Below are 57671 nucleotides of genomic sequence, written 5' to 3' on the forward strand. Positions count from 1 at the left end.
TGATCTTGATATCGAAGGATTATTACTTACAATGTATGATTCAAGATTACGTTTATCTAATCAGGTGGTTGAAGAGGTTCAAAAACACTTTAACGATATGGTTTTTGAAACTGTAATTCAGCGAAATGTAAAATTAAGTGAGGCACCAAGTTTTGGAGAAAGCATTATTAATTATGATGCTACCAGCAAAGGTGCAGTTAATTACATTCATTTAGCTCAAGAAATTATAAAGAAAAACAGTAAATAGTTTTTATGACAAAAGCAATTAAAAAACAAGCCTTAGGTAGAGGATTATCAGCATTATTAAAAGATCCGGAAAACGACATTACATCAGTAGAAGACAAAAATGCTGATAAGGTTGTTGGAAATATTATTGAGCTTGAAATAAGTGCTATCGAAATAAATCCGTTTCAGCCTAGAAGCAATTTTAATGAAGAATCATTACGTGAGTTAGCCACTTCTATTAAAGAACTTGGTGTAATTCAACCTATTACTGTTCGAAAATTAGATTTTAACAAATACCAGTTAATTTCCGGAGAGCGTCGTTTACGTGCTTCAACTTTAGTTGGTTTAACTCATGTTCCTGCTTACATTCGTATTGCAAACGATAATGAGTCTCTTGTTATGGCATTGGTTGAAAATATTCAGCGTCATGACTTAGACCCTATCGAGATTGCTCTTTCGTATCAGCGTTTAATTGACGAAATTCAATTAACACAAGAACAAATGAGCGAACGTGTTGGAAAAAAACGCTCAACGATCTCTAACTATTTACGTCTTTTAAAACTAGATCCGATTATCCAGACAGGTATTCGCGATGGTTTTATCAGTATGGGTCACGGTCGTGCCATAATCAATATTGAAGATTTAGATGTTCAGACAGATATTTACCAAAAAATTGTAAGTCAGAACCTGTCTGTTCGTGAAACTGAAGCTTTAGTTAAAAATTATCACGAAGGTGTTCAGCCAAAAGCAGAAGGAAAACCAAAAACAGATTCTGCATTTGTTGTAAGAGAAACACAAAAAAATACTTTCAACGATTATTTTGGTTCGAAAGTTGATATTAAAGTTGCTGGAAACGGAAAAGGAAAAATCACAATTCCATTTAATTCTGAAGCCGACTTTAACCGAATAATAAAATTAATAAACGGATAGTGAATAAAATTGTCCCCATAGGCATATTGTTCTTTTTCATAGGAACCGTATCTCTTTTTGCCCAGGTAAAAAAAGACACGGTTTTGGTCGTTAAAGACACTGCTGCATTAGTAGAAATTGACCCGCTTAGACCAGCAAAAGCAGCTTTTTATTCCGCTATTTTACCAGGTTTAGGTCAGGCATACAACAAAAGATACTGGAAAATTCCACTTGTTTACGGAGCCATCGGAACAAGTTTGTACTTTTACATTGACAACAGCAAAAAATACCATGAATATCGTGACGCCTACAAACGAAGATTAGAAGGTTATAACGATGACAAATTCAACTATCTGGATGAAAGCCGACTTATTGCCGGTCAAAAATTCTACCAGAGAAACAGGGATTTATCTGCCTTATTTGTTGTTGGTTTTTATGTTTTAAACATTATTGACGCCAATGTTGATGCGGCTTTACTTCAATTTAACGTAAACGAAAGATTATCACTTCGACCAGAAATTTATCCAGCCGATGTAACATTTAAACCAAACGTTGGACTAACTTTTAACTATCATTTTTAAATAGTTTCTTCTATTTAAAAAAATTTACAAAATACATACAAAATGAAAATTGCGCTTTTAGGATACGGAAAAATGGGCAAAGTAATCGAAAGAATTGCTTTAGAAAGAGGTCATGAAATTGTTTTAAAAAAGGATGAATTTAATACCTACGACGGACTTTCGACTGCCGATGTTGCCATAGATTTCAGTGTTCCGTCTGCAGCAGTAAGCAATATATCTGCCTCTTTTAATGCCAATGTTCCTGTAGTTTCAGGAACAACAGGATGGTTAGAACATTATGATGAAATGATTGCGCTTTGCAATGAAAAAAAGGGAGGTTTTATTTCGAGCTCTAATTTTAGTTTAGGTGTAAATATTTTCTTTGGACTAAACGAATATTTAGCCAAAATCATGAACCAATTTGACTCTTATAAAGTTTCGATGGAAGAAATTCATCATATTCATAAACTTGATGCACCTAGCGGTACTGCCATTTCTCTGGCACAAGGAGTTATAGAAAACAGCAACTATAACGAATGGACTTTAGAGGAAGCAAAAAACAATCAAATCCATATTGAAGCGAAACGTATTGGAGAAGTTCCGGGTACACATACCGTAAATTACGATTCTCCAATTGACAGCATCGAAATTAAACACACAGCTCACAATCGCGAAGGATTTGCCCTTGGTGCTGTTATAGCAGCTGAGTGGCTTGCCGGAAAGCAAGGAATTTTCACCATGAAAGATGTATTAAACTTACAATAAAACTGAATAAGGTTTTGAATTAAACATTCAATTCTGAATTTAAAACTTAAAATACAATATTATGACACTTTACTCTTGGTTCGTATTTTTCTTAGCGGTACAAATAATTCATTTCGTTGGTACATGGAGAATGTATCAGGCAGCTGGAAGAAAAGCTTGGGAAGCCGCTATTCCTGTGTACAACTCAATTGTTTTAATGAAAATTATCAGCCGCCCAACCTGGTGGACACTGTTGCTTTTTATTCCAATTATCAACCTGATTATGTTTCCGGTTGTTTGGGTTGAAACACTTCGAACATTTGGTAAAAAATCAACTTTAGATACTCTTTTAGGAATTTTCACTCTTGGTTTTTACATCTATTATGTGAATTATACTCAAACACTTGTTCACAATGCCGATAGAAAATTAACTCCTGAAAACAAAACAGCCGATACTGTAAGCTCATTACTTTTTGCTATTATCGTAGCAACTTTAGTACACACTTATGTAATTCAGCCTTATACAATTCCAACTTCTTCGTTAGAAAAATCTTTATTAATTGGAGATTTTTTGTTTGTAAGCAAAGTAAATTATGGTCCTAGAGTTCCTATGACAACTGTTGCATTGCCGATGGTTCATGACTCTATTCCATTAACAAAAAGAAAATCATATTTAAGCTGGCCGCAATTGCCTTATTTTAGACTTCCGGCTTTTGAACAAATAAAGCGAAATGATATTGTTGTATTTAACTGGCCAGTTGACACCGTACATTATTTCTACGAACCAAAAGGAAGACCTGGTGTTATAAAACCAATTGATAAGAAATCTAACTACGTAAAAAGATGTGTTGGTATTCCTGGAGATAGTTTATCGATCGTAGACGGCTTTGTATTCATTAACGGCAAAAAATTAATTTTACCAGAAAGAGCTAAACCTCAATATTCTTATTCAGTAGCTTTAGACGGAAAAACTTCAATTGATTTTGAATCTTTGTTTAAAGAATTGGATATTACAGATCCTGCAGGTTTTAGAACTGAAAAAAGAGACACTCTTTACTTTAGAGCTTTAACAGAAGCCGGAGCTGAACGCCTTAAAAATACTCCTGGTGTTACTGCTGTAAAAAGAGAAATTGATCACGGAAATGACAACGCTATTTTTCCACATATCAACAAATGGAATCAGGATAATTTTGGTCCAATTTATATCCCACAAGCTGGTAAAACTGTTGCGCTGACAAATACATCTTTACCTTTCTACAAAGAAATCATTACCAATTACGAAGGCAATACTTTAGAATTACAAGGTTCTAAATTTATCATAAACGGTAAAGAAACTAACACTTATACCTTTAAACAAAACTACTATTGGATGATGGGAGACAACCGTCATAACTCAGAAGATAGCCGTTACTGGGGTTACGTACCAGAGAACCATATCGTAGGTAAACCTGTTTTCATCTGGATGAGCTGGGACACAAACGGAAAAGGTATCAATAAAATTCGCTGGAGCAGAGTTTTCACAACTGTTGACGGCGAAGGACAGCCTCACTCTTATTTCAAATATTTCTTAATTGTTCTTGCTCTTTATTTCGTTGGAGAATTTTTCTGGAGAAAAAGAAAACAGAACAAAGCTTAAAACGTTTATTCGTTAAACTGGTAAATCGTTTAATTGTTTCTCAAAAAGAACGATTAAACGATTTACCGATTAAACAAAACATATAATCATGAATTCCTTATTACTTCCTACTTATTTTCCGTCAATCAGCCACTTTGCAGTTATGGCTCAATCTGAAAATATCACTTTTGAGATGGAAGATAATTTCCAAAAACAGACTAACAGAAACAGAACGTATATCTATAGTCCAAACGGAATTCAGTTATTAAATATCCCTGTCAAGCATTCTAAAGCTGCCCATCAAAAGACAAAAGATATTTTGATCGAAAATGAATTTGACTGGCAGAAACAGCATTTTAAATCATTAGAAGCTGCTTATAGAAGCTCTCCTTTCTTTGAGTATTTTGAAGACGATATTGTACCTATTTTCGAAAAGAAACATACTTTTTTGATGGATCTTAATTTTGAAGTTTTAGACATTGTAACAAAATGTCTGAGAATGAAATTAGAATTTGGAAAAACAACTGAGTATTTTCATGAAGTAGAAAACATTTCTGATTTCAGACATTTGGCAAACGGCAAAAAAGACCAAAATTCATTCGAAAAATACACTCAGGTTTTTGACGATAAGCATGGTTTTATAAACAACTTAAGTGTTTTGGATTTACTTTTTAATGAAGGAAAATTTGCAATGGATTATTTAAAATCTCAGAAAATAATTTAAGTTGGGAATTATAAGTTATGAGATCTCAATTAACATTTAACGTCCAACTTATAACTCATAACTCAAAACTTTCCCCACTAAAACTGATCAATAGAAAGCCTGGTCATTATTGGGTAATGATCTGAGTTTTCAAAATCAGAAAAACTTTCAAACTGCTTTACTTTCATTTTTGTATCAGTAAAAATGTAATCGATTCGGGCCGGATAATATTTAAACTTATACGTTGCTCCAAATCCTTCTCCTGCTTCTTCAAAAGCATCTTTAAGTTTTCCTTTTATATTTCTGTAAACGTATGAAAACGGACTGTTATTCATATCCCCGCAAATAATGATTGGGTATTTACACTTTTTGATATGCTCTTTAAATATCTCTGCCTGTTCTTGCTGCTGCGTAAATCCTTTACTGATTCTGGCATAAATACGCTGTGATTTTTTTTGGTTTACATTATCAATATCATCAGAAATCTCGCTTACATCCGGAGATATTTTAATAGACTGCAAGTGCATATTATAAACACGAATAATATCTTTACCTCGTTTGATATCAGCATAAACCACATTGTTATCTGATTTCGGGAAAATGATATTTCCTTCGTCTATAATTGGAAATTTTGAAAAAATGGCCTGACCGGTTTTCACTTTTTTTCCATCAATAAAAATATAACGGTGCGGATAAACTTTCAAGTCAAGATGTGCTGAATTTGAATATTCCTGAATACATAAAATATCCGGGTCTTTATCATCAATAAATGTTTTGATATTTTCCGGGATATCATCACGGTCCAGCCACTTAAAAACATTGAAAAGACGAACATTATAGCTCATTACAGAAAAATCTCTTTCATCTTTGATATAATCTTTTGCAGAGAATTTGTAGAATTTGCTGATGAAAGTAATTCCGGTTAACAAAACCAAACCAGACAAAATAAGGCGTTTTTTAAACTGTATTGCCCAATAAATAAAGAACAACCCATTTGCAACAAAAAAAGCCGGCATAAACAGCGTAAGCACCGATAAAAGCGGAAAACTTTTAGGTGCTAAAAAAGGTAAAATATAGACACTAAATGTAAGCACAGTCAGCACTATATTCAAAAAGAACATTATTTTATTAAACCACGAAAGGTTTTTCATATTTTTTGGCTAAGGATTATTTTCCAGCTTTAAATAAAAACTCTTTTTCTTCTTTTGTCAGACAGTCATAACCAGACTGGCTGATTTTGTCTAAAATTTCATCAATCTGTTGCTGCGTTTTATCTTTCGTAACAATCTTAGATGTTGTTTTTTCAGTAGGTTTTTTATAATTCTTATGAACGGTTTTAAATGGGGTCGTTGGAGATTTTCTGAAAAGATTCGCAAAGAAATCTAATATTCGGGTAACAATACGGCTTAAATCAGTTCCGTTTTGAAGTAATTTTATGTAGGCAAATCCAAAAAATGCTCCTGCTAAATGCGAAATATGGCCACCCATATTTTCCAAACGAAACTGCATTAAATCTAAAACTAAGATTACACCTGTAATATGCCAAAGTTTAACGTTTCCAAAAAGAAATAAACGAACATTCATTAAAGGCTGATATGTGGTAGCTCCTACTAAAATCGCCATTATAGCGGCCGATGCCCCAACCATTGAAGCTGAAGTTCCTAAAACATAAAAACTTAGAGCAAAGACAATTCCTGAAAAAATCGCACCTAAAATATATAATCCTAAATATTGTTTTTGCGTAAAAAAGGTCAAAAATAAATTGCTTGCAAAGTTCAAAACCATCATATTGAACAACAAATGCAAAAATCCGAAATGAAAAAATGCATACGTTAAAAATGTCCAGGGTTTAAACATAAAAACCTGAGGGTCCGAAGACAATGCCAGCCAGTTTGGATAATCAAAACCTCCTCCAGAATAATTATAGAAAAAAATCAGCGAAATAAGAAAACAAGCAACGTTCCAATAAATAACCTGCATTGCAATGCCACCCAATTTATATTGAAGTTTTAAATCGTCAAGAATATTCATAAAGTCTTCTTTTGGTTTTTAAATTTAATTAATTAAAGTTAAAAATTAATTCCATCGATTGTTGTTAAACTGATTTTTTTTCCAGTACAACATCATTAAAAAACCAGCAACTGCACCACCAATATGTGCGAAATGCGCTATTCCTGTTCCGCCACTTCCAAATAAAGAACTTCCTTTTAAACCTAAAAATAAATCAATAGCCAGAAGTCCAGGAACAAAATATTTTGCTTTGATTGGAACCGGAATAAACAACAATGCAAGCTGAGCATTAGGAAACATAAAAGCAAAAGCCGTAAGCAAACCATAAATCGCTCCAGAAGCTCCCAAAACTGCGCTTCTATAAGCCCCAGTAAAATTATCAAATTGAGAAACAGTTAACATTTCTTTCCATTGTACAACAATTTTCCCTTCACCTAAAAGCTGTAATATATAGTTTTTTGAAAATCCATTAGCCATTAAAACATTTAAACCATCCTGAAAATAATAGTAATTTACCGCAAAATTCAGCAAAGCCGCACCCAAACCACATGAAATATAAAAAAACAAGAATTTTTTACCACCCCAAAAATGCTCAAGCATTGAACCAAATGAATATAATGCAAACATATTAAATGCAATATGCAAAAAATTAGCATGCATAAACATATGCGTAATTATCTGCCATATTCCAAAATTTGGGTTTTCTGGAAAAAACATAACTAAAAAATCATAAGAAACCGGCACTAACTGAGCACCAATAAAAAATATAATATTAATAATTAGCAGTTGTTTAACCACTGGAGTCATATTCATCATAAGGCAAACTTTTTATCTATATCTTCCACACGCATGGTAATGAAAGTAGGTTTTTGAAAAGGTGAAATATTAGGATCTTTACAGGCAAACAAACCGTTTACCAAATTATCTTGCTCTTTTTCGGTTAAATAAGATCCGGTTTTAACCGCTAAACTTTTCGCCATCGATTTGGCAATTGTATCGTTTTGACTGTAACTATTGGCAGGAATCCCGTCTTGTAAATCGCTCAATAATTGCTCGATTACAATAGAAACTTCGCTTTCTGTAATGTTTACCGGAATTCCGGAAATCACAATATGATCTGTTTTTGATTCATCAAATACAAATCCGGTTGTCTCTAAAGATGGTTTTAATTCTTCAATCAATTTCATTTCTGAAGCTGAATAAAACAAATCCAACGGAAAAAGCAACTGCTGACTCGACGCCTGATTAACTGTCATATTCAGCAAAAACTGTTCGTATAAAATACGCTGATGCGCACGCTGCTGATCTACAATTATCATTCCTGATTTAATAGGCGACACAATATATTTTTTATGAATTTGATAGGTTTTCTGGCTCGCCTGTTCTACTTCATCATCATTAAATAAAGAAGAGGCTACTTCTTCATTTTCAAATGTAAAAGGAGAACTTTCTATAGCTTCAGGATTTTCTGTATCCAAACCAACATATAAACTTTCCCAGCTCGCCGTAGGTTCTACTCTTTTAGAATAGCCTGAATAGGATGATCCGGAAAACGATGAAGCTGAAGATGAGGAAGAAGATCCTGAACTATAACTTCCTGAACCAGATCCCGATCCTGTTTTTGTATAATGCTGATTGGTTTTATCATCTGTAAACGGATTAAAAGTTCCATCAACCTGAATGGTCGGAATCTCTGCTTCAACGTCTTTATAATGATATGGTGTATCTAAATTTGAATCTCTGTCAAAATCTAAAACAGGCGCTACATTAAACTGCCCTAAGCTATGTTTTATAGAAGCTCTTAAAATAGCATACAAAGCTGACTCGTCATCAAACTTAATTTCTGTTTTTGTTGGATGAATATTAATATCAATTGTATTTGGCGGAACTTGTAGATATAAGAAATAACTTGGCTGTGAACCATCTTTTAAAAGCCCTTCGTAGGCCGCCATAACTGCATGATGCAAATAACCACTTTTAATGAAACGATCGTTTACAAAAAAGAATTGTTCTCCTCTGTTTTTCTTCGCAAATTCAGGTTTACATACAAATCCCTGAATATTTATAATTTCGGTGTCTTCATTTACCGGAACCAATTTTTCATTGGTTTTACCCGACATTATTCCAACTATACGCTGACGATAACCTGCTGATGGAAGATTGTATAATTCGCTTCCGTTATGATAAAAGCTAAAGTGGATATTCGGATGTGCTAAAGCTACACGCTGAAATTCATCCATTACATGACGAAATTCTACCGTATCTGACTTTAAGAAGTTTCGGCGTGCGGGAATATTAAAAAATAAATTTTTAACCGCAAATGAAGTTCCTTTTGGTAAAACTGCTACTTCCTGCGAAACAAACTTACTTCCTTCAATAACAATATGAGTTCCCAGTTCGTCCTGTTCCTGCTTGGTTTTCATTTCCATGTGAGCAATCGCGGCTATAGAAGCCAATGCTTCACCACGGAAACCTTTTGTAGCAAGAGAAAACAAATCTTCGGCCTGACGAATTTTTGAAGTTGCATGTCTCGCAAAGCACAAACGAGCATCTGTAACCGTCATCCCGACTCCATTATCAATAACCTGCACTAATGATTTGCCGGCGTCTTTTATAATCAATTTGATATCGGTTGCTTTTGCATCAACAGCATTTTCTAACAATTCTTTTACGACAGAAGCTGGTCTCTGAACCACTTCTCCGGCAGCAATTTGGTTAGCAACGTGATCAGGAAGTAATTGAATAATACTCGACATTGAAAATTTTAGATTGTAGATTAACGATTTAAGATTTTTGATTTGAATCTAAACCAAAAACAACAAATTTAGTGAATTTCTCTTGGGTTTTTAAATATTGGCAATCATAAAAAAAACAAAAAACCTATACCATTATGACACAGTATAGGTTTTAATATTTTTTAAAACAAATGTGTTATTCGTTCTCTATTTTAATTGGTGTTTCTTCAATTTGAAGTGCACCCGAAGTCAGTAATGGCTGATTGAACGGATGCGTAATAGAGGCCTGCTGGCGAATGTAAGCCATTTTTATTGCCGCAATCGCAGCTTCAGTTCCTTTGTTTCCGTGAGCACCGCCGCTTCTGTCGATAGACTGCTGCATATTGTTGTCTGTTAAAACACAAAAGATAACCGGAATATCGGTTTGAACATTTAAGTCTTTTATTCCCTGAGTAACGCCTTCGCAGACAAAATCAAAGTGTTTTGTTTCTCCCTGAATTACACAGCCAATAACAATAACTGCATCGACGTTTTGTGTCTGAAGCATTTTTTTTGCGCCATAAATCAATTCAAAACTTCCCGGAACATTCCAGCGAATGATTTGCTGTGCAGGAACATCACAGTCGATTAAGGCATCAAAAGCACCATTATAAAGTCCTTCTGTTATAACATCGTTCCACTCAGAAACAACAATCCCAAATCGAAAGTCTTTCGCATTTGGGATCGTGTTTTTATCGTATTCTGATAAGTTTTTATTTTCGGTAGCCATCTTTAATATTTTAGATTTTTGATTTTAGAATTTAGATTCTTAAAATACAAATCTACAATCTTAAATCTAAAGTCTAAAATTTTTTATTGTGCTAATCCAATCAAAGCATCTACAGAACCTGCTTCCGGAGTTGCATCAAAGTTATCTTTAATATCGTTTAAGTATTTTAAAGCGTCTTCTTTTTGACCTAAAGCGATTGCTGTTTTAGCCGCTTTTAATAAGAAACGAGGCGTAGTAAAATCATTTTTATTAGATTCAGCTGCTTTTACATAATAATCTAAAGCTTCTTTTTGATTATTCTTTTGAGAATAAGCATCTCCGATAGCTCCTTTTGCCAAAGCACTTAAAATTAAATCATCAGATTTGAATTCGCCTAAATATTTAATAGCGTCATCAAATTTTCCTGTATTCAAATAGGCCATACCTGCATAGTAGTTAGCCAAATTTCCAGCATCAGTTCCAGAATATTCTTCAGCAATTTTCACAAATCCAAATTTACCTTCAGATCCGTTTAATGCTAATTTATATAATGAATCACTCGCAACACCATTTACAGCTTTATCAAAATTTTGCTGTGCCACAAACATTTCGTTTGCAGCTTCGTCTTGTTTTGGGTTTTCAATAAATTTTTGGTAAGCCAAATAACCAATTGTAGCAACTGCAATACCAGCAACTAAACCAATAATGATTTTTTGATTTTTAGCAACCCAATCCTCAGTTCTTGAAGCAGTTTCATCTAATTTAGAAAAAACACCAGCTGTTGTGCTGTCTTTTTCGTCAATTACTACCTGTTGTTCTTCATTTACTTCTTTAACTTCCTTTTCTTTTGGTGCTTTATATCCTCTTTTATTGTAAGTAGCCATTTAAAATTAATTTAGTGAACGGCAAAAATAAAATTTTTCTTGAAACTGAGGCAAAAAAAATCAAAATTATCACTATTTTAAAAAAAATATTTTCAGAGAAGCTAACTGCTTTCACATCAGCATTAAAATAAATCAACTTGAAATACCTCAAAAGCCCTTTATATCGATAAAATTAGATAATTTTACGCCCTCAAATTATCTTGTTCAAAATGGTAATTTTTCTTTTTAGAGTCTCTTAAAAATGCATTTAAACAAAATTTCTTTATTCAATTACAAAAATTTCGCCGAAGCCAGTTTTGATTTCGACGTCAAGATCAATTGTTTTGTTGGTAAAAACGGAATCGGAAAAACGAATGTATTGGATGCTATTTATCATTTGGCTTACGGAAAAAGTTATTTTAATCCGCTTGCCGTTCAGAATATCAAACACGGTGAAGAGTTTTTTGTAATTGATGCTGAATTAGAAAAAAACGAAAGATCAGAGCAAATCGTCTGCAGTTTAAAAAAGGGACAAAAAAAAGTTTTAAAAAGAAATGGAAAGCCTTACGATAAATTTTCAGATCATATAGGCTTTATTCCGCTTGTAATAATTTCTCCGGCCGACCGCGATTTAATTGTTGAAGGAAGCGAAACCCGTCGTAAATTTATGGACAGTGTGATTTCGCAGTTAGATTCAACGTATCTACATCAGCTTATTCAATATCAAAAAGTAATTGTACAGCGAAATGCTCTTTTAAAATATTTTGCACTCAACCATACTTTCGACAACGATACCTTATCTATATATAATGAGCAGTTAAATGAATACGGAAAATCGATTTTCGAAAAACGAAAAGATTTTCTGGAACAGTTTATACCTATATTTAATGTACACCATCAGGCCATAACCGGTTCTGAAGAATCAGTACAATTAGTTTACGAAAGTCATTTATTCGAAAAAGATCTTTTGACACTTTTACAAGAAAACATAAATAAAGACAGAGCTTTACACTATACGACTTCGGGAATTCATAAAGACGATTTATCTTTTGAAATTGATTCACATCCAATAAAGAAATTTGGATCGCAAGGACAGCAAAAATCTTTTTTAATTGCCCTGAAACTGGCACAATTTGAGTTTTTGAAAAAACAAAGCGGTGTAAAACCTATTTTATTATTCGACGATATTTTCGATAAACTAGATGAAACCCGGGTTGCTAAAATTGTCGAAATGGTAAACAGTGAAACTTTTGGACAGCTTTTTATATCCGATACGCATCCGGAAAGAACTGAAGCGATTGTAAAATCAACACATCAAACCTATAAAATATTTAATTTGTGATTTTTGACCGACGTGAAAATTGATATAATTTGTACCAATCATAATCAGGAATCACAATCAGGAAATCATTAAATTAGCCTTAAAAATATAAAACAACTGCAATAAAAACCGATATATGCTAACGAAAGAATCATTGCAATTTTTAGACGATTTAAAAAAGAACAACAACAGAGAATGGTTTCAGGATAACAAAAAACGTTATGAAATCTTCAAAAAAGATTATCATCAATTAGTAAGTGATTTTCTTGATGTTATGAAACCTTTAGATCCTTCGCTTGAATTATTGGAAGTTAAAAACTGTACTTTTAGAATCAATCGTGATATTCGTTTTTCTAAAGACAAATCACCTTATAAAGCACATTTAGGCGTTTGGATGTCGGCTGGTGCAAAAGGCGCAAATCGTTCCGGATATTATGTTCATATCGAAAAAGGTGCGAGTTTCATTGCCGGCGGATTTTATTCTCCCGAAGCAGAAGATTTAAAGAAAGTCCGCAAAGAAATTGCTTTTTTCTATGATGATTTGCAAGAAATCCTAAACAATAAAGATTTCAAAAAAGAATTTGGAAGCTTAGATATCAATGAAAATAATTCTCTTAAAAGCATGCCGCGCGGTTATGAAAAAGACCATCCGGCAATTGAATTTTTAAAATTGAAAAGCTTCACGGCAACTCAAAAATATGATATTTCAGAAGTAACTCAGAAAGATTTCGTTTCAAAAATGAGTAAAAAACTGATTGCTCTAAAGCCTTTAAACGAATTCATAAATCGTGCTTTAGAAACTGAAGAATAAAAAAAGACAGATCGCCACGAATTCACGAATTAATACTAATCAATTTTGCCAAAATAAATTCGTGAATTCGTGGCGAAAAAATATTTTACAATGAAAAGAAAAATACTTTTTCTTGGAGAATCGTATCGCGCCGACGCCATAACATGGATGAAAGGCTTAAAAGAATTTGGCGATTTTGAGATTATCACCTGGGAGCTTCAAACCCCAAACCACCAGAGATTCAAACGCATTTTAGAATATTTCTTCGCTCCAGTTTCTATTCGAAAAACCATCAAAAAAGAAAAACCGGACATGGTTATTGCCGAAAGAACCACAAGTTATGGTTTCTTAGCTGCATTATCTGGTTCAAAAACCATTGCAATCGCACAACAAGGCCGAACCGATTTGTGGCCGGAAACTTCCGTTTTGTATCCGTTTAAAAAGTTTATTCAGAAATATGCTTTCAAAAAAGCGCATTTAATTCATGCCTGGGGACCTGTTATGGCAATTCACATGAAAGCAGCTGGTGTTGATATGAATAAAGTTTTAGTTCTGCCAAAAGGAATTGACTTATCTCTTTTTACACCTTTTACAAATAATTCTAATAAAATTGAAGCGATTGTAACTCGTTCGCTGCAGCCAGAATATCGTCATGATTCTATTTTAAAAGCATTTGCCATTTTACATCAAAAAGGAATAGATTTTTCTTTGACGATTGTTGGAGATGGGACCCGATTACAGTTTTTAAAAGATTTAGCAAAAGAACTTCAAATAGAAAATAAAGTAATTTTTACAGGAAGAATTCCGAATACTGAACTTCCTAAATTATTACAGCAATCAAATATCTATATCAGTATGCCAATAACAGAAGGCGTTTCGGCATCATTATTTGAAGCTATGGCCTGTAATTGTTATCCTGTAGTTTCTGATATTCCCGGAAATCAAAGCTGGATTACGCATCGTGAAAACGGACAATTGATTACAATAGATGATATACAAATGCTTGCAGATGAATTAATCTGGGATTTTGAAAATCCTGAATCCCGAAATCAGGCTATTATTCGAAACAGAAAATTTGTAGAAGAAAATGCTAACTATGATATTAATATGAAGGTGATTTCGGAGAAATATCATGAGTTATTGGATTTAAAATAAAACAAAACCATGTCTCAATATACTTATAAATCTTCTATTGATTTTATTACTGATTTATGTTTTGAATATATTGAAACCTATTCATTTCAACGCGGGGAAGAATTTGAAAAGAACAATCAATTAAATCTAAGTGAATATGAGACATTACAACGAAGAAAACTTAGAAAAAATGATTTAACCAGCCCTCAAGAATTAAAGCTTAACGAATTAAAAAAACTTGTAGGTTTTACTCAATATATATTAAATGAAGAAGGAGAATTTCATTTTTCGAGTAAAAAAATAAACTCGTTTAAATCTACAGATAAGGAAGCAATTAATTTAAAAAACATTCTGAAAACAGAAATCAACGAAATTCCAGATTGGATGTGTGCTCCCAAATATCGAGATGCTGTTGTATTCTATGACAAAAACAATAAAATAATTACAAGTCTAAATATTTGTTTAAGCTGCCAGTATATGGAAACAGAAATGTTTAATCATATAAATGGTGACAAATTAACTTATGATTTATTAAAACAATTCTTTATTGAGATTGGACATGATGTCGAATGACAAGCTTATTTTTAACAAAAACACATTTTAGTCAAAAGTGAACTCAAACAAATTATAATCCTTATTTTTGACCCAAGATTAAAACGCCTTTTATATATGCAAATCCAATCCAATTTTTCTTTAAAAAACTATAATACATTTGGCATTGATGCTAATGCTAAAGAATTTGTTGCTGTACATTCTATCACAGAATTAAAAACCGTTTTAGAAGAAAACAAAAACAAGAAAAAATTTATTTTGGGCGGCGGAAGCAATATGCTTTTAACTCAAGATATTGACGCATTGGTTATTCACATAGACTTAAAAGGAAAAAAAATAATCAAAGAAGATGATGATTTTGTCTGGGTTGAAAGTCAGGCTGGCGAAGTATGGCATGATTTTGTTCTCTGGACAATCGACAATAATTTTGGTGGATTGGAAAATATGTCTCTAATTCCCGGAAATGTCGGCACAACTCCTGTACAAAATATTGGCGCATACGGAACTGAAATCAAAGATACTTTTGTTTCCTGCGACGCCATGAATATCGAAACTCAGGAAACAAAAACTTTTACAAATGCCGAATGCGATTTCGGATATCGTGAAAGCATTTTTAAAAATGAAGTTAAAGATCAATTTATAATTACTTCTGTGATTTATAAGTTGACCAAACGCAATCATAAAATCAACACTTCTTACGGAGATATTTTGGCTGAATTAGCAAAAAATAATATTTCGACACCAACATTAAAAGATGTTAGCAACGCTGTAATTACAATTAGACAAAGCAAACTTCCGGACCCAAAGGAGTTAGGAAACAGCGGCAGTTTTTTTAAAAATCCAATTTTATTGAAATCTGATTTTGAAAAAATTCATCAAAAATTCCCGGAAATGAAGTTTTACGAAGTTTCAGCAACCGAAGTAAAAGTTCCGGCTGGCTGGCTGATCGAACAAGCTGGTTTTAAAGGAAAACGTTTTGGTGATGCAGGAGTTCATAAAAATCAGGCTTTAGTTTTAGTGAATTATGGAAACGCAACGGGTCAGGAAATTTTGGCCGTTTCAAAAGATGTTCAAAAAACCGTTTTTGAGATTTTCGGTATACATATTGAAGCAGAAGTCAATGTGATATAAAAACTCAACCTTTACTAGCTTACCAACCAAACCATTAATGAAAGAATTAAATTTCAAAGTTATATTACTCCAGATATTAGGAATGATTTTCCTGATTAATGGTATTTTACAGCTTAGATTTTACACCGTATCAGGAAAAATTATTTGGGCAGAACAACATTCGCAATATCATAATTCACAATATTGGAACAAATTACTTCCTTCAAAAGAAGGTATTTTAAATTTTTGGCCCAATGTGTATGTATGGATATTTTTAGGATCTTTAATTGGAATTATCATACTTGCTTTTTTGAATTGGAAAAGCAAACTTTCTTCTCTAAATACTATTCTGGTTGCAATGGTATTATATATTCTTCTAAGGCTTAAATTTTTTAGAAGAGAAATAGTATCCCAAATATTTCGTCCGGTGAGAGACTTGTGTTCAGATGATTTTGGAATTCAATGTTTGATCGAAGGAATAGTTTTTACCTTTATAGGCGTCACTATTATCTACCTGAGTATTATCCAAATTTATCTCAACTCAAAAAAATTGAATTAAAAACAGTGTAATGACAGAGCCGATTTTGATTAAAAAAGCAAATCCAAACGATGAAAAAGTTCTGTCAATTATCGAAGAATTGTCGGCAAATCTTTATCTTCGTTTTGGAAGCGATGGAAAAAATTCTTTTACAGGCTGGCAGTTCAATAATTCGAATTTTGTATTTGTAACAGCAGAAATTAAGAATGAAATTGTTGGCTGCGGCGCGATTAGACCAATTGACGAAAACACAGGAGAAGTTAAACGAATGTATTCTAAACTTCCGCGAAAGAAAATAGGACAAACCATTTTAGCTTTTTTAGAAAATCAGGCAAAAAATATTGGCTACAAAGAATTAGTTTTAGAAACAAGAGTAAAAAACGACGAAGCCGTTCAATTTTATCTCAAACAAGGATATAAAGTTATTCCGAATTACGGAAAATATAAAGATCGGCCAGAAGCTGTTTGTTTTGGAAAATCTTTAAAATAAATTCACAAAATGTATACACCAGAATTATATAAAAATGAAGATCCTGAATCAATCAGAACTTTTTTAAAAGAAAATAGTTTTGGAATTCTAATCAATCAGACTAACGAAAAATTATGTGCTACACATATTCCGATAGAATTAGAAATCAATGCTGATGGAAAAGAAATTCTGCAGGGACATATTTCCAAACTGAATCCGCAGGCAGATGGTTTTAAAGAAAATGATCAGGTTTTAGCCGTTTTTACAGGTCCGCATAGCTATATTTCTTCATCCTGGTACGATCATGAAAATGTACCAACATGGAATTACATAGCCGTACATGTTTACGGCAGAATCAAAATTGTAGATTATTCTACTTCGGTCGAGCAGTTAAAAAAACTGGTTGATAAATACGAAGTAAATTCTAAAAATCCGGTTAAGGTTGAAAATTTATCTGAAAAAACCATGCGCGAAGCCAGAGGAATTTGGGGTTTTGAAATCGAAATTGACGAGATTCAGGCCACAAAAAAACTTTCTCAAAACCGTGATGATTACAATTATAAAAACATAATTTCGGAATTAGAAAAAACAGAAAACCCTCAGTCTATTGCTGTTGCGAAAGAAATGTCGAAATGCCGAAAGTAAATTGAGATTAAACATTGAAAATTAGTAATTCATAACTACATTTGTTCTCTCAAAAATTGAAATATTAACAGACATTAAAATATATGCTTATAACTTTATTTTACTTCTTTATTGCTATTGTTTTTATCCAGCTTTTCTATTATTTAGGGATTTTTGGAAAATTTGCTTTTGCTAAACCTCAAGACGTTACACCAAAAAATATTCCGGTTTCAGTAATTGTCTGCGCAAAAAATGAAGAAGAAAATGTAAAGAAATTTATTCCGTTATTGGCAGAACAAAATTACCCTGATTTTGAGATTGTTTTAATTGATGATGCTTCCAGCGATGAAACACTTGAAGTTTTTGAAGAATTTGAAAGCAAATACCCTAACATCCGATTGGTTAAAGTTGAAAACAATGAAGCTTTCTGGGGAAATAAAAAATACGCTTTAACTTTAGGTATTAAAGCCGCTAAAAAAGATTATTTACTGTTTACAGATGCTGATTGTTATCCAACTTCAAAAGAATGGATTACGACAATGGTTTCTCAATTTAGCACAGAAAAAACAATTGTGTTAGGTTATGGAGGTTATGAAAAAATAGAAAGATCTTTATTGAATAAGATCATTCGTTTTGAAACTGTTTTAACAGCTGTACAATATTTCTCCTGGGCAAAAGCCGGACTTCCATACATGGGAGTTGGAAGAAACTTAGCTTACAAAAAAGAAGAGTTTTTTAATGTAAATGGTTTTATCGATCATATTCAGGTACGTTCTGGTGATGACGATTTATTTATAAATCAGGCTGCAAACAAATTAAACACAACGATATCTTACAGCCCGGAAAGTTTTACTTATTCAAAACCTAAAGAATCTTTTAAAGACTGGTTTACTCAAAAAAGAAGACACGTTTCTACAGCTCAATATTATAAGTTTTTTGACAAATTTCAACTAGGAGTTTTCTTCTTATCACAATTATTTTTCTTTTTATCAGTTATTATTCTTCTGGCATTTCAATTTCAATGGATTACAGTTGTAGCTATTTTAGCAACACGTTATACAGTTGTTTGGACCGTAATTGGATTTTCTGCCGGAAAACTGAAAGAAAATGATATTAAAATTTGGTTTCCAATATTAGAAATTATGCTTATTATAGCACAAATTAATATCTTTATCACTAATATTTTTTCAAAACCTGTATATTGGAAATAAATTCTAAAATAGAAAAAGCTAAAAAAGGTGACCAGGTCGCCTTTACTTTTTTATTAGATTATTTCTGGAATGAAGTTTACAGCTTTATGCTTAAACGCACAGAAAATGAAACTACTGCCGAAGATATTACTATTGAAACTTTCTCTAAGGCTTTTGATAAAATAGCTTCTTATAATCCGGAATTTCAATTTAATACCTGGCTTATTGCGATTGCAAAAAATGTCTACATTGATTTATTACGAAAAAAGAAAACCAATCTTTTTATAGAAATCACAGACACAGAAGACCAGCAGGCATATAATATTCCCGACACTACTCCATCTGCAGAAGATGCATTAATTAAAGAGCAAAACCTCTCTCGTTTGCTTGCATGCATCAAAGAATTAAAACCTCACTACCAGGAAGTAATTCAGTTAAGATACTTTCAGGAAATGTCTTATCAGGAAATTGCTATTAAAATTAACGAGCCTTTAAGCAGCGTTAAAGTAAAATTACTACGAGCTAAAAAATTATTAGCAGAAATCATCAACCGTAATAGATAATTTATTATCTTTAGAAAAAGAATGAAATATAATCATATTTTTTCTTAAAAAATTATTTATTCACACACTAAAACAACAACTCTCACGTTGTTTGCTTAAACCCAATTCCCTATCGCGTATGATTTAAAGTTACTTAACCTTAAAATCCAAAAATCATGTCTAAATTAAGCATCTATGAAAACAAGTGGATAGACCTTGTTTTCGAAAACAAAAACAAAGAGTACGGAGCGTATCAATTACGTCAGGAAAATTCAAAAACAACAGTAACAGCCCTGTTTATGGCTTTATTGTTAATAACTGCCTTAGGAAGTGTATCGATGCTGATTAACAAATTTAGATCGCATGAAATTGTTGAGCCAGCGCCAATTCCGTTAGATGATGTAATTCATCCAATAGATCTTGATCCTCTTGTAAGGCCAAAGACTAAAGATCCTGTTGTACCTCCTGTAAAACCGACAGCACCAGCAGCACCTGTAACATCAACTCAATTGACACATCCGGTTATTGCACCACCAGAACAGGCAGTTGATAACATTGCTGCTAATGTAGACAATACCCCTCATGTTGATAATACAGGAACACCTGGAACGGGAACAAATACAATACCTGGAACCGGAGGAGAACCTGCAGTTGTTGATGTAGTTGATCCTAACATTGTTGTTGGCACAACTGATTTAGATAAATTACCAGAATTCCCTGGAGGAATTAAAAAGTTCTATACTTATGTTGGTAATAATTTTACTAAACCAGAATTGGACGCAGAAAGAACATTACGCGTTTATGTTTCGTTTGTAATCGAAAAAGACGGAACTATGACTGATATTGTTGTTAAAAACGATCCGGGATTTGGAATGGGAAAAGAAGCTGTTAGAGTTTTAAAATCATTAAAAACAAAATGGGCTCCTGGAATATTAAACGGAAAAGCTGTTAGAACTTCTTACAATCTTCCTATAACAATAAAAACAGGAGAATCTGAATAAAAATAAAAAACAATAACTTGTAGAGAAAAGCAGAACCTAAGGTTCTGTTTTTTTTATGGTTTTATCTAAAAGTTTATCTTTAACACAAAATCAATCTTTTAAACAGTAATCAAAATGCCTTTTACTTTTGCCCACCCTGCAATAGTTTTACCTTTTAAATACTTTTCTAAAAAATGGTTTTCATTAACCGGGCTTATTATTGGCAGCATGATTCCCGATTTTGAATATTTTATAAGAATGAGGGTTCAAAGTAATTACAGCCATACATTGACAGGTGTTTTTTGGTTTGATTTACCTTTTGCATTAATTCTTTGTTTTATTTTTCACAATATTGTAAAACAGCAATTATTCCATAATTTGCCCCTGAATATTCAATCTAGAGTTTTATTATTTACTCATTTCAAATGGAATAATTATTTCAGACAAAACTGGATTACAGTAATAATTTCTATTTTAATTGGAACTGCATCCCATTTATTTTGGGACAGTTTTACTCACAACCACGGATACTTTGTAGATCATATTTCTGCATTAAAGGATTCAGTTATAATTTGTAATAAAAAAATTCCACTCTTAAAGTTAGCACAACATTTTAGTACAATTATTGGCGGGTTAATTATTCTGTTTTCAATTTCAAAACTTCCAAAAAACAATATTCACAAAAATTCAATAAGTAAAAGTTATTGGTTTTATATTTTATCATTTTCAACGATAATCTTTATTATTCGTTTTACAATTGGGCTTTCAATCAATGAATATGGACACATAATTGTTTCTGCAATATCTTCATTTTTATTGGCTTTAATATTGACTACTCTTATTTTTAATTCGAAAAGCACTTGTTAAAATCTATCAAAATCAATTACTTTTACAATGAATTAAATAAAAATTTAATCATTAAAAAAACTAAATAAAATGGGAATATTTTCAGCTCTTATGGGCAACGCAGGAACTGTAAGCCAGGAAGATTTAATTAAAAAATACGGTCAGCTTTTGACTGACAATGAAGAAATAGAAATGGGTTTTAAATTAATCCGTGACACTTTTATCTTCACTAACAAAAGATTGATTTTAGTTGATGTTCAGGGATTAACAGGAAGCAAAACAGAGTACAAATCTATCTCTTATAAAAGTATTACTCGCTTTAGTGTAGAAACTGCGGGGACTTTTGATCTTGATGCCGAATTGAAAATCTGGGTTTCAAGCGAAATAAATCCGAGTATTGTTAAGCAATTTAATAAATCTGTAAATGTTTATGATGTACAGAAAGTTTTAGCTCACCATGTTTTAGGTTAGTTAACCAAATAAAAAAAGGCAAATTTAAAATTTGCCTTTTTTTATTTTAGATTACATCAAAAACTATTTTTTCTTCGTTGTTTTCTTTGTAGTAGTTTTTTTCGTAGTTGTCTTTTTAGGAACCGTATTGTCTATTTTTTGCTGAACATACGGTTTATATACACCATCTTTTTCTGCTCTCGCTTTAGCATCATCAGCTCTTTTCTTAGAATCCGGGTGCGAACTCATCATTTGATCAATAAATGAAGCTTCAGATCCTTCGCTCATTTTTGCCAAAATTCTAAACGCTGATTCTTCTGCATTTACATTGTAACCGTTTTTCTTTAAGAAGTTATATGAATACAAATCTGCTTCTGTTTCTTGTTTACGACTGTGTTTACTATCAATTAAAGCACTTCCTATTTTTCCTAACTGACTGTCCGTAACTGCAGAAATCTTAGCCGACTGAGAAGATGCTCCATCAATTAAAGCTTCTTTTTGATACGCAGCACGCATCGCATCTCTTGAATCATTGTTTGCAACGTGACCAATTTCGTGACCAATTACAGCAAGCAATTCATTATCATCCATAATATCCATTAAACCTGAATATACACGAACACTTCCATCAGCAGTTGCAAAAGCATTTACTTCTTTCAATTTATATACTTTATAATTTAAAGTAAAACCATCTCCAGCAGTGTGTTTTCCAAAAACTCTATTCAGTCTTAAAGTATAACCATCATTAGGTCCTGCTACTTCGTTTGTAGAATCTAATTTTCTAACGGCTTCTTTAGACAATGCTGCTGCATCTGCATTTGTTAGAGTAAAAGCTGTTACACCTTTTTGAACTGCTCCTATCGCTTTTTCTCCCAAATTAATTTGCGCATTCATTTTTGTAAAACCAAATGCTGCAAATAGAATCCCTGCTATTATAAATCTCTTTTTCATCTTTTAAAAATTACAATTTAACAACAAATGTAAATAACAAAATGCTATTTCATTTAACACTAAGTTTATTTTTTTAACAAATAAAGATATGAATTTTAGATGAGCTTAGCGTGATATTTTTAAGTATTGATTATCATAAAAATAAAAAAACCGGTAACTTTTAAAAATTACCGGTTTCAATTTTATTTAAAGATTACTTCTTTTTAGTCGTTTTCTTTTAACTGGTGCTTTAGCAGCTGTTTTTGCTAGTGCTGTGTTAACAATTTTCTGTTGTACATACTCTTTGTACAAACCATCTTTTGTTGCTCTCTTTTTAGCATCATCAGCTCTTTTTCCTGAATCAGGATGCGAACTCATCATTTTGGTAATAAAAGACGACTCTGCTCCTTCGCTTAAATTTTGTAAAATTCTGAAAGCAGATTCTACAGCATTAACATCGTAACCATTTTTTTTCATGAAATCATATGAAAACGAATCAGCTTCAGATTCTTGTTTACGGCTGTGCTTACTATCAATCATTGCACTTCCTATTTTACCTAATTGAGATCCTGTAAGAGTTTCAATTTTTCCTGATTGTGATGAAGCTGCATCAAGCAAAGCTTCTTTTTTATAAGCTGCTTTAATAGCATCTCTGGTATCGTGATTCACTACGTGTCCAATTTCATGTCCAATCACGGCTAATAACTGATTATCATCCATAATATCCATTAAACCTGCAAATACACGAACACTTCCGTCTGCGCAGGCAAAAGCATTAATATCTTTTACTAAATACACTTTGTAATTTAAGGCAACTCCATCTGTAGAAGCGTGTTTACCAAATAAACGATTTAATCGAATAGAATAACCATCTGTTGGACCTGCAACAGGATTATTGGCATCCATTTCAGCAATAGATTCTTTAGCCAGAGCCGCTGCATCTGCATCACTAAAAGTAAATCCTGAAACACCTTTTCCTAAAGCTCCCATTACTTTATCTGAAAGTATTTGTGCATTCATTTTTGCAAAACCAAAAACTGCAAATAGTATCCCTAATACAATAAATTTCTTCTTCATATTTTTTTGATATTAATTAACAACAAAAATACTACGCGATTAATTTTACACAGCCCGAAGAAGTCAAATTCACAACAGATTAAGACAATACTTGAAATTTTAAAAAAGTCAGCAAAAACCTCAAATATTAAACAAAACAAGAATAGATAAAACATAAAACGTCTTTAAATACAATCAATTAAGATTTATTCTTCACAATTCTAAATAATATTGCAAGATTTGAAACGCAAAGGAAAAGCAAATTAGCATCTCAAAATAAACTACATTCCGTATCTTTGTAATCAGATTTATGATATATGGAAACAGTCATTGAAAACATACCACCTGCTAAACCTAAATGGTTGAAGGTTAAATTACCTATTGGACAAAAATACACTGAACTTCGTGGTTTAGTTGATAAATACAGTTTAAATACAATCTGCACCTCTGGAAGCTGCCCAAATATGGGAGAATGCTGGGGAGAAGGAACAGCAACATTTATGATTTTAGGAAATGTTTGTACCCGTTCCTGCGGTTTTTGCGGCGTAAAAACCGGAAGACCTGAAACAGTAGATTGGGATGAACCTGAAAAAGTAGCCCGTTCTATAAAAATCATGAACATCAAACATGCTGTAATTACTAGTGTTGACAGAGATGATTTAAAAGACGGAGGTTCTATTATATGGATTGAAACTGTAAAGGCAATCCGAAGAATGAATCCTGAAACTACTTTAGAAACTTTGATTCCGGATTTTCAGGGAATTGAAAGAAATATTGACAGAATAGTGGAAGCAAACCCTGAAGTTGTATCGCATAATATGGAAACTGTACGTCGTTTAACACGTGAAGTTCGTATTCAGGCAAAATACGACCGCAGTTTGGAGGTTTTACGTTATTTGAAAGAAAAAGGAATAAACAGAACCAAATCCGGTATTATGCTTGGTTTAGGAGAAACCGAAGAAGAAGTTTACCAAACAATGAGAGATTTGCGTAATGCAAATGTTGACGTTGTTACACTTGGTCAGTATCTTCAGCCTACTAAAAAGCATTTACCTGTAAAAGAATTCATTACACCCGAATTATTTGCCAAATATGAAAAATTCGGACTTGAATTAGGTTTCCGTCATGTTGAAAGCGGACCTCTTGTTCGTTCTTCATACAAAGCACAAAAACATATTTTATAGAATAAAGTTTAATCGTTTAATCGTTTAATTGTAAAACCGATTAAACGATTAAACAGTTAAACGAATAAACAAGAAATTGAAAACAAGAATTGCCATTAATGGTTTTGGAAGAATTGGCCGAAACTTATTTCGTCTTCTTCTCAACCATCCTGAAATAGAAGTTGTTGCAATTAATGATATTGCTGATAATAAAACCATGTCGCATTTAATAAAATACGACAGTATTCACGGAGTTCTGCCTTTTTCTGTAAGTTTTGACGAAAAAGGAATTATTGTAAACGAAAAGCATTATTTGTTTTTTCACGAAAAAAGTATTTCAAATCTAGACTGGAAAAGTCAGTCAATAGATTTTGTAATAGAATCAACGGGAAAATATAAAACACACGAAGAATTAAATGCACATATCGAAGCTGGAGCAAAAAAGGTAATACTTTCGGCTCCATCAGAAGTTGACACAATTAAAACAGTAGTTCTTGGAGTTAACGAAAATATTTTAGACGGAACAGAAAATATTGTTTCAAATGCAAGCTGTACGACTAACAATGCAGCTCCGATGATAAAAATCATCGAAGAATTATGCGGAATCGAACAAGCTTATATCACAACAATACATTCTTTTACAACAGACCAAAGTCTTCATGACCAGCCGCATAAGGATTTACGCAGGGCGAGAGGCGCAAGTCAGTCAATTGTTCCAACAACTACAGGTGCAGCTAAGGCATTAACGAAAATTTTTCCTAAATTGCATGAAAAAATCGGAGGCTGCGGCATTCGTGTCCCGGTTCCTGATGGTTCATTGACAGACATCACGTTCAATGTTAAGCGTGCTGTTACTATTGAAGAAATTAACATTGCATTTCAAAAAGCCTCAAAAACAAATTTAAAAGGAATACTAGATTATACAGAAGATCCTATCGTTTCTGTTGATATAATTGGCAATACAAATTCGTGTTTGTTTGACGCACAACTAACTTCTGTTATAGACAAAATGGTAAAAGTTGTGGGGTGGTACGATAATGAAATTGGCTATTCATCAAGATTAATAGATTTGATTTTACTGCTCAGAAAAACATAAGGATTCATTGTTAATGCGCTGTCATACATGAAGTACTATTTTTTATTTGTAGTTTGTTTTTTAAATTCATTTTTGTATTCTCAAATCAAACGGAATACAGACAGTATTTCCTATTATAACAAACTTGCCAATAAAAAACTGAATAGTAAAGAGTACAACGAAGCAGTTTTTTATACTCAAAAATCTATTGATTTCTGCGAAAGCAATAATATTCCCGAAAACCTGGCCAATCAAACTTTTAAGCTTGGAAAGATTTATTATAATCAGCGCAAATATGATGAAGCTTTAAAAAACTTCCATAAAAGCGTAGCTTCGTTTGACAGCGTAAAACCTACCTGTACTAAAGTTCTGGCTTTGCATTATATTGGTGCCGTAAACACAGCAAAAGGCGATTACAAAACGGCTGATATTTATTATGGCAAAGCACAAAAACTTTTAAAAGAAATTGGCGTTGTTGATAGTTCTGAAATTTTAGATTACCAGAAAGCAATGGCTTTTAAAGCCAATAAAAACCTGCCTCTTGCGGTTACAACCTTCCATAAAATCACTAAGAAACCTGATAATCCTTCTTTATTAAAAACAAAAAGTGATTCTTATTATCAGCTTGGTTTAATTGAAAGTCAGTTGAGACGAAACGATTCGGCTATAATTCATTTTGAAAAAGCTTTAGATTATACTGACAAAACAAATGATCTTCAGCAGAAATCAAAAATTACTTTAGCAATAAGTCAATATTATAAACAAAATCGAAATTTCGATCTTGCTTATTCGTATCTTGATGAACATTATCAGCTTGAAAATTATATTCTAAAATTAAAAAATGCAAAAATTGATTTTAATGAGTTTCAAAAATTCAAAAAAAATCAGCTTTTAAACAATACATTAAAACGGGAAAGCGAAGAAAAAATTCAGCTTAAAACCTATCGCTATTCTAAATTAGTCAGCATTCTGGCCATAGCTTTGATTTCAATTTTATCTCTTTTGAGTTTAGCTTTATACAAAAACAATATTATTAGAAATCAGAATAATATCCTTTTAAGAGAAAAAAACAAAGAGCTTATTTTGGCTAAAAACAAAGCAGAAAAAGCTTCAAAAGCAAGATCTGAATTTTTATCTACCGTAAGTCACGAGCTCCGGACTCCGCTTAATGCTATAAACGGAATTACGCATTTGCTTCTTGAAGATAACCCCAAAAAAGCACAGCTGAAATATTTAGAATCACTAAAATTTTCCGGCAATTACTTAACCACTTTTATAAATGAAATTCTTGAAATTAATAAAATTGACTCTACAAAAGTGGAAGTTGAAAATATTACTTTCAACCTAAAAGAACTTCTTTTTAATATTCAAAGCTCGTTAAAGGAATTAGCAACCGCAAACAAAAATTATTTTAATCTGGAAATAGACAATGCAATTCCCGATAACTTAATTGGCGACCCTACTAAATTATCTCAAATTATATTAAACCTGATAAATAACGCACTGAAATTTACCCAAAATGGTCAGGTGAACGTTATTGCAAAATTATTTTCTCAGGAAGATGAAACCGCGACCGTATATTTTGAAATAGTAGATACCGGAATTGGTATTCCCGAAGACAAACTGCAAACTGTATTTGAAAGTTTTTCTCAAGGTTCTATCGAAGTTAACCGAAAATACGGCGGAACTGGTCTGGGACTTGCGATTGTTAAAAAGTTAATTGAACTTTTAGGTGGCGAAATCAAACTAAAAAGTGAAGTTGGCAAAGGATCGACTTTTACTTTCAAATTAAATTTTAAAATTAATACTGAACCTTTGGAAGCTGTTACCGAAGAAAAACCATATAATGATAAGCAATTAGAGCACAAATCGATTTTATTGATTGAAGACAACAAAATCAATCAGATGATTACCCGAAAAATGCTTGAAAACAAAGCTATTTGCTGTGAAATTCTTGATAATGGCGAAGATGCGGTTGAGCTTTTGAAAGTAAAACGTTTTGATATGATTTTGATGGATGTGCACTTGCCTGGCATCAACGGAACAACCGCAACGCAGCAAATAAGGGATTTTGACAAAACAACTCCAATAATCGCGCTTACCGCAATTTCGCTTGATGAAAACAGGGACATGCTTTTGTCTTACGGAATGAATGATGTAATTACAAAACCTTTTGTTCCAGATGAATTTTACAGCACAATCGCTAAGTTTTTTGATTGATTTCTAAGTTGCTAAGATACTGAGTCGCTAAGGTTCTAAGTTTTCTTTCAGATAATTTAGAATGGTTGCATCAAAATTTTGCTGGTGGTTTATAAATGTACTTTTTATAGGCAGATAATACAATTGAGAAACCAATTTGGAATCTTTTAGACGTACATAATCTTTCTCTGTTGTGATTATTTTCTTTCCATTTGCTTTATTTTGAATCGATTCTAAATCAGCTTCAGAAAAATGATGATGATCAGGAAATGTTAAACAATCATCATTTTCATTTTTCAAATAATCAAAAAATGGTTTTGGTTTAGCAATTCCAGCCAGAAGTATTTTCGATTCTGATTTAATTTGGTCAACTGAAATTTTTTCTTCTTTTCCATAAATTACAGTATCGTAATCTATAAACGTAAAAAAGATTTGCTGCCAGCAATTCAGCTTCAATTTCAAACGAATTTCAGCTTGTTTTTCTTCGGATAAATTCTTTGGACATTTGGTAACTACAACAATATTAGCTCGGCTTGCTCCGCTTCGGCTTTCTCTTAAATTGCCGGTTGGCAGCATAAAATCGTCAGCATACAAATCTCCATACGAAGTAAGTAAAATATAAAATCCCGCTTTTACTTTTCGGTGTTGGTAAGCATCATCTAATAAAACAACCTGAGGCTTTACTTTTTGCAAAAGCAGCTGTGTAATTCCGTTGGTACGATTTGCATCAACAGCAACCTTTACATTTGGAAATTTTTGATAAAACTGAAATGGTTCATCTCCCAGAATTTCAGCATTTGAAGTTTCGTCGGCCAAAACAAATCCGTCAGATTTTCTTTTATAACCGCGGCTTAAAGTCGCTACTATATATTTGTTCGATAATAATCGGATTAAATATTCAATTTGAGGCGTTTTTCCGGTTCCGCCCACACTTAAATTTCCAACAGCAATTACGGGAATATCAAATGATTTTGATTTCAGGATTCCTTTGTCAAAAAGAAAATTACGAATTGAAGTTATAAATCCGTATAAAATGGCAAAAGGGAAAAGTATTTTTCGAAGTAGGTTCATTATTTTAATTTATTCAGAACATTAGATTTAATTAGAGATTTCATCTGATTAATGGCAATTTCATTCAGTTTCAACAATCTTTCATTTTGTGCAATTCCTTGCTGTATTAACATTGCATTGATACTTTCAAGATTTGACAATACTACCAGTTGCTCTATTGATGCTGCATCTCTAATATTTCCTCTCTCACCTTGGTTTTTATCGCGCCATTCTTTGGCCGTTTTACCAAATAAAGCAACATTTAAAAGATCCGCTTCATCAGCATAGATAAAATTTTTCTGTTTAACACTAATAGTTTCCGGAATTAATTTTTCTTTAATCGCATCAGTATGAATTGTGTAATTAATCTTAGAAATGGTTCTTTGTAAGTTCCAATCTAATTTTTTCGTACTGTTTTCTTCTTCTTTCAGCCTTTGAAATTCTTTTATCAAGTAGAATTTAAACTCTGCACTTAACCAAGTGGCAAATTCAAAAGCAATATCTTTATGAGCAAATGTACCCCCATACCTTCCAGTTTTCGATATGATTCCAGTTGCATTTGTAGCTTCAATCCATCTTTTAGGAGTAAGAGAAAAACTATTAGAACCTGACATATTTTTAATTCCATCGAATTCGATGGAATTAAAATCCGGGTTATTAAATTTTTCCCATAAACCAATAAATTCAATTGTACTTCGGTTTCTCATCCAGTTTTGCAAAATATAATCACTTCGCTCATTATCCCTATGTCTGGCAATATCAGTAAGAGACATAAAATCTTCACGATTATCCTCAAAAACAACAACATTAATTCCCTGAACATTTATTTTTCTGCTCTTAGCCATACTATTTATTTCATAAATTCCCGAATTATTCAATTCTAAAGAATTATCTATTCATTAATCTTTTATTTAAGTAAGAAAAAACACAAAAATACGTGTCGTTTTGAAACAAAACAGCAAAAGGGAAAAGTATTTTTCGAAGTAGGTTCATTTTACGAAAGTATAATTTTTTTCGTTAATTTGTTTTAGGTTTAGTAACTGTTCAAAATTTACAGCCTAAAAACAAAAACTTGTAACAAAACCACCAATGAAAATCAAAGAAATTATATCCGTACTAGAAGAAATGACACCTCTGGCCTATGCAGAAGATTTTGATAATGTTGGACTTTTAGTTGGAGATCCCGATACAGAAAGCACAGGAGTTTTAGTTTGTCATGATGCGCTTGAAAATGTAATTGAAGAAGCAAAAAACAAAAACTGTAATCTGGTTGTTTGTTTTCACCCGATTTTATTTTCAGGAATTAAAAAAATTACCGGAAAAAATTATGTCGAAAGAGCTATTTTAAAAGCTATAAAAAATGACATTGCCATTTATGCTGTTCATACCGCTTTAGATAATCATTCGCAGGGTGTAAATAAAATTTTCTGTAATGCATTAGGCTTAATAAACACAAAAATATTGGTTCCGAAACAGCAATTTCTTCAAAAATTAGTGACTTACACCGTTCCTGACAATGCCGAAAAAGTTCGTAATGCCATGTTTGAAGCTGGTGCCGGAACAATTGGAAATTATGACAGCTGCAGTTTTAACTCAGAAGGATTTTTTACTTTTAAAGGAAATGAAAAAAGCAATCCTGTAATTGGCGAAAAGGGAAAATTACATACCGGAACTGAAATAAAAATTGAAGTTATTTTTGAAAAACATTTACAATCCCGAATTTTAAAAGCGCTTTTAAACAATCATATTTACGAAGAAGTGGCTTACGAAATTTATGATTTACAAAATTCGCATCAAAATATCGGACTCGGAATGGTTGGTGAACTCGAAAATGAAATGGATGAAAAAGATTTTCTTTTGTATGTACAAGACAACATGATTGCAAGAGGAATTCGTCATTCTGCCTTTTTAGGAAAAAAAATAAAGAAAGTTGCTGTTTTGGGCGGTTCAGGAAGTTTTGCAATTAAAAATGCAATTCAGGCCGGAGCCGATGCTTTTTTAACCGCTGATTTAAAATATCATCAGTTTTATGAAGCCGAAAACAAATTACTTTTGGCCGATATTGGTCATTTTGAGAGTGAACGCTATACAAAAAACTATATTGTTGATTATCTTCGAAAAAAAATTCTTAATTTTGCGATCATTTTATCGGAAGAAAATACAAATCCAGTTAAGTACTTATAGAATATGACGAATACGAAAGAATTAAGTGTTGAGGACAAGTTAAGAGCAATATATGATTTACAGCTTATTGACTCTAGAATTGACGAAATCAGAAACGTTAGAGGAGAACTTCCTTTAGAAGTTGAAGATTTAGAAGATGAAGTTGCAGGTTTGAGCACTCGTTCAGAGAAACTGAAAGGTGAACTTGAAGTGATTGATGAGCAAATCAAAGCAAAGAAAATTGCTATTGAGGAGCATAAAGAGGTTATCAAGAAATACACTAAACAACAAGAATCAGTTCGTAATAACAGAGAATTTAATTCTTTAACAAAAGAGGTTGAATTTCAGGAATTAGAAATTCAATTAGCTGAAAAGCAAATCAAAGAAATGAAAGCTTCAATCGAGCATAAAAAAGAAGTTATTTCTAATTTAAAAGAAAAACTTGATGCTAAAAGCTCTCACTTAAAACATAAAAAATCTGAATTGGATGCTATTATGGCTGAAACTCAAAAAGAAGAAATCTTCTTAACTGAGAAATCTGCTGAATATGCTGCACAAATCGAAGACAGATTATTAGCAGCTTATAACAGAATCAGAAGCAGTGTTCGTAACGGATTAGCTGTAGTTTCTATCGAAAGAGGAGCTTCTGCAGGATCTTTCTTTACGATTCCACCACAAACTCAGGTAGAAATCGCTTCAAGAAAGAAAATCATCACTGATGAGCATTCTGGAAGAATTTTAGTTGACACGCAATTAGCAGAAGAAGAAAAAGAAAAAATGGAACAATTGTTCTCAAAATTCTAAATATCAGAGTCCCGATTAAATCGGGACTTTTTTTTGCGTTTAATTTTTGCCACAAATTAAAAAGATTATAAGTATTATTTTTATTTCGGAATTGAATGAATTAATCTGCGCTAATCTTTTTAATCTGTGGCAAAATATTTTTCAGCAAGTTTAAAATCATATTTTTTACCTTTACAAGAATAAAAATTTAAGTTTTGAAAATTAAAAAAGGAATACGCTTTATTACATTAAAATCAGTAGGATCTTATATTAACTTTTTGAGTTATGTGCGTCCGCAAAAAGCCATGGAACTTTCTTATGCCCTTTTTAGTCAGCCCCGAATTGGCCGATTAAAAAAGGAAGATCTTCCGAAAATCTTAAAAAATACTGAAACAGAAATTTTTCACCATAACGAACATCATTTTCAAACTTATATCTGGAAAGGAAACGAAACTAAAATTCTTTTGGTTCACGGCTGGGAAAGCAATTCTTCTCGCTGGAAAAAAACGTTACCTCATCTTCAAAAATCAGGAAGTACTATTATCGCTATAGATGCACCAGCGCACGGACAAAGCAGCGGTAAAGAATTTAATGTTCCGCTTTATGCTGAATTTATAAATAAAGCGGTTGAAAAATATCAGCCGGAAATTATTATCGGGCATTCTATCGGCGGTGCAGCCTGCGTTTACCATCAATATTTATTTCCGAACACGAGCATCAATAAAATGGTAATTCTCGGTGCGCCTTCTGATTTAAAAACTTTGATTGATAATTACATTTCAATGTTGAGTCTGAACTCTAAAATGTTGCCTCTTTTAGAAAGTAAATTCATAAATCGCTTTAACTTTAAACTGGAAGATTTTTCAGGAGAAAAATTTGCATCCCAATTTACAATTCCCGGTTTTATCGCTCATGATACTTCAGATAAAATTGTCGCTTTTGAAGAAGGAAAAAAAATAGCCAGCAACTGGAAAAACAGTCAGTTTATCGAAACCAGCGGCTTAGGCCATGGAATGCATGATGATGAATTGTATGATAAAGTAATCAAGTTTTTGTTTGAAGGTACAAAGGCACAAAGCGACAAAGGTTTATCCAAAATCTAAAATCTGAATTCTAAAATCTAAAATTAAAATGATCGCTGTAATTTTTGAAGTTATTCCGAACGAAGGAAAAAAAGATGAGTATTTAGATATTGCTGCGAGTCTTCGTCCTGAATTGAATCATATAGATGGTTTTATTTCCATAGAAAGATTTCAGAGTCTTAATGATCCTGGAAAAATTTTGTCTTTATCTTTTTGGAGAGACGAAGAAAGCATCCAGCAATGGCGAAATCTCGAAATGCATCGTCATGCACAGACAAAAGGCCGAAATGGGATTTTTAAAGATTATCATTTACGAATTGCAACGGTTGTGCGCGATTACGGGATGTTTGAAAGAAAAGAAACTCCAGAGGATAGTTCGATTTTTCATTCTTAATTTAAGATGCAAGGTTTTATTCTGATAGTCTAAGTACAGTTTTGTCATTCCGAGGAACGAGGAATCTCCGCAAGTAACTCCGCACAAAACGGTGGACAATCTTTGTCGAGCTACTCGCGGAGATTCCTCGTTCCTCGGAATTGTAAAGGTTAGATATTTCGGTAACAAAATTTACCTTTAATAAATTTTGTTGCGATGAGAAATAACAGTCAGGATTCAACATTAGAGAGAAACTATTTAGAGAAGTATCGTTTTTTAATAAAAGAATATGAGCAAGTAAAAAACAAGACTCATCCGTTGCATAAAAAGGCGATGGATTTTTACAAGGCAAATGACACCTGCAGAAAAAGCTTCTTAAAGTATTATAACCGTTATAAGCAGAGCGGTAAGTCTTTGGATCTGCTTCCTCAGAAGCGTGGTCCAAAATACAAGACAAGACGTCCTCTGCCATTTATAGAACGAAAAGTAATTGAATTAAGGGAAAAAGGAAACAACAAATATGAAATTGTTAGTATCTTAAAGCCAAAATTAGGAAAAAACACACCTTCATATTCAGGAGTTTATAATATTTTAAAGCGTAATAAAATAAACAGGTTAACTCCGAAGATTAAAAAGAATCATCAAAAAATAATCAAGGAAAGAATGGGACAGCTTGGTCATATTGATTGTCATCACTTAAGCAAAAGCATCATAAAAGGAGAAAATCGAAAATTGTACTTAGTATGTATAATTGACGACTACAGCCGGATTGCCTGGGCAGAATTAATCCCAGACATCACTAGTTTAACGGTTATGTTTGCGTCATTAAAATGCTTAAACATCTTAAGCGATCATTATGAGATAAAATTTGAAGAGATTTTATCTGACAATGGACCTGAATTTGGAATCAAAACCAGCCAGCAGAAATATAACCATCCTTTTGAGAGAATGCTTATGGAATTGGGAATTGTTCACAGACATACAAAACCTTATAGACCACAGACAAACGGGAAGGTCGAACGCTTCTGGCGAACTCTTGAAGATGATCTGCTCAGAGAAACTGATTTTGATTCTTTGGAAGAACTAAAAGAAGAATTATTACAATATTTATATTACTATAATCACGAAAGGCCACATCAGGGAATTGATGGAAAAAAGCCAATCGAAATGATAAATCCGTTACCGAAATAAGTGACTTTTACAGGAATGACGAGATTGCGGAAAATCTAAAATCTAAACTCTTAAATCTTAAATTTTAGCTACTTTTGCATTATGGAAGAAAATTTAAAACGTCTTAATAAATTTATAAGTGAAACGGGGTATTGTTCTCGTCGCGAAGCTGATAAATTAATTGAAGAAGGACGTGTAACAATAAACGGTGTTGTACCGGAAATGGGAACGAAAGTTTCGCCAGATGATGAAGTACGCGTAGATGGAAAATTAATCGTTGAAAAACACGAAAAATTGATTTATCTGGCATTCAATAAGCCTGTTGGAATTGAATGTACAACCAATCTTGAAGTTAAAAACAATATTGTCGATTATATTAATTACCCAAAACGTATTTTCCCGATTGGAAGATTAGATAAAGCCAGTGAAGGATTAATTTTTATGACTAATGACGGTGATATCGTAAATAAGATTTTGCGCGCCAGAAATAATCACGAAAAAGAATACACTGTTACGGTAAACAAACCTATTACGGAACGTTTTATACAACGAATGGGAAATGGAGTTCCTATTTTGGATACTGTTACCAAGAAATGTAAAGTTGAGCAAATCAGCAAATACACATTTAAAATCATTTTAACGCAAGGTTTAAACAGACAAATTCGAAGAATGTCTGAATATCTTGGTTATGAAGTTACGGCTTTAAAACGTATCAGAATTATCAATATTTCGTTAGATGTTCCTGTTGGACGTTACCGCGATTTAACTGATGCGGAAATTAAAGAATTAAATCAGTTAATTGAGCCTTCGAGTAAAACTGAAGAAGCGAGTTTACCTAAAGTCGAAAGCCCTAGCAAACCTTCGGCTTCAAACAGAAGAACAACTTTTATATCGAAACACGATCCTCGATTTAAGAAAAGAGGAGATAAATAAAAATACAAAGCCCCGTTTTTGATTTTCAAACGGGGCTTTGTATTTTTATTTCTGTTTGTTATTTAAAAACTCATAATACAAGGCTTTAGATAAAAAAGTGCTGTTTTGGTAAAAATCAACGAGTTTTTCTCTGTCTGCTTCGACTTGTTTACCATCAAGATTATTTTTCTCAAAATACGCTCTTCTAGCATCTTCGTTAAAATTCAATCCGCTTAAAAATACAGGCTCTACTCCTTTATTAACTGAGATATTATATTTTGTAATCAGATTTCCCCAATTCACAAAACTGCATACTAAGATTGTTCCGTAGAAATACCAAACCATTTGGTTTACTAAGTAAGCATTGGTTTTTTGTTTTGTAATTTTTAAAAATGAATAGATCAATCCAATAATGGCAAGAGTTAAAAATGCATAAACTCCTAAACGTTTATAGGTTAAACCGTAAAATGATACATATTCAGAATTTTTTATTAAAGCACTCACAATTAAAACAACATTCAGTACAATCCACAATTTTGCCAGTCTTTTTAATGTTGTTGCTTTTTCATCAAAATTAAATCCGCCTTTAAAATAAAACAGTATTACACCAACAGCCATTAAAATTGAAAAAATCACAGCATTTACTCGTTCGTGTGTATCAGCACTTAAATTTGTTTTTTCTACAACTTCAAAAAACTGTTCGTAATTATAAGTTCCGATGAAAACTAAGAGTAAAATATTAAGCAGGAATAATGTGATTACACCGCTTTTTCTTTCAAAATCAAGATCAAGAAATGAAAATGTACTTTGATTTTTTACTTCTGAAATATTATCGAAATCATTATTCAGTTTTGGATTGAATTCATAACAGGCATCCGGAACCCAATAATTCCAGAAACTGAAAGAAATATAAAATCCAAGTATGCTGATTAAAACCAACTGGAAAATATCGATATCTAAAGTATAGTCTGTAAACAATGAAGAAAAATGATTGCTTCCAAAAGAATATACAATAAAAAACAAGCCTAGAAATATTACAGGAATAACAACGAATGCTACCAATTTTTTCGCAAAATCGTTGTGAATTTTTCCTTCCGGAAGCCATTGACTAAACATAAAAATGCGCCCTAATGATGTAATTCCGTTTAAGAAAATCAAAGGAAAAACTTGTATTATTTTTAGTTTTCCGTCCTGAGTTTTAAATTGCAAAAACAGAATTGACAATGCTAAAGCAAAAAACGAAGCTGCATCTCCATACCAGGCAAAAGCAAAACAAGATAAAATTGAAGTCATTACCAGTACCAGATGCGACCTGTTTACAAACTTTTCCTGAAAAATATAACTGATTAATAACGTTAATGTTACTCCAAAAATAGAGATATTTATTCCGACGCCTTCTCTGTAAAACAACAGGATAAATATTCCTGTACAAGCCAAAATAATTTGATGTTTTTTCATGGTTTAATTTTTAAAGCACTTTGTTTTTCAAAGTAATTAGACAAAAAAAATTTAGTTTTTACGATTTCATTAATTTTTCGAGGTAAGAAAGGTGTTCTTTAAACGCCGCACGGCCAAGCGGAGTTACCTGATAAGATGTTTTTGGTTTTTTACCAACAAATTCTTTCTTAATCTCGATATACTCAGATTTTTCCAAAGCAGAAGAATGACTTGCTAAATTACCATCGGTGATATTCAAAAGCGTTTTCATCTCGGTAAAATCTACCCAGTCGTTAACCATCAGAACGGACATAATACCCAATCTGACACGGCTTTCAAAATCTTTATTTAGTTTATCAATAATTCCCATTGGGTTATTTGTATTTTTTGAACATCACTAATCCATAAACGATATGCAGGATTCCAAATCCTAAGATCCAGAAAATTAATCCATACCCTATATAGAAAAGCGAAATACATCCTAATAAAAGTTCAGAAAATCCTAAATATTTTATATCCGAAAATGTATATTTTTCGGCATTGATAACGGCTAGTCCATAAAACAGTAAAGTAGACGGAGCTACTAAACCGTAATATCCGTGATATATTAATGCTAAACAAAATATTCCTCCTGCTGCAAGTGGAACTGCCAGATTAAACAACATATTTTTTGTGGCAGAAGTCCAAATTGGTAAATTATATTTTTTGCTTTTTCTAACGGTAAAAAAAGTTCCAAATACGAATGCGCAAACTAAAATTACAACACCAATCCAGATTAATTCTGAAACTAAACTGCCTGATAATAGTACATGTTCATCTGTAAAATATTCGATCCCATTTACTTTAAAAAGCTGATAAACATATATTCCGCCAATTAAAGCCGAAAGACCCGCGAAAACTCCTGAAAGTCCGCTTAACGATATAAATCTTGAAGAGCGCTCCATCATGGAACGAATATGTGCTAAATCTTCTTGGTGCTTTTGATTCATAATTAAAGTACTTTGCGTTACAAAGTTATTATTTATTTTGAATTGACAAATAAAAAAATGAGTTTTTATTGAAATTTATTTTTTGGATGCAAATATAATGGGAGATTCATTCCATTTAGAATGTATAATCCCTACGGGATATTTTTCAGAAATTCATAATTTTTAGCTACCGATATTTAACCCCTAAAGGAGTTATTTTTCAGGTATTGAATATCTCTTAATAGCAGAAAAACAAAAAACCTATTCGTAAAGAACAGGTTTACATTTTTATTTTTGTTTTAGGTTTAAAACCATCTTCTTCTCTTGAAAAGATATACTCCAACAGCCGAAAGTATGATTGAGATAGAAAGAAGAATCCAAATTCCGTATTTAATTTCTTCGAGCCCGTTTGGAACATTCATCCCATATAAACTGGCAATTAAGGTTGGAATCATCAAAATAATCGAAATTGAAGTCATTTGTTTCATGATATTATTCATGTTGTTCGAAATCACAGAAGCGTAAGAATCAACCATTCTGGTCAGGATATCGCTGTAAATATTTGCGGTATCTTGTGCCTGGCTTAGCTCAATTTCAACATCTTCTACCAAATCTGTGTCGTAATTTTGTGTTTGAATTTTTAGGTTTTTAATACGATGAAATAAAACATCATTTCCTTTTAAGGATGTCATAAAATACACGAGACATTTTTCAATTTGAAGCAATGTCTGCAGTTCTTCATTTTTAATTGATTTCTCTAAATTGTCTTCTGCTTGTTTAATTTTCTGATTAATCTGTTTAAGATATTTTAAATACCAAACGCTTGATGACAGCAAAAGCCTTAAAACCAAACAAAAATTATCGCCTATTTGAATATGTTTCTTTTGCGAATAACGTACGAGATCGCAAATAATTTCTGTTTTGTAAAAGCTGATTGTAACTTTTATATCATCTTTAAAAACGAATCCTAACGGTATCGTATAAAAGGGAAGTTTTATATCGTCTTTTTTTATGGGAACTCTCAAAATTACTAACGTCCAGCCATCTTCTGTTTCGATGCGGGGTCTTTCGTCGATATCTTCAATATCATTATAAAAGGCTTCCGGGATTTTTAGTTCTTCTAGTAAATATTTTTTATCTGCTAACGTTGGCGAATCTACGTTAATCCAACAGTTCGAACTCCATTCCGGAATTTCAAACAATCCGTCATTACTTTTATAAAATGTTTTCATTTCAAATTCCGAATGTTTTTATATCGCTTTGTAAAACCAAAAAGCCCATCTTTAACAGATGGACTTTCAATATTATTTTATTCGTTTTGTCTTATTTTCCTGCACTTCTCATTTTGCGTGCTAAAAGTGTATTTTTAAGCAAGCATAGCAATTGTCATTGGTCCTACTCCACCCGGAACTGGTGTAATAAATGATGCTTTTTTACTTACTCCGTCAAAATCAACATCACCTTTAATAACGTATCCTTTTGGGTTTGATGCATCGTCTACACGTGTAATTCCAACGTCGATAACCGTTACTCCGTCTTTAACCATATCAGCTTTTAAAAATTCTGGAACTCCTAAAGCTGTAATAATGATATCTGCATTTTTAGTGAATTCTGCTAAATCTTTAGTTCGGCTGTGTGTTAATGTAACAGTAGAATCTCCCGGATTTCCTTTACGGCTCATTAAAATACTCATTGGGCGACCTACAATATGACTTCTTCCAATTACTACTGTGTGTTTTCCTGCAGTTTCTACTTTGTAACGTTCTAATAATTCCATAATTCCGAATGGTGTTGCCGGAATAAAACTTTCCATTTCAAGCGCCATTCTACCAAAATTAGTTGGGTGAAATCCGTCAACGTCTTTGTCTGGGTCGATTGCTAATAAGATTTTTTGCTCATCTATATGTTTAGGTAAAGGCAATTGAACGATATATCCGTCTAGATTATCATCTTCATTTAGCTCTTTAATTTTAGCAAGTAGTTCGTCTTCTGTAATCGTTTCTGGTAAAGCAACTAAAGTTGAATCAAATCCAATTTCCTGGCATGATTTTACTTTACTTCCTACGTAAGTTAAACTTGCTCCGTTGTTTCCCACTAAAACTGCTGCTAAATGAGGTACTTTTCCTCCGGCTGCTTTTATGGATTGAACTTCGGCTGCAATTTCGTTTTTAATGTCGTTAGATGTTTTTTTACCGTCTAGTAGCTGCATTTTGTTGTGTTTATTTTGTTTCAGGTTTCAAGTTTCATGTTACTGTTGAAACTTACTATTTATGTAATTAAAAAAGTTTCAAGTTTTGGCCTCTTAACTTGAAACCTTAAACTTGAAACTTTTTCTTATTTTATCTCGGCATTCCTCCTGGCATACCACCCGGCATCCCTTTCATACCTCCCATCATTTTCATCAGATTTTTTCCGCCTGGGCCCTGCATCATCTTCATCATTTTGCTCATTTGGTCAAACTGTTTCATAAGCTGATTTACCTGCTCGACTTTTGTTCCTGAACCTTTTGCGATTCTGGCTTTTCTTTTTACGTCGATAATAGCTGGTTTGCTTCTTTCAGCTGGCGTCATCGAATAAATAATAGCTTCGATATGTTTGAAAGCATCGTCTTCAATTTGAACATCTTTCATGGCTTTTGAAGCTCCTGGTATCATTCCAACCAAGTCTTTCATATTACCCATTTTTTTCACTTGCTGAATCTGCGTTAAGAAGTCGTCAAAACCAAATTCGTTTTTAGCGATTTTCTTTTGAAGTTTTCTAGCTTCTTCTTCGTCAAATTGTTCCTGAGCTCTTTCAACAAGAGACACAACGTCTCCCATTCCTAAGATACGCTCAGCCATACGTTCTGGATAGAAAACATCAATTGCTTCCATTTTTTCTCCAGTACCAACAAATTTGATTGGTTTGTTTACAATCGATTTGATCGAAAGTGCAGCTCCACCACGAGTATCACCGTCTAATTTCGTTAAGATAACCCCATCAAAATTCAGGATATCGTTGAAAGCTTTTGCTGTATTTACAGCATCTTGTCCTGTCATAGAGTCGACAACGAACAATGTTTCTTGTGGCTGAATTGCTTTGTGAACACGTGCAATTTCATCCATCATTTCCTGATCTACTGCCAAACGTCCTGCTGTATCGACGATAACAACATTGAATCCGTTTGCTTTAGCGTGTTTAATTGCGTTTTGTGCAATCTCTACAGGATTTTTATTTTCTGGTTCTGAGTAAACCTCAACACCTATTTGGTCTCCCACAACGTGCAGCTGATTGATCGCCGCCGGACGGTAGATATCACAGGCTACAAGAAGTGGTTTCTTGTTTTTCTTAGTTTTTAAGAAGTTTGCTAATTTTCCTGAGAAAGTAGTTTTACCAGAACCTTGCAAACCTGACATCAAAATTACTGTTGGATTTCCTGATAAGTTTACACCAGCAACATCTCCACCCATTAATTCTGTCAACTCATCTTTTACCAGCTTTACTAATAACTGCCCTGGCTGTAATGTTGTTAATACGTCCTGACCAATTGCTTTGTCTTTTACTCTTGCGGTAAAATCTTTAGCAATTTTAAAGTTAACGTCGGCATCAAGTAAAGCACGACGAACTTCTTTTAAGGTATCAGCAACGTTTACTTCTGTAATTTTACCGTGCCCTTTTAATATATGGAACGCTTTATCTAACTTATCACTTAAATTATCAAACATACTATTTTCTTTATTTGAAGTGCAAAGATAATCTAATTAGATATTTCAGGCAATTTATTTTTTAAGGTTCAAAGTTGCAAAGAAACAAAGTCTCAAAGTTTTCGTTTCCCGCAGATTTAGCAGATTAGGCAGATTATTTTTTAGATTATATATGAAAAAAATCCGCTGAATCTGCTAAATCTGCGAGAGAAAAAAAAGGCGCAAAAGAAATAAACCTTTGCGCCTTTGTTACTTTGTCACTTTAAACCTTCTAAATTAAAACTGGAAATATATAAATGGCTGAGAACCTGCCACGGCTGTTGCGTAAACAATCCAGTAGACGAATCCCAGAATTATGGCTTTTACTAAAATTGGCGTTTTATCAAAAACAGATTTCATTCCGTTTGTGAAAGTTTCCGGTAAGAAATGCCAAACGTAACCGAATAACATTAATCCGAATACATTTTTATATCCTAAGATAATTGTTTTCCAAAGTTCTGGTTCGAGTGTTAATTGTCCGATATTGTTAATTACCTGAAGTGCTGTTTCGAAATCTCTTGCTCGGAAAAAGATCCAGCAGAAAACTACAAAATGGAATGTAATCAGGATAGAGAAAAATCTCCATAAGAAATTTGACCCTTCTTTTTTGGATGGAAATAATTCCATAAATATTTTATGAACCGCTAATGCTAATCCGTGTAAAGCTCCCCAAACAATAAACTGTGCTCCAGCTCCGTGCCATAATCCTCCTAAAAGCATTGTGGTGAAAAGGTTTAAATTCGTTACCAGAGTTTGTTTCTTTTTGCTTGAAAGCAGAAAAGACAAACAGAAAAGTAAAATTGAACTGAATGCAATTATCAACGGAATTATACTGGTATTGTAACTCGTAATTCCCCAAAGCAGCAATCCGAAAAAGAATAAACTTGGGAACAAATATCCTGCAAAAGAGCCTTCACGATTTCCTCCTATCGAAATGTACAAGAAATCTTTTAGCCATGTTGAAAGCGAAATGTGCCATCTTCTCCAGAAATCTGTAATTGAAACTGATTTATACGGTGTTCTAAAGTTGGCTGGCAATTTGAATCCTAGCAATAATGCAATACCAATTGCCATATCTGAATATCCTGAGAAATCGCAATAAATCTGGATTGCATATCCGTAAGAAGCCATTAAGTTTTCAAATGAAGTATAACTCATTGGCGTATCAAAAACACGATCGACAAAGTTTACCGAAATGTAATTTGAAATAACCGTTTTCTTAATTAAACCACCAATAATTAAGAACAAGGCGTTGTTTACATCTTGTTTTGTCAGATTTAGTTTTTGATAAATCTGCGGAAGAAAATCTTTCGCGCGTACTATTGGCCCGGCAACTAACTGTGGAAAAAACGAAACGAAAAATAAATATTCGATATAGTTTTTTGTCGGTTTAATTTCTTCACGATAAATCTCAATGATATAACTCATCGATTGGAAAGTATAAAATGAAATTCCAACCGGTAGAAAGATATCATGAAATTTCAGATTTCCGTTAAACATATCATTATAAGTGCCAATCATAAAATTCATGTACTTGAAATATCCAAGCAGCCCTAAATTCAAAATCACACTTATAACCAGGTATGTTTTCTTGACATTATCTTTACTTTCTTTATAAATAATCTGGCTTAAACCATAATCTACAACAGATGAAAGCAGTAATAACAGAAAATAGATTCCGCTTGACTTGTAATAGAAGAAAAGCGAGAACAGAATAACATACGTTAATCTTAAATAGAATGTTTTGCGTAAAAAGCCATACACAAAATAAAAAACCAGAAATAATCCTAAGAATAAGCCTGTATTGAATAAAAGTTTTTCTTCTGGATTATAAATAAACCAGCTTTTAACTTGTTCTGTTGTAATTGCACCAAAATTTTGAATGAACCAATTATTGATGTTATCTAGTGTTGTCAACTTACTTTTTTAATTTAAAATTATCGTATGCTTTTAAAAATGCTTCTGCAAACAAACTGCCTTGTTTTTCGTATCCTTTTTTAGAATAGTGCACCCAATCCGGACCAATTAATCCTTGTGATTTTAATTGTCTGATTCCGCTCATTCCTCCAAACTCATCATATAAATCCCAAACAGCAAAGCCTTCTGTTTCGGCAATTTCATTAATTAGTTTTGCATATTCCTGAATATAAGTATTCGGTTTTTTTCTAAGCAGCGATGGAGGCGGCGTCATTACAATTATTGGAGCTTTTACATTTTGAGCTTTTATATTGTTTATAAATTCTCTTAATTGTTTAATGTAATTTCCGCCTTCTAGTTTCTCGTAACTTTCATTTGTTCCTAAAGAAAAAATCAGCACATCAGGATGTAAAGCATTCAGCTGTTCAAAAAACAAAGGATATTTATTATAATCTGAGTATTTGGCACCATTTACACCAATTCCGCTATAAATTATACCCGGAGCATTTTTTTCTAAAACAATTCCGTTTAGTTCAAATTTGGATGCTGTTTTATTCGGAATCAGATAAATTTTTTCTAATGCTTTTTCTGAATTGTAATAATGACAGTAAGAATCCGATTCCAGATTTAGAGAAACAAATTCTGATGTTTTAATATTTCTCTGTTGTGTTTCGTTTGTTGGTATTTTTAATATTCTTCCTGCACGAATATTGTTTGATTTTAAATTATTTGCTCTTTTTATTTCGGCAATCGAAACATTATATTTATCTGCAATTACAGAAATTGCTTCTCCTTTTTTGATTTTATGCGAGATTACTTTTCGCTCAGATGTTTCAATAAATTTTGTTTGAGATGCTGTCGACAAATCAAACATGTTTTCATTTTTTGGCGTAATTATTTTTATCGAATTGAATTTATATGACGGATCTTTTACATTAAGTTCTACAAGAAATCCTCCATTATCCCGCCAAAGTGCCATACCGCTTAAACCAATTGGATAGTTTCTAACAGGATAGATATTTCGATAACTTTCCCAAACTCTATTACATCGAAAACGTTCATTATAAGAGCCATTAGTTTTGGCTAATTGATACGGAAAAACTAATCCTCTTCCGGCATTTCCAAATTTTTGCTGTAATATTTTTCTAATTTTATTGGTCATTAAATCGCCCTGAATGTGCGAATCGCCAATGTGTACAATGTTTATTTTTTGATTATTGTCGCTCTCGTTGTCTTTTAACTTCTTAAAAAGACTTTCTAATACTTTTGCATTATAAATGTGATTTCCTGTATAAGTTTCTACTGATACTGAATCTGTTTTATTAACCATATTATTAGACTTTGGAGGTGAGACGGTATTTTGCGGTTTATCATTTGTTGAGAAAAAAAGACAACAAATGAAGATAAAAAGTTTATTCATCTATGCTGTCATTTTTCACAGAAACGGAATCTGCTTTGGGTTTTCTAATTGCTTTAGGTTTAACACCGCTTTCACGTTTTGCGCGTAAAACTTTATATTGTTCGTATCCTTGATTTAACTGACTGTACAATAAATTACCAATTGCTTTTGCTCCTCTTTGGTTAAAGTGTGTATAATCTTTATTGGCTTTTGCCGGAGATTCGTCAACCCATTTCACCATCGATCCGTCGCCTCCCATTAAAGTATATAGGTTCACAAATCCAGATTCAGTTTCTAAAGCATACTTTTTCTGAGCTTTCATTAAGGGTACAACTGCCGAGTCTGTTTTCATTTCTAAATCATATTTAGTCGATTTATCTGCTGTTGAAACAATTAAAATGGAAACGCCGGGAAATGATTCTTTTATTTTATTTACTGTTTTTGTCATTCCTTTTTCGTACCAGAAATAATTTTTGGTTCCGTAATTTAATACGTTTGTTCCGTAATGAAGAATAATCAAATCGTATTTCAGGTTATTGTTAAAAGCCTGCATTACATTGGCATCAAACATAGAAATTGGTAATCCTGAATTTCCTCTTTGAGAAAAATTATCTACGTGAACACCGCTTCCGTTATCAAAATTAAATCCGAAAATAGGGATTGAATCTGCATGAATAAAGTTTGCTTTGAAGCTTTTTATGCTTCCGGAAGTTACTTTTAAGCTGTTTACCAAATTATTTGGAGAAAGGTTTTTCTTGAGAGTATCTTTCCCAATGATAAAATTGACATTTCCTTTTTTAGAAGATCTTCCGTAAAACAAGGTTGGATTATCTAGTGAAGTTGAATATTTGTTTAAACCGGCTTCATATTGAACCCAGGTTGTATTTGTTTTATCATTTGCAAAAAACACATGTCCATTTACACCAAAAGGGCTTATTGGTCTTTTTACATTTAAATACGATTGTATTTTCCAGTTTTTAGAAAACAATGTTTTTACAGAACCTCTTGAAGCTGATGATTCTGAAATTATGGAAACAAAACCAACTCCTTTTCCACCAAAACGTTCCTGATAATTCATACGAACATCTTGTACGATCAAATCGCCATCTGTCATCGAATCGCCATAATAGGCAATCCTAACATGGTTGTTTGGATTTTGTTCTAATTGATATAATTTTTCGTAAAATGAAATCAGGTATTGATATCCTTTGTAATTATCGAAAGTTTCTGATGGAAATTCAATTCCTTCAGAAGCATCATAAACAATTTTCTGCTGACCCAGTCTTCGTTCGCTTTCTTCAATACTATCACTTTTTAATGACAAAGAATCTTTTGCTACAGATTCAAGAAGCATACTGTCTATCAGTACATTTTTTGAATCTATTTTACTATCCGAAAAGATTTTATTTGGCAAAACCTGCTTAAAACCCATAAAAGCAATAAATGCTAATGCAACAATTGCAAAAGACTGAAAGAAATATGATTTTGTATTCACTTAATTATTATAAACTTTAAAGAAAAGAACTACAAAAATTAGAATCAATTTAAAATTCTTGTTAATTCTTAAAATAAAAAACACGTGCAAAGATAAAATTAAACATTCATTTTCAATGCAGAAAATAAAAAAAAGAGGTTAGATATATCAAACCTCTTTATCAAAAAAAATAAAAAAAACAAAGCTAATGATTGATTAACTTTTTGATTTCAAAATATCATAAATTAGAATGAAATCTTATATTTTTTTTCTATGAATTATTTTAAGATAGCATATTGAAAAGTTGGATGACCTCTTTCTAAGTTAACCAATGCACCTCCTGTGAATTTCAATTTGTAATAGTTTCCTGCAGGATCTTTCACAACATAAAAACGATCTGTTTTAAGAACAAATTGAGATACAGGGATTCCACCAGCACCTGGTGCACTAGTACTTCTCCAGTTAGATCCAATATTTCTTTGATCTGCTGTAAATTTAGTATTATCTACATTTGCTAATGTAAAATTATCATATGTAGTAGTTTCAGTAACTAAAACCTGATAAGTTTGAGCTCCTCCTTTAGTATTATTAATTACGAAATCCGGGTAGAAATATGGTGTTGGTGTTGCACCAGGAATAATATTTGTAAATGTTGTAAAGTTAATATCCCATTGTGCTTTTTGCGGTTCCACACTCACTGTTTTGTTATCAATTAAACTAAAGAAAGTAAAGTTGTAAGCAGCATTTTTAGTAACTACAACCTCTTGGTGAGTTGTTGCTGCGATATCAGCAAACTGAACTTTGTAATCGTTACCACTTCTTAAAATTCTAACTTTTTTCCATCCTCTGGTTTCTCCTCCAACTGATCCTTCTTTTCCTAAAACTGGATCAGTGTCAGCAGGTTTATTTCCTAAGTACAATAAATATACTTTATTGTTTGCATCTGTAGCTGAAACTTCTGCAATAGTAGTTTTTGTAATATCTCCTGTTGGATCATCAATTTGAGTAGCATCTCCACTTCCTTGATTAATAATCATAGCGTCGTCAGTAGCCTGAACTTCATCAATATTTGTAGTTGCAAGTTGTTTAGCAGACATTTTAACAGAGTTGTTTAAAACTACTCTAAATTCAGCTCCTGAATAGAACCCTAAGTCCCAAGAATTCCTTACCGCTTTTGTCATTGTTCCGCTGCTTAAATCAACATAAACCTGATTTGGTTCTAACGGCCCTCCAACTTCAGCAGCCAAAGCATTTCCTAAAGAAGCTGTTTGGTTAAAGTTTACCTGAATAGATTTGTTTTCAGCAATTGTTGTATTAATAGTAGCGCTTGTGATAGTAAAAACAACATTTTTTACTTGCCCTTCAATAGCATCAACTAATTTGTTAAAATTAAAAGTTACAGAAGACACATTTTTTGCAAAAGGAACTACAACTGTTTTTCCAGCTGCAGCCGGTAAAGTAGTAAAATCAGTTCCACTTACTACAGCAGTCTCAACAAAAGAAACCGTTACAGAACCAGCTTCAGCTGTAGGAGTAGCAAATTTTATCTCGATTGGAGTAGTCGCAGCCGTTAAATTCAATGAAGTCGATGCGAATGCGATTGAATTTACAACAGGTTCATCATCATCACTATTACAAGCCGTAAAAGCAAGTAAAACGAAAGAAAGGATTAAGAGAAGATTTTTTTTCATGGTATTTATATATTAATTAAAATTTAGGTTATACGTAAGTTTAAGAAAGTAAGAGCGGCCATATCCAAGTAGTAAATCACTACTCCCTGATCCGTGCGCTCCCCCAGTGGAGCCCCCGCCATTTTGAGTCATTTGGACATTTTGGATGTCAAATAAATTTCGAGCTCCAAGCGTCACTTCAAATTGGTTTTTAAAAAATAATTTTCGAACTGAAGCATCCATCCAGCTATATGGCTTTATTTCATTCAAAAAGAATTTAGCATTTCCATCTGCATCAGTTCCTGCCTCAAATTGTTGCTGTTTTCCGTTGTATTTATAATACACAGCAAATAAGGTATTCCACTTTGGAATGTTGTATGAAATGCTAGAATTTAAGTTTAAAGAATACAAGAATTTATCATCAGAAGTTAATTCTAACGCTGCCAGATCTATTTTGCGTGAAATTCCAACTAGAGCAGCACCTACTTTTACATTCCAATTTTTATAAGCATATTGTTCTGTGGTTGAAATATTCCACATTTTATATTTATTGATGTTGATGTATTTATATACCGAAGTAGGCTTCGTTTGGGTTAAAACCATGTCAATCCTGTCATCTACATCCATAAAAGTTACAGCTAAATTATTGGCTATTTGTGCGCCCGAATCGAAATGACATGATCTTTTAAAACTCACTTCATATGAAGTACTATTTTCTGGAATTAAATCAGGATTGCCCTGTAAATTATGATTCGAATCAACAAAATAGGTATAAAGCTCATCGAAATTAGGTGTACGATATGATTTACCTAAAGAAGCCCTTGCCTCTAAACCTTTTTTGAAAAGATATCTTAATCCTAAAGAACTTGCATATTGATCTTTAAATATTGTTTGGATAGAATAACGAAGTCCTGGACGGATTGAAAATTTATCTGACAGGCTAATTTCAGCAACACTGAAAATATCATAATTTTCTAATCTTTTTCTAACATCAACAGATTGTAATTGATTATCTAAAAAAGTTCCTGCAGAACCGCTGTAAAAACCATTCTCATTTGTAATTTCATAACCTAATTGAAAATCAACTTTTTTGCTATTAAAAAAATTACTTAATGTTCCTGTAGAATATAATACCTCTTTAGATTGGTATGTAAACCTAAAATCATCAAACTCTTGTTTTGTTTCTATTTGATAATTAAATAATTCCGCATCCCTTTCCTGCTTTTGGCGGGATAATGAAACATTAAAATTTAATTGAGAAAAAAGTTTTCCGTTTGCATTTAAATGATGATAATAACGGTTTGTTATATATCGTTTGTCTCTTGCGAAATATGTTTCGGGAAAAGGGTAATTATCTTGTGGAACTAAAATTGGACTATAAAAATCAACATTTTCACCATAATAATCGAATTTGTAAAAAATTCTGAAATTATTCTTCTGATAACCTAACATTGCATTCCCAACCAATTGTTCTTTTGGCAGCCAGCTATATCCTCGTAAACCATCATTTACGCTATAGTCTTTTCCTTTTTTATCATCATAAAATCCTTCAAAATTGTTACGGTTACCTCCAATATTAACAAACCAGTTTTCATTGAAATTATGAGCTACTTTAGCAGCTTGAATATGACGCCCTTTATCAGTAAGAGAATATTCATTACCTACGGTTTCTTCCTGAACTGTTGCACTTATTTCCCATTTATGTCCGGCTCCTTTTTTAGTAATAATATTTAAAATTCCACTTACAGCATTTGCTCCGTGTGTTACGCCCATTGAACCTTCAATAATTTCGATTCGCTCCACATCATCAAGATTCACCTGAGTTAAATCAACATTTGTCCCCATTCCGGTATCACTTACAAGCGGAATATTATCTATTAAGATTTTAAAATATTGAGAATCTAGTCCAAACATCGAAACTGTAGAACGGCCGTCACTTCCACTATTTTTAACAGTAATATTTAAATATTGATTCAGTACATCTGAAAGATTATTTGCTGCTAATTGTTTGATATCTTCTTTAGAAATAACACGTACATTAAACACAGATTTCTTTATAGACTGTGGTTCAAACTGCCCTGTAACAACAACTTCAGAGAGTTTTTCTCGTGATGCAATAGTATCTTTTTGCTGTGAAAAAGAAATTTGACAGAAAGTAAATACAGCAAAAAGGGTAAATTTTATTTTCATTATTTTTATTCAATCTTAATAACCTTGGCAAATATATAACTATTTTTAATTATTCTAAATAAATTTATATATTTGCCAAAAATTAAAACAAATCAATTAAGTTATGATTACAAAAAGCCTTTATTTTTCAGCCATTATGGCCTTAACTTGCAGTCTTGGTTTCAGTCAGGATAAAAAACAACAAGACATAAAATCTATTAAATCTATGTGCGGTTGCTACGAAGTGAAATTTAATTTCACAGAAACATTTTCGTATCCTAAAGATTCTCTTACTTATAAACCTTCAGAAACTAAACATGAATCTGCTTTAGAGTGGGTTGAGTTAGTAGAGGATACTCCTAACAAAATCTCAATGCAGCATTTACTAATTGTAAGTGATGATATGATTATCAAGCACTGGAGACAAGATTGGCTATTTGAAAACACTGACTTATATTCTTTTGATAAAGGCACATCTTGGAAATACAAAAAACTAGACAAAAAAGCGGTTAAAGGGCAATGGACCCAAAAAGTATATCAGGTAGATGATAGTCCAAGATATGAAGGTTCATCAACTTGGGTACACGTTGACGGGCAGGATTACTGGACAAACGTTGCTGATGCGCCACTTCCAAGAAGAGAGCAGACAAAACGTAACGATTATAATGTTTTAAAAAGAAGAAACATTCACGAAATCACTGCTACTGGATGGAATCATGAACAGGATAACGATAAACTTATTCGTGATGACGCCGGAAAAGATGTTTTATTAGCACAGGAAAAAGGATTTGATGTTTATACAAAAGTTCCTGATATCAAATGTGTTGCGGCTCAAAAATGGTGGAAAGAAAATAATGCTCTTTGGAAAAATGTTCGTGACAAATGGCAGACTCTTTTTGACAGACATAAAGACTTAAACTTAGAAGCTAAAGTTGATAGAAAAGCGCTTTATTCTCTTTTGTTTGATTTAAAACCAACTGCAACAAAAGCAGAATCTGATGCAATTATCGACAAATTTGTAAAATAAAAAATGTTCGTGTTAATTGTAAAAAAGCCGGTAATTCTAAAATTACCGGCTTTTTTTTATTTACTTTTATTATAGAGGATTCTGAACAATCAATGGATTAGCATTGATTTCTGCTCTAGGAATCAACCATTGCCATCTTTTATCAGATGGATCCACTACCATAACTCCATTTACGATACCTGAATCATGATTTGCCCCTGTTCTGTCAAGAGCAGAGCCAGTACGCTTTAAATCATAAAATCTGAAACCTTCTCCCCATAATTCTATTCTTCTTTGAAGTAAAATTTCATCTACTAAAGCCTGCCCAGAATTTGTAGACAAAGTATAATATGGGTTTCTAGTTTTTTCAAATTCGAAAAGAATATTGGCAGCATCCGCATTTCCTAGTCTTGCTTTTGCTTCTGCTTCTATCAGATACATTTCCGCCACACGCATATAAGGTACATCACATCGACTATCACCAGTACTTACTGCTAAAAATTTCTGACTTGTATAAGGAAATTTAGCAAAATTGGATGGTAACTCTAAAGCTGTATGTTTTCCTGTTTTATCAAAAAGCAAAGAACGTACATCAGTTTCAGGAATCATGTTATACAATTTACTATTTATGGCTTTTGGACAAGAACGAATTACTGTTGAACTAAAATTTCTTGACATATAAGCACCAAAATTTCCAAAACCATCACTTTGAACTTCATTGATATGGCTTCCCCACATCCATTCTTTATTATTATAATCATTAAAACCTAAAGTATAATCTGTTGAAGGCATTAAATTTTTTCCTGTTCTTGCTTTATTAGCATACTCAGCTGCTAAAGCCCAATTTCCTTGTGTCAAGGCTACTCTCGCTTTTAATCCTTGTCCTACTTTTAAGTCTAAATATGAATTATTTGGTTTTGCATAACCAACTAACAAAATATTAGCTTCATCCAAATCTTTATTAATTTGAGCATAAACTTCTTCTACAGTTGAACGAGGGAAATTATCACTTCCAACCGTCAAAATAATAGGTACACCTAACTGAGAATTTGTAATCCCGTTTTCGTATCTTTTTCCAAATAATTGTACTAACTGATAATGACAAAATGCTCTATAAAGTAAAGCTTGTCCTTTTACTATTTTTTTATCAGCATCAGAGCCAATAGCTGAATCTGCTGCATTGATTATCGTATTAGCATTTCTAATTATTCTGTAATACGTTCTAAATTGGAATCTTAAATCTTGAGAGTTTTCATTTGAAAAAGAAGACCAGTTGTAAACTTGTAGATACCAACCGTTTGTCACAGGAAACACAACATCATCTCCGGCAATATCAATTTGCTGCATTAAACTCCCTAATCCGTCTTCATTCTGATTAGACTCATACCTTACATATAAAGATCTATGAATACCATTTAAAAGCGTCATCAAGTTATCTGTTGTTTTAGTTGCTCCTTCATAATCAACAAATTCTGTTGGTTTTTTATCCAAAAAATCATCTGAACAAGATCCTAGAACAAACACTGCAATAACGGCAGTTATTAATTTAATATAATTTGATTTCATAATGTTAAAAATTTAAATTCACCCCTAGTGATATTACTCTCGATGGTATATATCTATTCTGAGTAGTTCCATCAAAAGTTTGGGTAGGGTCCATACCTTGACGTTTCGTAAACAATAATAAATTTTCACCATTTATGTAAATCGAAGCGTTGTCTATCTCAAATTTTGATATAAATTCAGAAGGAACTTTATACGATAAATTGATTTGCCTCAATGACAAATAATCAGAACCTTTCAGCCATCTGTCCGAAGCTGCGGCAGCCGGAGTATTTCTATTTATGTCTAATCTTGGTACATCAGTAATATCTCCTGGTTTTTGCCATCTTCTCAGAGCATCAGTGCTTAACGCTGAACCATAATTATTACCTGTATGCATTAATGCAGCATAATTAGTATCATACATTTGACCTCCTATTTGGTAAGAACACACAACATTTAATTGAAGTCCTTTATATTTAAAAGTATTTCCGAAACTTCCAAATAAATCAGGTATTGCTGAACCAGCATAATGATACAAAGCTTTATTTTGGTCGGTTGTTACATTTACACCATTTACAACTCTTATACTACTATCAGTTCCATTTACAAATTTCGGATCAGCCACAAATAATGCATATCCATCAGCAGGGTCTACGCCATACCAGTCTCTTAACCAATAATCATAGATAGAATGACCAACTGCAAGCTTTTTACTACCATCTATAATTTCTCCCTGAGGCAGTTTTGTAATTTTATTATTGATTGTCGATGCGTTAATATTTAAATTCCAAGAAAAATCTTTTGTTTTAACAATTACACCATCTAAGCCAACTTCAAGTCCTTTGTTAACCATTGAACCAATATTTTCTACTCTATAATCTAAACCTGAAGATAAAGGGTTGGGAACTGAAAAGATTAGTCCGTCTGTATTTCTATTATAATATTCGACACTACCTTTTAATCTGTTTTTAAACAAACCAAATTCTAATGCAAGATCTTTTTGAGTGTTAACTTCCCATTTTAAATCTGGTGCCGCAGCTGCATAAATCAAAATACCGCCTTCATTGCCATTATCATAACCTAAACTATATGTTGGCTGGCTTACATAATAATTCAAACCATTTATTTTTGTACCAGCATCATTAGTATCGCTTATTGTATGTGAGTCATTCCCAACTTGTCCTATTGATGCTCTTAATTTTAAATCATCAATCCAAGGATAATTTTTAAAGAAATTTTCTTTTGAAATTACCCAAGCTCCTCCCAAAGACCAGAAATTACCCCAACGTGTATTTTTAGCAAATTTTGAAGATCCGTCTCTTCTTAACGAAGCTGAAAAAATATATTTCTCTAAGTAATCGTAACCAACCCTTGAAAAATAAGATTCTGTAGCATAATTTCTAGTGTAAGAAGTCAAACCTGTAGTAGTTGCATAATTTACGTATTCAATGATATCTGGAGCTACCTGACCAGTTTTACTGCTACTAGTCCAGTTTTTTTCATAGTCAAAACTTTCATGACCTAATAATGCAGTAAAAGAATGTTCTCCTATTTTTTTTGAATAATTTAATAACTGGTTATATGTTACACCTGTCAAAATCTTATCATCTTTACCCATTAATCCTGTTGGTGCTCCATCGCCTATTTCAGTATTATAAGAATAAGTTCTGTTCGTGTATGTCTTGTCGATAGAAGCATTTGTAGTAAATTTTAAATCCTTAGTAAAAGAGATTTCAAAAAAAGTTCTTGCTGAAAGAGCCAGACCTTTTACAACATCTGTATCATTTAATGTCTCATACACAACATTACGTCCATTAGAAGCACCTGTTCCACGAACTGTAGAATACACTCGGTCACCATTAACACCAAGCACATAATCACCGTTTGAATCATGATCAAAAACAGGATATATGGGTCCCATTGTTCTGATGGTTCTAAACGGGTTTTTAAACGAACTTGTATTTTCTACACCATCAGTGCCTAATTTCGAATTAGTTAAAGTTCCTGAAATATTGACACCAGTTTTAAACCATTCTTTTAAACTTGTATTTAAATTTAATCTTGCTGTCGTTCTTTGAAAACCAGAATTTCGAATATATCCTTCCTCATCTAAATGCCCTATGGAAGCAAAATAGTTTGATTTTTCAGATTTTCCCTGATAAGAAAAATCCACATTTTTTCTAACCCCGGCTCTTTCTAATTGTTTAGCCCAATCAAGATCTTGCGGGTACAATAATTTCGCATCAGGATTTAATTTTCCATCTGTACCAACTATACTTTCATTTGGAACATTAAATGGATTTGTCACCAATACAACAGGAACTCTGGCTGATGCATAGGTATTAGCTGCATCTATTTGGGCCTGATTCGCCATAGGACGACTATTACGAATTGCTTCCCATTCTAAAGGATAATAATCGTATGCATTTACTCTTGCATAATCTTTAATAGAACGTGAAGTCATACCTGTACTTAAGTTTAATGCAAACTTATCTTTTTGTGACTTACCTGATTTTGTTGTGATTATAATGACACCATTTGCAGCTTTTGAACCATAAAGAGAGGTTGAAGAAGCATCTTTTAAAACACTTAAACTCTCAATATCACTTGAATTTAAATTGCTTATATCCCCTGCATATGGAACACCATCTACAATATATAATGGCGTATTTGAACCATTAATTGAACTAAAACCACGAATTCTAACTTCCGGAGCCGCTCCAGGCTGACCTGCAGAACTTTGAATCTGAACTCCAGATGTTGAACCTTCTAGAACTGAAAGTGCATTCGTTAAAGGTCTATTTTCAAGCTGTTCTGATTTAATTTGTGAAGCCGATCCTACATAAGAAGTTTTTTTTGCTTTTCCATATGCAACCACTACAACTTCTTCTAATTCCTTTCCAACTTCTTCTAATTTTACATTTATTGTAGTTGAAGTGCCAACTGCTATAATATTGTCTTTCATACCCATATATGAAAAGATCAAAACATCCCCTGTTTTAGCCTTAATCTTATATTTACCATCTAAATCTGATACAACTCCATTATTTGTCCCTTTTACCACAACATTTGCACCAGGAATTGGTCCGTTTCCATCCGATACGATTCCCGAGATTGTTCTTTCTTGTGCAAAAAACAATTGCGTCGTAAGAACAAAAACAAGAATCATTAGCCCTTTAATTTTTCTTTTCATTATAGTTTATTTGAATTAAGGGGCGCAACTTATAAAATTAAATTAATTTTAACAAGAAATTATTTCTTTTTAACTTAAATAAATATAATCTATTTCTTATAATTTTAAAATTTACAAATAAAAAAAACCGTCTAACAATTTTAGACGGTTTATTATCCTATTATTATCTTATACTAAAAGGGGTACTAATTCAAAATAGTTAAAAATGAATATAGGAAAATATCTTTAGACATTATTTTTCAACAGCATAAAACCAAAAATAACAACCTACAAATCAATATAATAATGATTTTTTAATGTATTAATCAAAGAATTCCTTAATTATAAAGTACAAAATTAACATGAAAAATCCTTACTTCATAGACATTAACAATATTTAACGTAAAATGTGTCTTATTATGATATTTTTCACCTTTTAGGGGATAAAAAATGAAGCCGATAGTAAAATACTATCGGCTTCATTTGTTACTATACTATTTTCTTACATTCTCTCCGGAACTTCAATTCCTAATAATGTAAAAGCAGATTTTATAACTTCGGCAACTTTCTGCGAAAGCTGTACTCTGAAAATCTTTTTTGTCAAATCAACTTCACCTAAAATATGTACAGATTGATAAAATGAATTATATTCTTTTACCAGATCATAAGTATAATTTGCAATTAATGCCGGACTATGATTTTGTGCCGCATTTTGAATTACTTCTGGAAAAAGTTCGATTTGTTTTACCAATTCTTTTTCTTTTTCGTGAAGTTCTTCAATATTTGTTTTTGCAGAAAAATCAAAATCGGCTTTACGGATTATTGACTGAATTCTGGCGTAAGTATATTGAATAAACGGACCTGTATTTCCTGCAAAATCTACAGATTCTTCAGGATTAAACAAGATTCGTTTTTTAGGATCTACTTTTAGAATATAATATTTCAATGCTCCAAGACCAATTGTTTTGTACAATTTCGCTTTTTCATCAGCAGAATAACTGTCTAATTTTCCTAAATCTTCTGAAATTTGCTGAGCAGTATCTGTCATATCCTGCATCAAATCATCAGCATCTACAACAGTTCCTTCACGGCTTTTCATTTTTCCAGATGGTAAATCAACCATACCATACGATAAATGATATAGACTTGAAGCCCAGTCAAAACCTAGCTTTTTCAGAATTAAAAATAATACTTTGAAGTGATAATCTTGTTCATTACCAACTGTGTAAACCATTCCGCCAACATCTGGCATATCTTTTACACGCTGGATTGCTGTTCCAATATCCTGCGTCATGTAGACTGCAGTCCCGTCAGAACGTAAAACAATTTTACGGTCTAGTCCTTCATCAGTTAAATCAATCCAAACTGAACCGTCTGGATCTTTTTCAAAAACTCCTTTATCAAGACCAACCTGAACAACATCTTTTCCTAATAAATAAGTGTTGCTTTCGTAGTAATATTTATCAAAATTAACTCCAAGATTGGTGTAAGTAGTTGCAAAACCATCATAAACCCATTGGTTCATTTTTTTCCAAAGAGCAATAACTTCTTCATCTCCAGCTTCCCATTTTTTAAGCA

51 protein-coding genes and 2 pseudogenes (2 of these 53 running past the window's edge) are annotated in these 57671 nt (G+C 32.5%); 29 read left to right on the plus strand and 24 right to left on the minus strand.

What is annotated here, in order from left to right; translation table 11 throughout:
- The 6 genes and pseudogenes from ABDW27_RS08330 to ABDW27_RS08355 all read left to right on the plus strand — a co-directional run.
- Positions 1–247, plus strand: a pseudogene (locus ABDW27_RS08330) (AAA family ATPase); it begins 520 nt to the left of the window's first position.
- A gap of 5 nt (positions 248–252) precedes the next feature.
- A complete protein-coding gene (locus ABDW27_RS08335; RefSeq protein ID WP_343695477.1) occupies positions 253–1155 on the plus strand; it encodes a ParB/RepB/Spo0J family partition protein in 903 nt (300 codons plus the stop codon).
- Entirely contained in the window at positions 1155–1715 is a 561-nt protein-coding gene (locus ABDW27_RS08340; RefSeq protein ID WP_343695478.1) for a DUF5683 domain-containing protein, read from the plus strand. The genes ABDW27_RS08335 and ABDW27_RS08340 overlap by 1 nt, the downstream gene beginning before the upstream one ends.
- A 42-nt stretch (positions 1716–1757) precedes the next feature.
- Positions 1758–2459 (plus strand): 4-hydroxy-tetrahydrodipicolinate reductase, encoded by a 702-nt coding sequence (gene dapB / locus ABDW27_RS08345; RefSeq protein ID WP_343695479.1) that lies wholly within the window; start codon positions 1758–1760, stop codon positions 2457–2459.
- A gap of 61 nt (positions 2460–2520) precedes the next feature.
- On the plus strand, positions 2521–4074 hold the full coding sequence (gene lepB / locus ABDW27_RS08350) for a signal peptidase I (RefSeq protein ID WP_343695480.1): 1554 nt from the start codon (positions 2521–2523) through the stop codon (positions 4072–4074).
- An 88-nt stretch (positions 4075–4162) separates the two neighbouring features.
- Positions 4163–4777 (plus strand): WbqC family protein, encoded by a 615-nt coding sequence (locus ABDW27_RS08355; RefSeq protein WP_343695481.1) that lies wholly within the window; start codon positions 4163–4165, stop codon positions 4775–4777.
- A 77-nt stretch (positions 4778–4854) separates the two neighbouring features.
- Here ABDW27_RS08355 and ABDW27_RS08360 read toward each other — a convergent pair whose 3' ends face one another.
- The 6 genes from ABDW27_RS08360 to ABDW27_RS08385 form a co-directional block, all read right to left on the minus strand.
- Positions 4855–5907 carry an endonuclease/exonuclease/phosphatase family protein gene (locus tag ABDW27_RS08360; protein WP_343695482.1) on the minus strand — a complete coding sequence of 351 codons (1053 nt, stop codon included), beginning with the start codon at positions 5905–5907 and terminating at the stop codon, positions 4855–4857.
- Between the two features lie 16 nt (positions 5908–5923).
- Positions 5924–6787: a rhomboid family intramembrane serine protease gene (locus ABDW27_RS08365; RefSeq protein WP_343695483.1), complete on the minus strand. Its 864-nt coding sequence runs from the start codon at positions 6785–6787 to the stop codon at positions 5924–5926.
- 45 nt (positions 6788–6832) lie between these two features.
- The gene (locus ABDW27_RS08370; RefSeq protein ID WP_343695484.1) at positions 6833–7582 is read right to left on the minus strand and encodes a rhomboid family intramembrane serine protease; all 750 of its coding nucleotides are present in this window, start codon (positions 7580–7582) and stop codon (positions 6833–6835) included.
- Entirely contained in the window at positions 7579–9522 is a 1944-nt protein-coding gene (mutL, locus tag ABDW27_RS08375) for a DNA mismatch repair endonuclease MutL (protein ID WP_343695485.1), read from the minus strand. The genes ABDW27_RS08370 and mutL overlap by 4 nt, the downstream gene beginning before the upstream one ends.
- 175 nt (positions 9523–9697) lie before the next feature.
- The gene (gene ribH / locus ABDW27_RS08380; RefSeq protein WP_343695486.1) at positions 9698–10270 is read right to left on the minus strand and encodes a 6,7-dimethyl-8-ribityllumazine synthase; all 573 of its coding nucleotides are present in this window, start codon (positions 10268–10270) and stop codon (positions 9698–9700) included.
- Between the two features lie 83 nt (positions 10271–10353).
- On the minus strand, positions 10354–11133 hold the full coding sequence (locus ABDW27_RS08385) for a tetratricopeptide repeat protein (RefSeq protein ID WP_343695487.1): 780 nt from the start codon (positions 11131–11133) through the stop codon (positions 10354–10356).
- Positions 11134–11374: 241 nt separating this feature from the next.
- Here ABDW27_RS08385 and ABDW27_RS08390 point away from each other — a divergent pair, with 241 nt between their 5' ends.
- From ABDW27_RS08390 to ABDW27_RS08450, 13 genes are all read left to right on the plus strand, one after another.
- Positions 11375–12454 carry a DNA replication/repair protein RecF gene (locus tag ABDW27_RS08390; RefSeq protein WP_343695488.1) on the plus strand — a complete coding sequence of 360 codons (1080 nt, stop codon included), beginning with the start codon at positions 11375–11377 and terminating at the stop codon, positions 12452–12454.
- A 115-nt stretch (positions 12455–12569) separates the two neighbouring features.
- Positions 12570–13244: a DUF2461 domain-containing protein gene (locus tag ABDW27_RS08395; protein WP_343695489.1), complete on the plus strand. Its 675-nt coding sequence runs from the start codon at positions 12570–12572 to the stop codon at positions 13242–13244.
- Positions 13245–13334: 90 nt separating this feature from the next.
- Positions 13335–14378, plus strand: a complete 1044-nt coding sequence (locus ABDW27_RS08400) for a glycosyltransferase (RefSeq protein WP_343695490.1) — start codon at positions 13335–13337, stop codon at positions 14376–14378.
- Between the two features lie 9 nt (positions 14379–14387).
- Complete coding sequence (locus ABDW27_RS08405; protein ID WP_343695491.1) at positions 14388–14930, plus strand: hypothetical protein; 543 nt, start codon at positions 14388–14390, stop codon at positions 14928–14930.
- A 96-nt stretch (positions 14931–15026) separates the two neighbouring features.
- Positions 15027–16040 (plus strand): UDP-N-acetylmuramate dehydrogenase, encoded by a 1014-nt coding sequence (murB, locus tag ABDW27_RS08410; protein WP_343695492.1) that lies wholly within the window; start codon positions 15027–15029, stop codon positions 16038–16040.
- A 37-nt stretch (positions 16041–16077) separates the two neighbouring features.
- Positions 16078–16578, plus strand: coding sequence for a hypothetical protein (locus tag ABDW27_RS08415; protein ID WP_343695493.1), 501 nt, complete (start codon positions 16078–16080; stop codon positions 16576–16578).
- A 10-nt stretch (positions 16579–16588) separates the two neighbouring features.
- The gene (locus tag ABDW27_RS08420) at positions 16589–17047 is read left to right on the plus strand and encodes a GNAT family N-acetyltransferase (RefSeq protein ID WP_343695494.1); all 459 of its coding nucleotides are present in this window, start codon (positions 16589–16591) and stop codon (positions 17045–17047) included.
- 9 nt (positions 17048–17056) lie between these two features.
- Complete coding sequence (locus tag ABDW27_RS08425; protein ID WP_343695495.1) at positions 17057–17671, plus strand: FMN-binding negative transcriptional regulator; 615 nt, start codon at positions 17057–17059, stop codon at positions 17669–17671.
- Between the two features lie 83 nt (positions 17672–17754).
- Entirely contained in the window at positions 17755–18861 is a 1107-nt protein-coding gene (locus ABDW27_RS08430) for a glycosyltransferase (RefSeq protein ID WP_343695496.1), read from the plus strand.
- The gene (locus ABDW27_RS08435; protein ID WP_343695497.1) at positions 18852–19403 is read left to right on the plus strand and encodes a sigma-70 family RNA polymerase sigma factor; all 552 of its coding nucleotides are present in this window, start codon (positions 18852–18854) and stop codon (positions 19401–19403) included. Before ABDW27_RS08430 ends, ABDW27_RS08435 begins: the two co-directional genes overlap by 10 nt.
- Positions 19404–19558: 155 nt before the next feature.
- Positions 19559–20383 (plus strand): energy transducer TonB, encoded by an 825-nt coding sequence (locus ABDW27_RS08440; protein WP_343695498.1) that lies wholly within the window; start codon positions 19559–19561, stop codon positions 20381–20383.
- Positions 20384–20497: 114 nt separating this feature from the next.
- Entirely contained in the window at positions 20498–21229 is a 732-nt protein-coding gene (locus ABDW27_RS08445; RefSeq protein WP_343695499.1) for a DUF4184 family protein, read from the plus strand.
- A 69-nt stretch (positions 21230–21298) separates the two neighbouring features.
- A complete protein-coding gene (locus ABDW27_RS08450) occupies positions 21299–21679 on the plus strand; it encodes a PH domain-containing protein (RefSeq protein WP_343695500.1) in 381 nt (126 codons plus the stop codon).
- 63 nt (positions 21680–21742) lie between these two features.
- Here the strand turns inward: ABDW27_RS08450 and ABDW27_RS08455 are convergent, their stop codons facing one another.
- Both ABDW27_RS08455 and ABDW27_RS08460 read right to left on the minus strand, forming a co-directional pair.
- Positions 21743–22609 carry a M48 family metalloprotease gene (locus ABDW27_RS08455; RefSeq protein WP_343695501.1) on the minus strand — a complete coding sequence of 289 codons (867 nt, stop codon included), beginning with the start codon at positions 22607–22609 and terminating at the stop codon, positions 21743–21745.
- A gap of 186 nt (positions 22610–22795) precedes the next feature.
- On the minus strand, positions 22796–23665 hold the full coding sequence (locus ABDW27_RS08460; RefSeq protein ID WP_343695502.1) for a M48 family metallopeptidase: 870 nt from the start codon (positions 23663–23665) through the stop codon (positions 22796–22798).
- A gap of 296 nt (positions 23666–23961) precedes the next feature.
- On the opposite strand from ABDW27_RS08460, the gene lipA reads away from it, so the two are divergent.
- The 3 genes from lipA to ABDW27_RS08475 all read left to right on the plus strand — a co-directional run bounded on the left by lipA (position 23962) and on the right by ABDW27_RS08475 (position 28102).
- Positions 23962–24828 carry a lipoyl synthase gene (lipA, locus tag ABDW27_RS08465; protein WP_343695503.1) on the plus strand — a complete coding sequence of 289 codons (867 nt, stop codon included), beginning with the start codon at positions 23962–23964 and terminating at the stop codon, positions 24826–24828.
- A 76-nt stretch (positions 24829–24904) separates the two neighbouring features.
- Positions 24905–25903, plus strand: coding sequence for a type I glyceraldehyde-3-phosphate dehydrogenase (gene gap / locus ABDW27_RS08470; RefSeq protein WP_343695504.1), 999 nt, complete (start codon positions 24905–24907; stop codon positions 25901–25903).
- 27 nt (positions 25904–25930) lie between these two features.
- On the plus strand, positions 25931–28102 hold the full coding sequence (locus tag ABDW27_RS08475) for an ATP-binding protein (RefSeq protein WP_343695505.1): 2172 nt from the start codon (positions 25931–25933) through the stop codon (positions 28100–28102).
- Between the two features lie 27 nt (positions 28103–28129).
- On the opposite strand, the gene lpxK is transcribed toward ABDW27_RS08475, so the two are convergent.
- On the minus strand, positions 28130–29152 hold the full coding sequence (lpxK, locus tag ABDW27_RS08480) for a tetraacyldisaccharide 4'-kinase (RefSeq protein ID WP_343695506.1): 1023 nt from the start codon (positions 29150–29152) through the stop codon (positions 28130–28132).
- Entirely contained in the window at positions 29152–29976 is an 825-nt protein-coding gene (locus ABDW27_RS08485) for a KilA-N domain-containing protein (protein ID WP_343695507.1), read from the minus strand. Before ABDW27_RS08485 ends, lpxK begins: the two co-directional genes overlap by 1 nt.
- A 244-nt stretch (positions 29977–30220) precedes the next feature.
- Between ABDW27_RS08485 and ABDW27_RS08490 the strand changes: the two genes are divergently transcribed.
- From ABDW27_RS08490 to rluF, 6 genes are all read left to right on the plus strand, one after another.
- On the plus strand, positions 30221–31315 hold the full coding sequence (locus ABDW27_RS08490) for a Nif3-like dinuclear metal center hexameric protein (RefSeq protein ID WP_343695508.1): 1095 nt from the start codon (positions 30221–30223) through the stop codon (positions 31313–31315).
- A 3-nt stretch (positions 31316–31318) separates the two neighbouring features.
- The gene (locus ABDW27_RS08495; RefSeq protein ID WP_343695509.1) at positions 31319–32098 is read left to right on the plus strand and encodes a C4-type zinc ribbon domain-containing protein; all 780 of its coding nucleotides are present in this window, start codon (positions 31319–31321) and stop codon (positions 32096–32098) included.
- A 194-nt stretch (positions 32099–32292) separates the two neighbouring features.
- A complete protein-coding gene (locus tag ABDW27_RS08500) occupies positions 32293–33180 on the plus strand; it encodes an alpha/beta fold hydrolase (RefSeq protein WP_343695510.1) in 888 nt (295 codons plus the stop codon).
- Positions 33181–33208: 28 nt separating this feature from the next.
- Positions 33209–33553 carry an antibiotic biosynthesis monooxygenase gene (locus ABDW27_RS08505; RefSeq protein WP_343695511.1) on the plus strand — a complete coding sequence of 115 codons (345 nt, stop codon included), beginning with the start codon at positions 33209–33211 and terminating at the stop codon, positions 33551–33553.
- A gap of 195 nt (positions 33554–33748) precedes the next feature.
- Positions 33749–34723, plus strand: a complete 975-nt coding sequence (locus tag ABDW27_RS08510; RefSeq protein ID WP_343695512.1) for an integrase core domain-containing protein — start codon at positions 33749–33751, stop codon at positions 34721–34723.
- Positions 34724–34804: 81 nt separating this feature from the next.
- Entirely contained in the window at positions 34805–35635 is an 831-nt protein-coding gene (gene rluF / locus ABDW27_RS08515; protein WP_343695513.1) for a 23S rRNA pseudouridine(2604) synthase RluF, read from the plus strand.
- Between the two features lie 45 nt (positions 35636–35680).
- On the opposite strand, the gene ABDW27_RS08520 is transcribed toward rluF, so the two are convergent.
- The 11 genes and pseudogenes from ABDW27_RS08520 to ABDW27_RS08570 all read right to left on the minus strand — a co-directional run bounded on the left by ABDW27_RS08520 (position 35681) and on the right by ABDW27_RS08570 (position 50391).
- Entirely contained in the window at positions 35681–37072 is a 1392-nt protein-coding gene (locus ABDW27_RS08520; RefSeq protein ID WP_343695514.1) for a DUF4173 domain-containing protein, read from the minus strand.
- A 58-nt stretch (positions 37073–37130) separates the two neighbouring features.
- Positions 37131–37421, minus strand: coding sequence for a transcriptional regulator (locus ABDW27_RS08525; protein WP_008464519.1), 291 nt, complete (start codon positions 37419–37421; stop codon positions 37131–37133).
- 4 nt (positions 37422–37425) lie between these two features.
- On the minus strand, positions 37426–38040 hold the full coding sequence (locus ABDW27_RS08530) for a hypothetical protein (RefSeq protein WP_343695515.1): 615 nt from the start codon (positions 38038–38040) through the stop codon (positions 37426–37428).
- A gap of 284 nt (positions 38041–38324) precedes the next feature.
- Positions 38325–39251 (minus strand): magnesium transporter CorA family protein, encoded by a 927-nt coding sequence (locus tag ABDW27_RS08535; protein ID WP_343695516.1) that lies wholly within the window; start codon positions 39249–39251, stop codon positions 38325–38327.
- Positions 39252–39342: 91 nt separating this feature from the next.
- Positions 39343–40228, minus strand: a pseudogene (locus tag ABDW27_RS08540) (tetrahydrofolate dehydrogenase/cyclohydrolase catalytic domain-containing protein).
- Between the two features lie 130 nt (positions 40229–40358).
- Entirely contained in the window at positions 40359–41723 is a 1365-nt protein-coding gene (gene ffh, locus ABDW27_RS08545) for a signal recognition particle protein (RefSeq protein WP_343695517.1), read from the minus strand.
- Between the two features lie 255 nt (positions 41724–41978).
- The gene (locus ABDW27_RS08550; protein ID WP_343695518.1) at positions 41979–43658 is read right to left on the minus strand and encodes an MBOAT family O-acyltransferase; all 1680 of its coding nucleotides are present in this window, start codon (positions 43656–43658) and stop codon (positions 41979–41981) included.
- Position 43659: 1 nt separating this feature from the next.
- Complete coding sequence (locus tag ABDW27_RS08555) at positions 43660–44988, minus strand: GDSL-type esterase/lipase family protein (RefSeq protein ID WP_343695519.1); 1329 nt, start codon at positions 44986–44988, stop codon at positions 43660–43662.
- An 82-nt stretch (positions 44989–45070) separates the two neighbouring features.
- Positions 45071–46552, minus strand: a complete 1482-nt coding sequence (locus ABDW27_RS08560; RefSeq protein WP_343695520.1) for an SGNH/GDSL hydrolase family protein — start codon at positions 46550–46552, stop codon at positions 45071–45073.
- A gap of 257 nt (positions 46553–46809) precedes the next feature.
- Positions 46810–48222: an HmuY family protein gene (locus ABDW27_RS08565; RefSeq protein ID WP_343695521.1), complete on the minus strand. Its 1413-nt coding sequence runs from the start codon at positions 48220–48222 to the stop codon at positions 46810–46812.
- 12 nt (positions 48223–48234) lie between these two features.
- Positions 48235–50391: a TonB-dependent receptor gene (locus ABDW27_RS08570; RefSeq protein WP_343695522.1), complete on the minus strand. Its 2157-nt coding sequence runs from the start codon at positions 50389–50391 to the stop codon at positions 48235–48237.
- A gap of 103 nt (positions 50392–50494) precedes the next feature.
- On the opposite strand from ABDW27_RS08570, the gene ABDW27_RS08575 reads away from it, so the two are divergent.
- Positions 50495–51397, plus strand: a complete 903-nt coding sequence (locus ABDW27_RS08575) for a DUF6607 family protein (RefSeq protein ID WP_343695523.1) — start codon at positions 50495–50497, stop codon at positions 51395–51397.
- A 69-nt stretch (positions 51398–51466) separates the two neighbouring features.
- Here the strand turns inward: ABDW27_RS08575 and ABDW27_RS08580 are convergent, their stop codons facing one another.
- The 3 genes from ABDW27_RS08580 to argS form a co-directional block, all read right to left on the minus strand.
- A complete protein-coding gene (locus ABDW27_RS08580) occupies positions 51467–52942 on the minus strand; it encodes a RagB/SusD family nutrient uptake outer membrane protein (RefSeq protein ID WP_343695524.1) in 1476 nt (491 codons plus the stop codon).
- Positions 52943–52946: 4 nt separating this feature from the next.
- Complete coding sequence (locus ABDW27_RS08585; protein WP_343695525.1) at positions 52947–56114, minus strand: TonB-dependent receptor; 3168 nt, start codon at positions 56112–56114, stop codon at positions 52947–52949.
- 481 nt (positions 56115–56595) lie between these two features.
- Positions 56596–57671, minus strand: partial view of an arginine--tRNA ligase gene (gene argS, locus ABDW27_RS08590; RefSeq protein WP_343695526.1) — the 3' portion only. 703 nt of this gene lie beyond the right edge of the window; the window shows 1076 of its 1779 coding nt (coding positions 704–1779); the start codon falls outside the window, past its right edge — the gene reads right to left on this strand; it ends in the stop codon at positions 56596–56598.

The organism is Flavobacterium sp., assembly GCF_039595935.1.
In the GTDB taxonomy this organism is placed as follows: domain Bacteria; phylum Bacteroidota; class Bacteroidia; order Flavobacteriales; family Flavobacteriaceae; genus Flavobacterium.

Coding starts and splice junctions, on each gene's coding strand:
- ABDW27_RS08335 (WP_343695477.1), top strand. CDS start 253: ATGACAAAAGCAATTAAAAAACAAGCCTTAGGTAGAGGATTATCAGCA.
- dapB (WP_343695479.1), top strand. CDS start 1,758: ATGAAAATTGCGCTTTTAGGATACGGAAAAATGGGCAAAGTAATCGAA.
- lepB (WP_343695480.1), top strand. CDS start 2,521: ATGACACTTTACTCTTGGTTCGTATTTTTCTTAGCGGTACAAATAATT.
- ABDW27_RS08355 (WP_343695481.1), top strand. CDS start 4,163: ATGAATTCCTTATTACTTCCTACTTATTTTCCGTCAATCAGCCACTTT.
- ABDW27_RS08360 (WP_343695482.1), bottom strand. CDS start 5,907: ATGAAAAACCTTTCGTGGTTTAATAAAATAATGTTCTTTTTGAATATA.
- ABDW27_RS08365 (WP_343695483.1), bottom strand. CDS start 6,787: ATGAATATTCTTGACGATTTAAAACTTCAATATAAATTGGGTGGCATT.
- ABDW27_RS08370 (WP_343695484.1), bottom strand. CDS start 7,582: ATGATGAATATGACTCCAGTGGTTAAACAACTGCTAATTATTAATATT.
- mutL (WP_343695485.1), bottom strand. CDS start 9,522: ATGTCGAGTATTATTCAATTACTTCCTGATCACGTTGCTAACCAAATT.
- ribH (WP_343695486.1), bottom strand. CDS start 10,270: ATGGCTACCGAAAATAAAAACTTATCAGAATACGATAAAAACACGATC.
- ABDW27_RS08385 (WP_343695487.1), bottom strand. CDS start 11,133: ATGGCTACTTACAATAAAAGAGGATATAAAGCACCAAAAGAAAAGGAA.
- ABDW27_RS08390 (WP_343695488.1), top strand. CDS start 11,375: ATGCATTTAAACAAAATTTCTTTATTCAATTACAAAAATTTCGCCGAA.
- ABDW27_RS08395 (WP_343695489.1), top strand. CDS start 12,570: ATGCTAACGAAAGAATCATTGCAATTTTTAGACGATTTAAAAAAGAAC.
- ABDW27_RS08400 (WP_343695490.1), top strand. CDS start 13,335: ATGAAAAGAAAAATACTTTTTCTTGGAGAATCGTATCGCGCCGACGCC.
- ABDW27_RS08405 (WP_343695491.1), top strand. CDS start 14,388: ATGTCTCAATATACTTATAAATCTTCTATTGATTTTATTACTGATTTA.
- murB (WP_343695492.1), top strand. CDS start 15,027: ATGCAAATCCAATCCAATTTTTCTTTAAAAAACTATAATACATTTGGC.
- ABDW27_RS08415 (WP_343695493.1), top strand. CDS start 16,078: ATGAAAGAATTAAATTTCAAAGTTATATTACTCCAGATATTAGGAATG.
- ABDW27_RS08420 (WP_343695494.1), top strand. CDS start 16,589: ATGACAGAGCCGATTTTGATTAAAAAAGCAAATCCAAACGATGAAAAA.
- ABDW27_RS08425 (WP_343695495.1), top strand. CDS start 17,057: ATGTATACACCAGAATTATATAAAAATGAAGATCCTGAATCAATCAGA.
- ABDW27_RS08430 (WP_343695496.1), top strand. CDS start 17,755: ATGCTTATAACTTTATTTTACTTCTTTATTGCTATTGTTTTTATCCAG.
- ABDW27_RS08440 (WP_343695498.1), top strand. CDS start 19,559: ATGTCTAAATTAAGCATCTATGAAAACAAGTGGATAGACCTTGTTTTC.
- ABDW27_RS08445 (WP_343695499.1), top strand. CDS start 20,498: ATGCCTTTTACTTTTGCCCACCCTGCAATAGTTTTACCTTTTAAATAC.
- ABDW27_RS08450 (WP_343695500.1), top strand. CDS start 21,299: ATGGGAATATTTTCAGCTCTTATGGGCAACGCAGGAACTGTAAGCCAG.
- ABDW27_RS08455 (WP_343695501.1), bottom strand. CDS start 22,609: ATGAAAAAGAGATTTATAATAGCAGGGATTCTATTTGCAGCATTTGGT.
- ABDW27_RS08460 (WP_343695502.1), bottom strand. CDS start 23,665: ATGAAGAAGAAATTTATTGTATTAGGGATACTATTTGCAGTTTTTGGT.
- lipA (WP_343695503.1), top strand. CDS start 23,962: ATGGAAACAGTCATTGAAAACATACCACCTGCTAAACCTAAATGGTTG.
- ABDW27_RS08475 (WP_343695505.1), top strand. CDS start 25,931: ATGAAGTACTATTTTTTATTTGTAGTTTGTTTTTTAAATTCATTTTTG.
- lpxK (WP_343695506.1), bottom strand. CDS start 29,152: ATGAACCTACTTCGAAAAATACTTTTCCCTTTTGCCATTTTATACGGA.
- ABDW27_RS08485 (WP_343695507.1), bottom strand. CDS start 29,976: ATGGCTAAGAGCAGAAAAATAAATGTTCAGGGAATTAATGTTGTTGTT.
- ABDW27_RS08490 (WP_343695508.1), top strand. CDS start 30,221: ATGAAAATCAAAGAAATTATATCCGTACTAGAAGAAATGACACCTCTG.
- ABDW27_RS08495 (WP_343695509.1), top strand. CDS start 31,319: ATGACGAATACGAAAGAATTAAGTGTTGAGGACAAGTTAAGAGCAATA.
- ABDW27_RS08505 (WP_343695511.1), top strand. CDS start 33,209: ATGATCGCTGTAATTTTTGAAGTTATTCCGAACGAAGGAAAAAAAGAT.
- ABDW27_RS08510 (WP_343695512.1), top strand. CDS start 33,749: ATGAGAAATAACAGTCAGGATTCAACATTAGAGAGAAACTATTTAGAG.
- rluF (WP_343695513.1), top strand. CDS start 34,805: ATGGAAGAAAATTTAAAACGTCTTAATAAATTTATAAGTGAAACGGGG.
- ABDW27_RS08520 (WP_343695514.1), bottom strand. CDS start 37,072: ATGAAAAAACATCAAATTATTTTGGCTTGTACAGGAATATTTATCCTG.
- ABDW27_RS08525 (WP_008464519.1), bottom strand. CDS start 37,421: ATGGGAATTATTGATAAACTAAATAAAGATTTTGAAAGCCGTGTCAGA.
- ABDW27_RS08530 (WP_343695515.1), bottom strand. CDS start 38,040: ATGAATCAAAAGCACCAAGAAGATTTAGCACATATTCGTTCCATGATG.
- ABDW27_RS08535 (WP_343695516.1), bottom strand. CDS start 39,251: ATGAAAACATTTTATAAAAGTAATGACGGATTGTTTGAAATTCCGGAA.
- ffh (WP_343695517.1), bottom strand. CDS start 41,723: ATGTTTGATAATTTAAGTGATAAGTTAGATAAAGCGTTCCATATATTA.
- ABDW27_RS08555 (WP_343695519.1), bottom strand. CDS start 44,988: ATGGTTAATAAAACAGATTCAGTATCAGTAGAAACTTATACAGGAAAT.
- ABDW27_RS08565 (WP_343695521.1), bottom strand. CDS start 48,222: ATGAAAAAAAATCTTCTCTTAATCCTTTCTTTCGTTTTACTTGCTTTT.
- ABDW27_RS08570 (WP_343695522.1), bottom strand. CDS start 50,391: ATGAAAATAAAATTTACCCTTTTTGCTGTATTTACTTTCTGTCAAATT.
- ABDW27_RS08575 (WP_343695523.1), top strand. CDS start 50,495: ATGATTACAAAAAGCCTTTATTTTTCAGCCATTATGGCCTTAACTTGC.
- ABDW27_RS08580 (WP_343695524.1), bottom strand. CDS start 52,942: ATGAAATCAAATTATATTAAATTAATAACTGCCGTTATTGCAGTGTTT.
- ABDW27_RS08585 (WP_343695525.1), bottom strand. CDS start 56,114: ATGAAAAGAAAAATTAAAGGGCTAATGATTCTTGTTTTTGTTCTTACG.